This is a genomic window from Campylobacter majalis, from assembly GCF_905120465.1.
Lineage (GTDB): Bacteria > Campylobacterota > Campylobacteria > Campylobacterales > Campylobacteraceae > Campylobacter_A > Campylobacter_A majalis.
Map to the genome: position 1 here is coordinate 1 of NZ_CAJHOF010000010.1, position 57,671 is coordinate 57,671.

The 57,671-nt window shown below is 35.0% G+C and carries 49 protein-coding genes, 1 tRNA gene and 3 pseudogenes (1 of these 53 running past the window's edge); 28 read left to right on the forward strand and 25 right to left on the reverse strand.

The window, feature by feature from the left end:
- Window positions 1-68 precede the first annotated feature (68 nt).
- Window positions 69-1,466, forward strand: a complete 1,398-nt coding sequence (locus LQU93_RS06015; protein WP_229932983.1) for a carbon starvation CstA family protein — start codon at window positions 69-71, stop codon at window positions 1,464-1,466.
- A 23-nt stretch (window positions 1,467-1,489) separates the two neighbouring features.
- On the opposite strand, the gene upp is transcribed toward LQU93_RS06015, so the two are convergent.
- Together upp and gltX are read right to left on the reverse strand one after the other, a co-directional pair.
- Complete coding sequence (gene upp, locus LQU93_RS06020) at window positions 1,490-2,116, reverse strand: uracil phosphoribosyltransferase (protein WP_229932984.1); 627 nt, start codon at window positions 2,114-2,116, stop codon at window positions 1,490-1,492.
- Between the two features lie 16 nt (window positions 2,117-2,132).
- On the reverse strand, window positions 2,133-3,515 hold the full coding sequence (gltX, locus tag LQU93_RS06025; RefSeq protein ID WP_229933040.1) for a glutamate--tRNA ligase: 1,383 nt from the start codon (window positions 3,513-3,515) through the stop codon (window positions 2,133-2,135).
- Between the two features lie 71 nt (window positions 3,516-3,586).
- On the opposite strand from gltX, the gene LQU93_RS06030 reads away from it, so the two are divergent.
- Window positions 3,587-4,417: a peptidylprolyl isomerase gene (locus LQU93_RS06030; protein WP_229932985.1), complete on the forward strand. Its 831-nt coding sequence runs from the start codon at window positions 3,587-3,589 to the stop codon at window positions 4,415-4,417.
- 6 nt (window positions 4,418-4,423) lie between these two features.
- On the opposite strand, the gene LQU93_RS06035 is transcribed toward LQU93_RS06030, so the two are convergent.
- A complete protein-coding gene (locus LQU93_RS06035) occupies window positions 4,424-5,302 on the reverse strand; it encodes a cache domain-containing protein (RefSeq protein ID WP_229932986.1) in 879 nt (292 codons plus the stop codon).
- Entirely contained in the window at window positions 5,299-5,655 is a 357-nt protein-coding gene (locus LQU93_RS06040; protein ID WP_229932987.1) for an HIT family protein, read from the reverse strand. The genes LQU93_RS06035 and LQU93_RS06040 overlap by 4 nt, the downstream gene beginning before the upstream one ends.
- Before the next feature lie 190 nt (window positions 5,656-5,845).
- Between LQU93_RS06040 and LQU93_RS06045 the strand changes: the two genes are divergently transcribed.
- Window positions 5,846-6,490, forward strand: coding sequence for a helix-turn-helix transcriptional regulator (locus LQU93_RS06045; RefSeq protein WP_229932988.1), 645 nt, complete (start codon window positions 5,846-5,848; stop codon window positions 6,488-6,490).
- Window position 6,491: 1 nt separating this feature from the next.
- On the opposite strand, the gene LQU93_RS06050 is transcribed toward LQU93_RS06045, so the two are convergent.
- Window positions 6,492-7,361: a DMT family transporter gene (locus LQU93_RS06050; RefSeq protein ID WP_229932989.1), complete on the reverse strand. Its 870-nt coding sequence runs from the start codon at window positions 7,359-7,361 to the stop codon at window positions 6,492-6,494.
- A 71-nt stretch (window positions 7,362-7,432) separates the two neighbouring features.
- Complete coding sequence (locus LQU93_RS06055; RefSeq protein ID WP_418884068.1) at window positions 7,433-8,329, reverse strand: DMT family transporter; 897 nt, start codon at window positions 8,327-8,329, stop codon at window positions 7,433-7,435.
- A gap of 162 nt (window positions 8,330-8,491) precedes the next feature.
- Between LQU93_RS06055 and LQU93_RS10105 the strand changes: the two are divergent.
- The 12 genes and pseudogenes from LQU93_RS10105 to LQU93_RS06110 form a co-directional block, all read left to right on the forward strand.
- Window positions 8,492-8,746 (forward strand): annotated as a pseudogene (locus LQU93_RS10105) (sodium:proton antiporter); the annotation flags it as partial.
- 174 nt (window positions 8,747-8,920) lie between these two features.
- Window positions 8,921-9,784, forward strand: coding sequence for a Na+/H+ antiporter NhaC family protein (locus LQU93_RS06060; protein WP_418884069.1), 864 nt, complete (start codon window positions 8,921-8,923; stop codon window positions 9,782-9,784).
- 325 nt (window positions 9,785-10,109) lie between these two features.
- Window positions 10,110-12,113 carry a DUF1561 family protein gene (locus LQU93_RS06065; RefSeq protein ID WP_229932992.1) on the forward strand — a complete coding sequence of 668 codons (2,004 nt, stop codon included), beginning with the start codon at window positions 10,110-10,112 and terminating at the stop codon, window positions 12,111-12,113.
- A gap of 690 nt (window positions 12,114-12,803) precedes the next feature.
- Entirely contained in the window at window positions 12,804-15,581 is a 2,778-nt protein-coding gene (napA, locus tag LQU93_RS06070; RefSeq protein WP_229932993.1) for a nitrate reductase catalytic subunit NapA, read from the forward strand.
- 2 nt (window positions 15,582-15,583) lie between these two features.
- Window positions 15,584-16,333, forward strand: coding sequence for a ferredoxin-type protein NapG (gene napG / locus LQU93_RS06075; protein ID WP_229932994.1), 750 nt, complete (start codon window positions 15,584-15,586; stop codon window positions 16,331-16,333).
- A complete protein-coding gene (napH, locus tag LQU93_RS06080; protein WP_229933041.1) occupies window positions 16,333-17,121 on the forward strand; it encodes a quinol dehydrogenase ferredoxin subunit NapH in 789 nt (262 codons plus the stop codon). Before napG ends, napH begins: the two co-directional genes overlap by 1 nt.
- A gap of 2 nt (window positions 17,122-17,123) precedes the next feature.
- Window positions 17,124-17,645: a nitrate reductase cytochrome c-type subunit gene (locus LQU93_RS06085; protein ID WP_229932995.1), complete on the forward strand. Its 522-nt coding sequence runs from the start codon at window positions 17,124-17,126 to the stop codon at window positions 17,643-17,645.
- Complete coding sequence (locus tag LQU93_RS06090) at window positions 17,646-18,113, forward strand: 4Fe-4S binding protein (protein ID WP_229932996.1); 468 nt, start codon at window positions 17,646-17,648, stop codon at window positions 18,111-18,113. It begins immediately after the preceding gene.
- A complete protein-coding gene (locus LQU93_RS06095) occupies window positions 18,113-19,048 on the forward strand; it encodes a WD40 repeat domain-containing protein (RefSeq protein WP_229932997.1) in 936 nt (311 codons plus the stop codon). The genes LQU93_RS06090 and LQU93_RS06095 overlap by 1 nt, the downstream gene beginning before the upstream one ends.
- Window positions 19,045-19,392 carry a chaperone NapD gene (locus tag LQU93_RS06100; protein ID WP_229932998.1) on the forward strand — a complete coding sequence of 116 codons (348 nt, stop codon included), beginning with the start codon at window positions 19,045-19,047 and terminating at the stop codon, window positions 19,390-19,392. The genes LQU93_RS06095 and LQU93_RS06100 overlap by 4 nt, the downstream gene beginning before the upstream one ends.
- A 193-nt stretch (window positions 19,393-19,585) precedes the next feature.
- Entirely contained in the window at window positions 19,586-20,020 is a 435-nt protein-coding gene (locus tag LQU93_RS06105) for a Dps family protein (RefSeq protein WP_229932999.1), read from the forward strand.
- A gap of 54 nt (window positions 20,021-20,074) precedes the next feature.
- Complete coding sequence (locus LQU93_RS06110; RefSeq protein ID WP_229933000.1) at window positions 20,075-21,883, forward strand: menaquinone biosynthesis decarboxylase; 1,809 nt, start codon at window positions 20,075-20,077, stop codon at window positions 21,881-21,883.
- 892 nt (window positions 21,884-22,775) lie between these two features.
- Here LQU93_RS06110 and LQU93_RS06115 read toward each other — a convergent pair.
- From LQU93_RS06115 to galE, 17 genes and pseudogenes are all read right to left on the reverse strand, one after another.
- Window positions 22,776-23,015, reverse strand: coding sequence for a hypothetical protein (locus LQU93_RS06115; RefSeq protein WP_229933001.1), 240 nt, complete (start codon window positions 23,013-23,015; stop codon window positions 22,776-22,778).
- 482 nt (window positions 23,016-23,497) lie between these two features.
- The gene (locus LQU93_RS06120) at window positions 23,498-23,719 is read right to left on the reverse strand and encodes a hypothetical protein (RefSeq protein WP_229933002.1); all 222 of its coding nucleotides are present in this window, start codon (window positions 23,717-23,719) and stop codon (window positions 23,498-23,500) included.
- A gap of 647 nt (window positions 23,720-24,366) precedes the next feature.
- A tRNA-Ser gene (locus LQU93_RS06125) sits at window positions 24,367-24,454 on the reverse strand.
- A gap of 28 nt (window positions 24,455-24,482) precedes the next feature.
- Window positions 24,483-25,529 (reverse strand): PepSY-associated TM helix domain-containing protein, encoded by a 1,047-nt coding sequence (locus tag LQU93_RS06130; RefSeq protein ID WP_229933003.1) that lies wholly within the window; start codon window positions 25,527-25,529, stop codon window positions 24,483-24,485.
- Between the two features lie 99 nt (window positions 25,530-25,628).
- Window positions 25,629-28,076: a bifunctional diguanylate cyclase/phosphodiesterase gene (locus LQU93_RS06135; RefSeq protein WP_229933004.1), complete on the reverse strand. Its 2,448-nt coding sequence runs from the start codon at window positions 28,074-28,076 to the stop codon at window positions 25,629-25,631.
- Window positions 28,073-28,948 carry a cytochrome-c peroxidase gene (locus tag LQU93_RS06140; RefSeq protein ID WP_229933005.1) on the reverse strand — a complete coding sequence of 292 codons (876 nt, stop codon included), beginning with the start codon at window positions 28,946-28,948 and terminating at the stop codon, window positions 28,073-28,075. The genes LQU93_RS06135 and LQU93_RS06140 overlap by 4 nt, the downstream gene beginning before the upstream one ends.
- Window positions 28,949-28,978: 30 nt before the next feature.
- On the reverse strand, window positions 28,979-29,704 hold the full coding sequence (locus tag LQU93_RS06145; RefSeq protein WP_229933006.1) for a class I SAM-dependent methyltransferase: 726 nt from the start codon (window positions 29,702-29,704) through the stop codon (window positions 28,979-28,981).
- Window positions 29,701-30,054: a transcriptional repressor gene (locus LQU93_RS06150; RefSeq protein WP_229933007.1), complete on the reverse strand. Its 354-nt coding sequence runs from the start codon at window positions 30,052-30,054 to the stop codon at window positions 29,701-29,703. The genes LQU93_RS06145 and LQU93_RS06150 overlap by 4 nt, the downstream gene beginning before the upstream one ends.
- Window positions 30,044-31,020: pseudogene (locus LQU93_RS10035) on the reverse strand (DNA cytosine methyltransferase). The gene LQU93_RS06150 and the pseudogene LQU93_RS10035 overlap by 11 nt, the downstream one beginning before the upstream one ends.
- Window position 31,021: 1 nt before the next feature.
- Entirely contained in the window at window positions 31,022-31,867 is an 846-nt protein-coding gene (locus LQU93_RS06160; protein WP_229933008.1) for an NgoPII family restriction endonuclease, read from the reverse strand.
- 8 nt (window positions 31,868-31,875) lie between these two features.
- Window positions 31,876-33,423 (reverse strand): hypothetical protein, encoded by a 1,548-nt coding sequence (locus LQU93_RS06165; protein WP_229933009.1) that lies wholly within the window; start codon window positions 33,421-33,423, stop codon window positions 31,876-31,878.
- On the reverse strand, window positions 33,423-35,096 hold the full coding sequence (gene ilvD / locus LQU93_RS06170) for a dihydroxy-acid dehydratase (RefSeq protein WP_229933010.1): 1,674 nt from the start codon (window positions 35,094-35,096) through the stop codon (window positions 33,423-33,425). Before ilvD ends, LQU93_RS06165 begins: the two co-directional genes overlap by 1 nt.
- Window positions 35,097-35,520: 424 nt before the next feature.
- Entirely contained in the window at window positions 35,521-36,852 is a 1,332-nt protein-coding gene (locus tag LQU93_RS06175; RefSeq protein WP_229933011.1) for an acetyl-CoA carboxylase biotin carboxylase subunit, read from the reverse strand.
- Window positions 36,852-37,301, reverse strand: a complete 450-nt coding sequence (accB, locus tag LQU93_RS06180; protein ID WP_229933012.1) for an acetyl-CoA carboxylase biotin carboxyl carrier protein — start codon at window positions 37,299-37,301, stop codon at window positions 36,852-36,854. The genes LQU93_RS06175 and accB overlap by 1 nt, the downstream gene beginning before the upstream one ends.
- Window positions 37,302-37,370: 69 nt before the next feature.
- Complete coding sequence (locus LQU93_RS06185) at window positions 37,371-38,897, reverse strand: MATE family efflux transporter (RefSeq protein ID WP_229933013.1); 1,527 nt, start codon at window positions 38,895-38,897, stop codon at window positions 37,371-37,373.
- 9 nt (window positions 38,898-38,906) lie between these two features.
- Window positions 38,907-40,142, reverse strand: coding sequence for a Vi polysaccharide biosynthesis UDP-N-acetylglucosamine C-6 dehydrogenase TviB (gene tviB / locus LQU93_RS06190; protein WP_272695065.1), 1,236 nt, complete (start codon window positions 40,140-40,142; stop codon window positions 38,907-38,909).
- Window positions 40,143-40,178: 36 nt separating this feature from the next.
- On the reverse strand, window positions 40,179-41,162 hold the full coding sequence (gene galE / locus LQU93_RS06195) for a UDP-glucose 4-epimerase GalE (RefSeq protein WP_229933014.1): 984 nt from the start codon (window positions 41,160-41,162) through the stop codon (window positions 40,179-40,181).
- A 96-nt stretch (window positions 41,163-41,258) separates the two neighbouring features.
- On the opposite strand from galE, the gene LQU93_RS06200 reads away from it, so the two are divergent.
- Window positions 41,259-42,305 (forward strand): LLM class flavin-dependent oxidoreductase, encoded by a 1,047-nt coding sequence (locus LQU93_RS06200; RefSeq protein WP_229933015.1) that lies wholly within the window; start codon window positions 41,259-41,261, stop codon window positions 42,303-42,305.
- A gap of 256 nt (window positions 42,306-42,561) precedes the next feature.
- Here the strand turns inward: LQU93_RS06200 and LQU93_RS06205 are convergent, their stop codons facing one another.
- Window positions 42,562-42,813: a hypothetical protein gene (locus tag LQU93_RS06205; RefSeq protein ID WP_229933016.1), complete on the reverse strand. Its 252-nt coding sequence runs from the start codon at window positions 42,811-42,813 to the stop codon at window positions 42,562-42,564.
- Between the two features lie 305 nt (window positions 42,814-43,118).
- Between LQU93_RS06205 and LQU93_RS06210 the strand changes: the two genes are divergently transcribed.
- The 9 genes from LQU93_RS06210 to LQU93_RS09960 all read left to right on the forward strand — a co-directional run bounded on the left by LQU93_RS06210 (window position 43,119) and on the right by LQU93_RS09960 (window position 51,243).
- On the forward strand, window positions 43,119-43,928 hold the full coding sequence (locus LQU93_RS06210; RefSeq protein ID WP_229933017.1) for a ChaN family lipoprotein: 810 nt from the start codon (window positions 43,119-43,121) through the stop codon (window positions 43,926-43,928).
- 638 nt (window positions 43,929-44,566) lie between these two features.
- Window positions 44,567-44,761, forward strand: coding sequence for a hypothetical protein (locus LQU93_RS06215; protein WP_229933018.1), 195 nt, complete (start codon window positions 44,567-44,569; stop codon window positions 44,759-44,761).
- Window positions 44,758-46,260, forward strand: coding sequence for a TonB-dependent receptor domain-containing protein (locus LQU93_RS06220; protein ID WP_268250052.1), 1,503 nt, complete (start codon window positions 44,758-44,760; stop codon window positions 46,258-46,260). The genes LQU93_RS06215 and LQU93_RS06220 overlap by 4 nt, the downstream gene beginning before the upstream one ends.
- A gap of 8 nt (window positions 46,261-46,268) precedes the next feature.
- Window positions 46,269-46,829 (forward strand): porin family protein, encoded by a 561-nt coding sequence (locus tag LQU93_RS09955; RefSeq protein WP_268250049.1) that lies wholly within the window; start codon window positions 46,269-46,271, stop codon window positions 46,827-46,829.
- Between the two features lie 8 nt (window positions 46,830-46,837).
- Complete coding sequence (locus LQU93_RS06225) at window positions 46,838-47,773, forward strand: MotA/TolQ/ExbB proton channel family protein (protein ID WP_229933019.1); 936 nt, start codon at window positions 46,838-46,840, stop codon at window positions 47,771-47,773.
- The gene (locus tag LQU93_RS06230) at window positions 47,760-48,158 is read left to right on the forward strand and encodes a biopolymer transporter ExbD (RefSeq protein WP_229933020.1); all 399 of its coding nucleotides are present in this window, start codon (window positions 47,760-47,762) and stop codon (window positions 48,156-48,158) included. The genes LQU93_RS06225 and LQU93_RS06230 overlap by 14 nt, the downstream gene beginning before the upstream one ends.
- Complete coding sequence (locus LQU93_RS06235; RefSeq protein WP_229933021.1) at window positions 48,158-49,015, forward strand: energy transducer TonB; 858 nt, start codon at window positions 48,158-48,160, stop codon at window positions 49,013-49,015. Before LQU93_RS06230 ends, LQU93_RS06235 begins: the two co-directional genes overlap by 1 nt.
- An 8-nt stretch (window positions 49,016-49,023) precedes the next feature.
- Window positions 49,024-51,051, forward strand: coding sequence for a TonB-dependent receptor domain-containing protein (locus LQU93_RS06240; RefSeq protein ID WP_229933022.1), 2,028 nt, complete (start codon window positions 49,024-49,026; stop codon window positions 51,049-51,051).
- A 69-nt stretch (window positions 51,052-51,120) separates the two neighbouring features.
- Window positions 51,121-51,243 carry a hypothetical protein gene (locus tag LQU93_RS09960; protein ID WP_268250050.1) on the forward strand — a complete coding sequence of 41 codons (123 nt, stop codon included), beginning with the start codon at window positions 51,121-51,123 and terminating at the stop codon, window positions 51,241-51,243.
- Window positions 51,244-52,074: 831 nt separating this feature from the next.
- Here the strand turns inward: LQU93_RS09960 and flgE are convergent.
- Entirely contained in the window at window positions 52,075-54,618 is a 2,544-nt protein-coding gene (gene flgE / locus LQU93_RS06245) for a flagellar hook protein FlgE (protein ID WP_229933023.1), read from the reverse strand.
- A 161-nt stretch (window positions 54,619-54,779) separates the two neighbouring features.
- Here flgE and LQU93_RS06250 point away from each other — a divergent pair, with 161 nt between their 5' ends.
- From LQU93_RS06250 to LQU93_RS06260, 3 genes and pseudogenes are all read left to right on the forward strand, one after another.
- Entirely contained in the window at window positions 54,780-55,550 is a 771-nt protein-coding gene (locus LQU93_RS06250; protein ID WP_229933024.1) for a PDC sensor domain-containing protein, read from the forward strand.
- Between the two features lie 662 nt (window positions 55,551-56,212).
- Window positions 56,213-56,845 (forward strand): annotated as a pseudogene (locus LQU93_RS10110) (methyl-accepting chemotaxis protein); the annotation flags it as partial.
- Between the two features lie 390 nt (window positions 56,846-57,235).
- Window positions 57,236-57,671: the 5' portion of a ribonuclease HII gene (locus LQU93_RS06260; RefSeq protein ID WP_229933026.1), read on the forward strand. It continues 110 nt past the right edge of the window; 436 of the gene's 546 nt are visible here — the first part of the coding sequence; its start codon is at window positions 57,236-57,238; the stop codon falls past the right edge of the window.

A 57,671-nucleotide genomic window follows, 5' to 3' on the forward strand; every position in this document is an offset into this window, starting at 1 on the left:
AAATTTTATTTAATATTTATTAAATATATAGTAAAATAAAAATCAACTATAAACTTTTAGGAGGTAAAATGACTTGGTTTTTCTTTTGTGTTGGGTTGCTTATAGTAGCCTATTTCACATATGGAAAGATAGTTGAGAAAATTTTTGTCATAAATCCTGAGCGTAAAACTCCAGCACAAACGATGGCTGACGGAGTTGATTACGTTAAGATGTCAAATACAAAAGTTTTCTTAATACAACTTTTAAATATCGCTGGACTTGGTCCTATATTTGGTCCAATTTTAGGAGCGTTATATGGTCCAGTGGCTATGCTATGGATAGTTTTTGGGTGTATTTTTGCTGGTGCGGTGCATGATTATTTTTCAGGTATGCTTAGTGTGCGTTCAAATGGTGCTTCTGTGCCTACTGTTGTTGGCGATCATCTTGGTGTTTGGGCAAAGCAGTTTATGAATATTTTTGCTTTAGTTTTATTAGTGCTTGTTGGCGTTGTATTCGTGCTAGGTCCAGCAAAGCTACTTGCTGGGCTTACGTCAATGGATGTTGCGATTTGGGTTGGGATAATTTTTGCATACTACATAATTGCTACCTTGGTGTCTATTGATAAAATTATAGGCAGACTTTATCCATTTTTTGGTGCTTTGTTGCTATTTATGTCATTTGGACTTACTATAGGGCTTATGTTTAGCGATAGAGAATTTTACTCAGTTGGGCTTGATTTTTTTACAAACTACGATCCTAGTGGTTTGCCTATATGGCCTTTGCTTTTTGTTACTATATCGTGCGGTGCGATTTCTGGTTTTCACGCTACGCAATCGCCACTAATGGCTAGATGCATACAAGATGAAAAATCAGGCAGGATGATATTTTACGGAGCAATGATACTTGAGGGTATTATAGGGCTTATTTGGTGCACACTTGGGCTTAGTTTTTATGACTCGCCTGAGCTTTTTAAAGCAGCACTTGATGCTGGTTCGCCATCTGGAGTAGTGCATGAGATATCAATAGCACTTTTAGGCAGCGTTGGTGGCATCATAGCGATACTTGGCGTTGTTATCTTGCCTATTACATCAGGCGATACGGCGTTTCGTTCAGCACGTCTTATTATAGCTGATTTTTTCAAGCTTTCACAAAAAGAGATAATCAAGCGACTTTATATAGCTATTCCGCTGTTTGTGGTTGGTTTTATCATATCAAAAGTTGATTTTAACATCGTTTGGAGATATTTTGGCTGGGCAAATCAAACTACAGCAGCCATAATGCTATGGGCGGCATCGGCATATATGTATAAACGCGGTAAATTTCACTGGATTACAACTATTCCTGCGATATTTATGACGGCGGTTGTTATAGCTTATCTTGCAAATGCAAAAATAGGCTTTAATCTTGATATGAGTATCTCAACCATCATGGGTGTAGTTGGAGCGTTTGTATGTCTTGGTATGTTTTTTAGGATAAAAAAGGCATAGTTTTAGGGGGTAAGCCCCCTATTTTAATTAGTGTTAAATACTCTATCTCCAGCATCCCCTAATCCTGGAACAATATAGTTTTTATCATTTAAACACTCATCAATAGCAGCTGTATATACCGCTACATCCGGATAAACTTCACTAAATCTTTTTAAGCCTTCAGGTGCGGCAATTATTGATATAAATTTAATATCCCTAACGCCCTTGTCTTTTAAAAATTTTACAGCATCTATTGCAGTTCCACCAGTTGCAAACATAGGGTCTATGATAATTGCTGTGCGATTTGCATAATCACTAGGAAGCTTAGCGTAAAAAAATTCTGCTTTTGCAGTCTCTTCGTTGCGTTGAAATCCTAAAAACCCAACACTCGCATCAGGCATTAGCTTAAATACGCTATCAAGCATACCAAGTGCTGCACGCAAAATCGGACAAATCATAACCTTTGTAGCTAGTTTATGCCCTTTGGTTTTTGTTACAGGTGTAGTGATATCAACTTCACGCAATGCCAAATCACGAGTTGCTTCAAACATCATTAAGTAGCTAATCTCATCAATTAGCATTCTAAATTGAAATGGCTGAGTTTTGACATCTCTTAAAATAGTGAGTTTATGCTCGATTAGTGGGTGTTTTATAAGCTTTACATTATTCATTTTATTCCTTTTAAATTTATACTTTTAAGACATTTAAAGCGTTAGCAATTCTAGTTTTTATCTCATTGCTTCCAAGCACTTCAAGCACTTCAAATATCGAAGGCGACACGCTAGAACCAACTAAACTTATGCGAAGAGTTTGTGCTAAATCTTTAAGCTTTAGGTTGTTTTTGTTTAAAAACTCATTTGTTAGCACTTCATAAGCTTTTGCATCCAAATCCAAGGTCAAAATTTTGGCAAAATTTTCTAAAATATCTAATGAAGTAGGCGTGATAAATTTATCTACCGCTTTTTGTTCGTATTGTGTTGGGCGATTTAAAATAGCATTTGCACTATCTTTTAGTTCAACAAGAGTTTTTGAACGCTCTCTTAAGATATCAAGCAGTAATTCACCCTTTTTGTGAGCTTTAAAATCAACACCAAAATACAACATCTCTTTAGCCAACCGTTCAAAAGGCATCGTTTTGATATAGTGTGCGTTTAGCCACTCAAGTTTGCTTTTGTTATAAGTGCTTGCAGATTTGTTTATAGCGTATGGATCAAAGTATTTTAACATATCATCCATGCTAAAAATTTCATCATCTCCATGACTCCAGCCAAGGCGAATTAAAAAATTAAGCAAGGCTTCTGGCAAATACCCCATCTGCTTATACTCCATGACATCAGTCGCACCGTGTCGTTTGCTTAGCTTTGATCCATCTTCGCCGTTTATCATGGCTACGTGAAAAAACTCAGGCATTTTAAAGCCTAGTGCCTCGTATAGCACGATCTGCTTTGGCGTATTTGACAGGTGATCATCGCCTCTTATCACGTGTGTTACGCCCATTAATGCATCATCAATTACAACAACAAAGTTATAAGTCGGTGTGCCATCACTTCTAGCGATTATAAAATCATCAAGTATATCATTTACTTGAAATTTAACTTCGCCCTTTATTCCGTCATGTATTACTATCTCGCCACTCTCTGGTGCTTTGATACGTATAACAGGCTCAATACCACTTGGCGGTGTGCCTGTGAAGTTGCGATATCTGTTGTCATATTTTGGACGCTCTTTTCTTGCTTCTTGCTTGGCCCTTAACGCATCTAGTTCATCTTTGCTCATATAGCACTTATAAGCTTTGCCCTCATCAAGTAGCTTTTTTATGTATTGCTTGTAGATATCAAATCGCTCAGATTGATATGTTACTTCGCCATCATGCTCTAACCCACACCATTTAAATGCCTCTTTTATAGCGATGGTTGCCTCTTTTGAGTTTCGTTTTAAATCAGTATCTTCTATGCGAAGTAGAAATTTTCCTTTATTTTTTCTAGCGTACAAATAACTATACAATGCTGTTCTAAGCCCTCCAACATGTAAATACCCAGTCGGAGACGGAGCAAATCTAGTAACAATCATCATTTTTACCTTTGTTTTTATGTTATAATATCGCAAAATTATATTAAAAAATTCTTTAATAAAGGTTTTACATGGTTAAAAAACTATTTCTTGCTTCAATTATTGGCACATTTGCTTTATCATCAGAGCTTGTAAATGGCATAGCGGCGATTATAGAAAATGAAGCAATAACACTATATGAGATTGAACGTGTTAAAAAAGAGCTAAATGTAGATAAGCAAAGAGCATTAGACTTGCTTATTAGAGATAGGCTAGAGCAAGCTCAAATTAAAAATTTAGGCATAGTAGCCACACAGCTTGAAATCAATCAGCGCATAGATGCAATAGCTAGGCAAAATGGCATGAGTATGGCTCAGTTTAGAGATCATATAGAGTATAAGCAAGGCGTAAAATTTACAGATTTTAAAAACGATATACAAAAATCAATCCAACAAGAAAAACTATACAAAAATATACTAAGCGAGGCTGGTAAAAACATAGATGAAAACTCAGCCAGAAACTATTACGAGGCAAATATCAATCAATTTACGACATTTAGCACGGCTGAGGTTACACTTTATAGAGCCTTAGATGCTGATACACTCCAAAAACAAATCGCATCAGGCACTAAGCCGATAAATGGGGTTCAAACACAAAATATCACGCTTGATAGCCAAAACATACCACCGCAGTTAGTAGCTATCATATCAGCAACACAAGATGCAAGCTTTACTGGCATTTTAAAGGCTCAAAATGGCTTTGATGCATTTTACGTCAAAAAAAAGAGTGGGCTAAAAACAGCTAGTTTTCAGCAAGCTAAAAACCAAATCCTAAATCAGATGCACCAAGCCGAACAAGACCGAGCCGCACATGATTATTTTGAAAAACTAAAATCAAAATCTAAGCTTAATATACTACGATAACTTTTGCTAAAAGAGCGAGTTGAAAAAGAAATTTTCATTTAGCAAACTTTGCTCTTTTAAATCCTTGTTGATATGCAGCACATAATATCCAAGTCGGTTTAAACTCATATCAACAAGCGGCGTAACGGCAAAATAATGAGTGCGTGATTTGTAAAAATTTACATTTTCAAAATCTATCTCTTTTAAAATTTCAATCGCATTTAGATTTGTGCTTGTATAGTTTGACACATAATAATCATCTAAAAGATTATCAGCCTGTATGCTTCTTATTATCTTTGTTTTGTTTTTATCAATTAATACAAAAAGATCGATGCCTTGCTCTTTAAAAAATCCGCTTATATGGTCAAAATCAAGCATAACCTCTATCGTGCCAAGCTTCGTGCCTTGTTTTGTTACGTTTGATATAGCTCTTATAAATGTTCCAGCTATGCCATTTTCTATCCCTGCAACTGGTGCCTTTATGCGATCGGCTTCTTTTAGTAAAAATCTAAACGAAGCCAAATCATCTCCAAAACGCGTAAAATTCCAGCTTCTAAGATAGCTTTTAAAATCTCTAGTGTGTAGGTGAATTTTGATATTTTTATACATTGAGACAGAATTTAAACTAGAGACAATATTTGAAATTTTATCCATGCACTCTTGTCTATCATCTTTAATAAAGCAGTCTTGAACGCCGTCATTTTGCCCTATTAGTTTTGCTAATGCTAGTGATGATAGTTTTTGATCTTCGATGTTTTTATTTAGCTGTTTTACTTGATAATCCAAAAACATTCTAGCCGAGTTTAACTCTCTTTCATTGGAGTATTCTATATAAAAATAACTAAGCAATAACACTATAATGACAGCCAATACCCCAGCCGTAATCGCTACAGATTTACTTTTCATAATCTACTCACCAAAATTTTACTAAACTCGTCAAAATTTGGCAAATTTAGCTCACAATCCCTTATTTTTTCGCCCCACATTGAGTTTGGATAGTGTGTGTCGTTTTCAAATCTTGCTGTTACATGAATATGCACATGTGGCACGTAGTTGCCAAAACTTGCGATATTTATTTTGGTTGGATTATAAAACTCAAGCATCGTTTTTTCTACTATCAAAAGCACTTCAAATAGTCTATTTCTAGTATTACTATCACACTCACTTAACTCTTTATATGCGTGATTTGTAAAAATTTTAACCCATGGCAAATAGCTATCTTCACGCTGTATATTGATAAAATCATCTTTATATATCATCATCTCTCCTTGCTTAAAATTCTAGCCAAAAGTTATTAAAATTTCATTAGTTTAAATAACTTTTGTCCTAGAAAAACAAACTTAAAACCAAATAGTAACAAAAGCAGAACTAAAAATATATAAAAACTTAAATTTCTATAAAACAAAAGAAATTTTTTGCTAAAATATAGTGAAAATTTTGGGGGATCTTATGACACAAGCCATGAAAGAAAAATATGTAAAATTGGTTGAGTTTTTAGGCGATGTTTTGGGATACAATTATGAAATAGTCCTACACGATATAACTGATGATGGAGCAAGTATAGCAGCAATTGCTAATTCGCATATAAGCGGACGGACGGTAAATTCTCCAATGACAGGATTTGCACTTGAGATAATGCAAAGCAAAAAATACCTACAAACAGATTTTATAACAAATTATAAAGCTTCAACAAAACTTAAAAAAAAGCTAAATGGCTCAACGTTTTTCATAAAAGAAAATGGCAAACTCACTGGTATGCTTTGTATAAATTATGACAACTCAGAGTTTGAAAAAATCTCAAATGAAATTTTGCGTCTAGCAAATGTCTTGCCAAATGAGCCAAAGCTTCCAACAACAGAGGCCGTTGAGCAACTAAGCCAAGACATAGAAGAGATAATTGAAAGCGTGCTAAAAACGCATGATTTAGACATATCTGATTTAAAGCCCAAAAATAGAGCTGAGTGCATAGCAAAACTATATGAAAATGGGATATTTAACATAAAAGGTGCGATATCAAAAGTAGCAAAATATCTAAATTTATCAGAACCAAGCATCTATCGCCACTTACAAAAATTAAGTAGCGATAGTGTTTAAATCAGGCTTGTTTTGACTTTATGGTGCCTATTTCACTTATCAAGATTGCACTAATTATAATAACGGCTCCAATAATTTGCATCATGCCAAATGTCTCACCACCTATAAAATAGCCCAAAATTCCAGCCGAAACTGGCTCAAGAGTAAAAATCAAAGCCGCTTTTACAGGTGTTGTTAGTCTTAACATAGTTCCCATCATGATAAATCCAAAAATCGAAGCAAAAATAACGCTTATAACCATCGCTTTATAAAAGTTATAATCAAGCGTTGGATTTATGCCGCCATCAAACACATTTGCAAAAATTGCCGACAAAGCCACGATAACGATAAACTGCGTCGCTAAAAGCGTAAAAAGCTCACATTTTCTAGCAAAATGGCTAGTAAAAACGATGTGAAATGCCCATGCAAATGCACAAACTACGCTTAACGCCTCGCCCTTTGTAAAACCAGCACTAGGATCGCTTAAAAAATAAAGCCCAACACAGCCCAAAGCCACGCCGATATATGCGTAAATGCTTATCTTTTCTTTAAAAAACGCATAAACCACAAATGGCACGATGGCGACGTTTAGACCGCTTATAAATGCGACGTTTGCAGTTTGAGCAAATTTAAACGCAAAAGTTTGAGAACTAAAGCCTACAAATAAAAATATCCCTAAAATAAGACCGTATTTTATGGCTTTAAAATCTAGCTTTGACGAGAATTTATAAGCGATTAGCACCATGATAAAAAAGGTTATTAAAAATCGCCAAAATAGCAAAACAAACACGCCGTTAGTAACTGTTGCAGTTGCCATTGGCAAAAACGTAGCCCCCCAAATAATAGCCGTTAAAATTAATAAAATATCGGCCCTTAACTCTGTAATTTTCATTGTTCCCCCTTAAAAAAGGTGAGATTTTAACACAAAATATTAAATTCTCACAAAAATTTCACGGAGTAATTTTATCTTTTAAGGCGTTTTTTATTTACGATTGTTTCGAAAAAATACGAACCAATTTCACTAATTAATATGCCAACTAAAATAATAAATGCACCAAAAATTTGCCACGTTGATAAAATTTCAGCACCAAAATAGTATCCAATAAATCCAGCCGAAACTGGCTCCAGAGTAAGAATAAGAGCCGTTTTTACAGATGAAGTATAGCGTTGGGCTATGTTTTGGACAAAAAACGCAAACACGGTTGCAAATGTAGCAGTAATGCCAACCGCCCAAATAAACGCACTATCAAGCACTGGCAAATACGAGCCTTCAAAAATAATCGCACAAATAAAAGATAACACGGCTACAACGATAAATTCAGTAGTAACCATGATGAAAATTTCACACTTTTTTACATAATATCCAGCCAAAATAATCTCAAATGCATAGGCAAATGCACACACCAAACTAAGCAGCTCTCCAAGCCCAAAACCAAGATCTCCATCACAAAGTATATAAAGACCAACTGCGGCAAATATAGCACCTAAGTATGAGTGAAATTTTATATTTAATTTAAAAATTGCCCACATTAAAAATGGCACAAATACAACAACAAGCCCCGTAATAAACGCAACTGTTGAGCTTAGTGTGTATTTAAGAGCAAATGTTTGCAAGGCAAATCCAAAAAATAAAAATACACCAACTATTAAGCCGTATTTTATGCCTTTTATGTCTATTTTTTTAATAAATTTTAAGCTTATTAGCACCATCAGTATAGATGCAATTAAAAATCGCCAAAAAAGTAGCGTAAATACACCATTAGTTTGTAGAGCCTTAGCCATTGGCAAAAATGTAACTCCCCAAACTAACGCAACAATAACAAGGGCAAAATCAGCCGTGATTTCTTGCTTTTTACTAATCAAACTTTAAGCCTTTATAAAAGGTCTAAATTTACTATTTTTTTCTTATGTTAAATTGAATTTTAAATATTTAATTTAGCAACTTAAATATTTTTTTAAATTAGTTAAAATTTTAGTTAATTTTTAGTATTATTATACGAAATTTTAAACAAAGGCTTAAATATGCTAACCAATCCAGTGGTTTTAAGTATCGTATTGATGACGATTTTATGTTTGTTGCGCTTTAATATCTTGCTTTCTATTTTGATCTCAGCACTTTTTGCTGGATTGCTTAGCGGTCATGGACTAGTTGAAACAACTGGCATATTAGTAGCTGGAATGAAAGGAAATCTAGAAACAGCTTTAAGCTATATACTTTTGGGTGCTTTGGCTGTGGCGATATCTAGAACAAATTTAACAGCTATTTTAATAAATGCAATTAGTAAAATTCTCAGCAAAAAATCAACCTATTTGGTATTAGCAATCGCCGCTATAGCGTCACTTTCACAAAATTTAATTCCAGTTCATATTGCATTTATTCCTGTTCTCATACCGCCACTTTTGCCACTATTTAACAAAATTAAACTTGACAGACGTGCCGTAGCTTGTGCTTTGACATTTGGTTTAAAAGCACCTTATTTGTCCATGGGAGTTGGCTTTGGACTTTTGTTTTTTAATATTATAAAAGACCAAATGAAAAATAACGGACTAATCGTAAGCATAAGCGATATACAAAAAGTAATGTGGATAGGCGGTGTATCCATGCTTGTTGGTTTGATTTTAGCGATTTTGGCTTACAAAAAAGACAGGGTTTATAACACTCAAGAAGTCACTGTAGCCACAAATAATGAAAATTTGCACATGACACGCAAAGAGTGGGCGGTTTTAGCTGGTGCATTTATAGCGTTTGGAGTGCAAATTTATACCTCAAATATGCCACTTGGTGCCTTATCAGGACTAATTGCAATGATAGCGTTTAAGGGTATAGAATACAACAAAGTAAATGACGTTATGAGCGACGGACTAGCTATGATGGCGTTTATTGCTTTTATATTGCTAGTGGCCGCTGGTTTTGGTGCAGTATTACGCGAAAGTGGTGGCATAAGCGAACTTGTAAGCTTTGCTAGTTTGATATCAGGGAACAAACTAGGCGGAATACTCATCATGCTTATAGTAGGATTACTAATCACAATGGGCATTGGCTCTAGCTTTGGCACGATTCCGGTTATTGCGGCAATTTATGTGCCATTTTGTAGTTCATTAAACTTAAGTGTATCAGCCACTATATTATTAATAGGAGTTGCTGCTGCACTTGGCGATGCTGGTAGCCCAGCTAGTGATAGCACTTTAGCGCCAACGGCTGGATTAAATATGGATGGCGGACACAATCACATATACGATACTTGCGTTCCGACATTTTTATTTTTTAATATACCGCTAATAATCGGCGGCACAATAGGTGCGATGCTACTTTAAGTAGTTTTAGCTTTTAGCTTTTATGGCTAAAAGCTAAAAAATAGCGTATTTCTTGACTTTTCAAAAAACAATAATTAATAAAATAGCTTAAATTTAAAAATTAGTGAATATATTTTTATAACACTACTGCAAATATCATATATTTAAAAAATGTTATTGAAATTTTATTTGGATTATTTTTTTATATTAAATTAAAATAAAATTATATTTTTTTCTAGTTGCTAAAATTTATAATAAATTTTAAATTTTAATTATATAATTTCTAACAAATAATAAAATGTATTATCAATAATAAAATAAATTACTATTTTTTAAAGGATAACAAATGAAAAAAATTTATTTGTTGGCTCTGGCTATGTTTTTATTATTAGGTTGTAGCCCTAATCAAAACACAAATCCAAATCTCTTATCTTTATATTCCAAGCCTACGCCTTCTCAAGCTCTAGCTGATAAACCAAAAGATAAACAGATACAAGTTAGGGTTGCTGGAAATAAAAAACTCTGCTATGCTCCAAAATTTTCATCTAGTTTTGACAATGGCTCTTATTTGCAATTAGTTGATTGCTCATCAAAAGAAGCGATAGCAGCTAGATATGATGTATTTGGTAGGTTAGCTTTTAACATAAACGACACTTGGTTTTGCATTACTGCACCAGAAGAAGTAGCAAATGGAGCAATAGGGCAAGACTATGCCTATTTAAGCCCTTGTGCTATAAATTTAAGCACACAAAGATATAAAGTAATGAGCGATTCTTTTTATAGTAACGATAGCTTTTATAGTCTAAAAGATGATGGAAAATACGTGTATGCCGCAAGATTTTTAGATAGAAAACTAGACGCACACATAATCGATAATGAGATGAAAGAGTGGCTTAATACAAACGCCACACCTGCTGGACTAAATCTAGCTATGTATCTACAGTGGAATGCTGACGGAGTGAAATATTACATTCACAATGGGTTTTCATCTACTGATTTTGGTGTGCTTTATTATAATCTACAAAATGGTTATATTGCATCTTATGATAAATTTTCGCCAACTATTTCATGCCTAAACTCAAATGTTGGCACTAAGGACTGGGCATGGGCTTGGTGGGATAAATGTAGTGACGCAAAGGCACCAAGTATAAGCAAAAATTTAGCATATTTTAGACCAGTTTTAATCGGTAACGGCAAAGTAGCCATGCGTGATAGAGCTGGAAACTATCTAAGACTCACGCGATACGGAATACACTGGGGGCAACCATATACTGCAAGACTTGAGTTTTTAAACAAAGACACACAAAACTCGCCAACATCAGAGTTTTTTGTGCATCTTAGTATGCAAGACTGGATGAGATTCATAGGTGGCAACGAAGGCGATAATCTGCCATTTTGCCCAGCACCTGGATTTACTATAAAGTCAAACATAGGGTTGGGACAAAACGTAAATTTTGATAGTAATTTTTCACAAAAACCAAAAGTAAGTTTAATGAAAAATAAATCATTAAATCCAAATTTAACACAAAATCAAGATCGCATTGATATTGAAGTATGGGAACCAAGACTTTTATCTATCGTGCGTAGCACCACACCAGAAAGTCCAGTGGTAGGCATTTGTGGTACTTGTTTGCTTCATGCTTATCAGATTATTGCTGAGATTTTAGAAGATCCTTTTCATCCAAGAGCAAACGGCGGTTACTTTTTTAATACCGAAGCAAACGTTGATCCATTTATAAGTTTTCGTGCTAGAAATTCACTACTTTTTGGAACGCTTGCTGATATTGCACAATATTATAGTTTGCCAGTTAGAGTAGAGGCAGATATATTTACAAACTCTGTAAATTTAGCATTTGCAAGCTCTATTCAAATGCTACCACAATATGACTGGGCTATGGTAGGTCAAAGCCAGACAAGTGGCGGAATAGATGAGATTTTAGCTAGGATTTTTCAAGAACCGGTTGGAAGCATCTACCTAGCGATGCTCTCTCGCACAGCACCAGGCGATACGCAACCAAGTGGTCATGCAAGCGTTATGCTTCGCACAAGCACAGGCGTTAGGGTGATACCAACAAACGCACCAAATATAGACCTACGAGATTTAAGAATTTACATGCAAAATACAACTAATGTGGCACATCTACGCCATATGCTAGGAGATATGGGAAGCACGGTAGCAAACGTTAATGCATTGGCTGTTTTAAGAGTGGGAGAGGTGTATCAAAATACCTTTAATTATGTTATTTCGTTTGATAATTGTACTGGTTTTGGAGACCATAGACGTGGCAATGCAAGACTACCAAGTGCTGACGCCGTAAATCAGTGTGCTAGCGGACGTTGCATGTGGTAAAACATGAAAGAGAGATTTCTCTCTTTCACGCCAAATACTAATTTGCATTAATTATTTGTTAGTGCACCTTGTCAAATAAATTTTAGTCTTGATTTGACTTAATAAGATATAGCTATAACTTTATTTTTACTTGCAAAAATGTCTAAATCTAGAAATACAAAGCTACAAACAGGCTACTTTATCTCTTAATATTAAACTCTACTTTACTGCTTTTATGCTCTTTTGGTGCTAAATTTAGCAAAATAATTTACGCAAAATTTTACAAATTTTAGTTTTTAATTAGTGCAAAACAAGCGAATCGTTTTCGCAAAGCAAAATGTTTCCTTAAAAAAAGCGAAGTGCTTACGAAGTAATGCTTGTTTTAAACAAATCTAGGTCTTATAATACAAGATTAAGGTAAGTTTTTAAGATAAATATAATATTAAATTCTATTTTAGCTTACTTTTAAATTTAAAAACAACAGATGTATCTGTTTGTCATTATAAGCATTTTGTTTTTTTGTTGCTTTGTAATAATATAGACAAAATAATAGCTTAAGGTCTTAAATAAGGGACTTTTATATTTTAGATATAGTGTAACACTTTTACGCATTGCAAGAATATGTATTATTTAAATTGATTTACATCAATAAAATATTAAAACTACTTGGGTATTATAAAAACCTTGAATTTAGTGCATAAAGGAGAAAATATGCAAAGACGAGATTTCATAAAACAAGCCGCAGCAGCCGCAGCATGTGCTAGTGCTGGTGTAGCACTTCCTAGCAATTTAAATGCAAACGAGGGAGAAAAAGGCTGGAGATGGGATAAATCAGCCTGTAGATTTTGCGGTACGGGATGCGGTATCATGGTCGCTACAAAAGATGGCAAAATTGTAGCAGTTAAAGGTGATCCAGAAGCACCGGTAAATAGGGGTTTAAACTGTATTAAAGGTTATTTTACGGCTAAAATTATGTATGGCGAAGATCGTCTTACAAGTCCGCTTTTAAGAGTAAATGAAAAAGGTGAGTTTGATAAAAAGGGCAAATTTAAACGTGTAAGCTGGAAACAAGCTTTTGACGTGATGGAGGCTCAATTTAGAAAAGCATATAACGAGCTTGGGCCACATGGTGTTGGTATTTTAGGCTCAGGACAATACACAATTCAAGAGGGCTATGTTGCTTCAAAAATGATGAAAGCCGGATTTAGAAGCAACAATATCGATCCAAATGCACGACACTGTATGGCTTCGGCAGTTGTAGCATTTATGCAAGTTTTTGGCATAGATGAACCAGCAGGATGCTATGATGATATTGAGCTTACAGATACTATTGTAACATGGGGTGCAAACATGGCTGAGATGCATCCGATTTTATGGGCTAGAGTTAGTGATAGAAAATTAAGCGATCCGCAAAAAGTTAAGGTTATAAACTTAAGCACCTACTCAACTCGCACATCAAATTTAGCCGATACTGAGATAATCTTTGCTCCAAGCTCTGATGTTGCGATATTAAACTATATAGCACGTGAAATAGTTTATAATAATCCTAAGGCAATTGATTGGGATTTTGTAAATAAACACTGTGTATTTACTACAGGTCCAGCTGATATAGGCTACGGATTGCGTCCAGATATCAAACATGCAAAATATAATAGTAGTGAACTAGATACCGCTGCCACGGAAAAATCAAAAATTTTAAGCGAGGCCGAGGGCGTTAGCTTGGCATATTTAGGTTACAAGGCTGGTGATACTCTAGAAAACAAAAACACAAATACCGCTGCAAACCACTGGCATATAAGCTTTGAAGAGTATAAAAAAGCTCTTGCACCATACACGCTTGATTATGTCGCAAAGATAGCCAAGGGCGATGCGAATGAAGATATTGAGACATTTAAGGCAAAATTAAAGGAACTAGCAAATTTATACATAGAGAAAAATAGGCGTGTTGTAAGCTTTTGGACGATGGGTTTTAACCAGCATCAACGTGGCACATGGGTAAATGAGCTAATGTATGCGGTGCATTTCTTGCTTGGTAAGCAGTCACTTCCTGGATGTGGGGCGTTTTCTCTTACAGGGCAACCAAGTGCATGCGGAACAGCTAGAGAAGTTGGAACGTTCGTGCATAGGTTGCCTGCTGATATGGTTGTAAATAATGCAAAACACAGAGAGATAACGGAAAAAATTTGGAAACTTCCAAAAGACACACTAAGTGGCACACCAGGATCGCACTATATGAAAATGCTACGCGATTTAGAAGATGGCAAGAATAAATTTATATGGGTTCAAGTAAATAATCCATGGCAAAACTCAGCAAACGCAAATCACTGGATCAAAGCCGCTCGTGAAATGGATAATTTTATAGTCGTTTCAGACGCATATCCTGGAATTTCAGCCAAAGTTGCAGATTTGATTTTGCCAACTGCTATGATATACGAAAAATGGGGTGCATATGGCAATGCTGAGCGTCGAACACAGCAGTGGAGACAGCAAGTGCTTCCAGTTGGCGAGGCCATGAGTGATGTCTGGCAAATGCTTGAGTTTTCAAAACGCTTTAAAATTTCAGAGTTCTGGAAAGAAACCAAACTAAATGACAAAGTTACGTTGCCAGATGTAATGAGCGAAGCAAAAGCAATGGGATATGATGAAAATGCAACATTGTTTGATGTGTTGTTTGCAAACGAAGAAGCAAAGAGCTATCCTGCAAAAGACGAGATAATGCAAGATTTTGATAATTCAGAAGTATTTGGCGATAAAAGAAATGTTATCGGTAGCGATGGCAAAGTATTTAAAGGATATGGATTTTTCGTGCATAAATACCTATGGGAAGAGTATAGAAAATTTGGCGTAGGTCATGGGCATGATTTGGCTGATTTTGATACCTATCATAAAGTAAGGGGTCTTAGATGGCCGGTTGTTGATGGCAAAGAGACTCAATGGAGATTTAATACAAGCTTTGATCCATATGCTAAAAAGGCAAACCCAAATGAGAAATTTGCATTTTATGGCAACAAAAATGCAAGTTTGCCAAGTGGAGATTTGACACAAGTAACAGACAAAGAGAAAAAATCTCTATCAAATAAGGCTAAAATTTTCTTCCGCCCATATATGGATCCATGCGAAATGCCAAGCAGTGATTATCCATTTTGGCTATGCACTGGACGTGTGTTAGAGCATTGGCATACAGGCACGATGACTATGCGTGTGCCTGAGCTATATCGTGCGGTGCCTGAGGCATTATGCTACATGCATGAAGACGATGCAACAAAACTAGGTGTTAGCAAAAATGAGATAGTTTGGGTAGAAAGCAGACGTGGCAAAGTAAAAGCTAGAGTAGAGACAAACGGTCGCAACAAGCCACCTGTTGGACTAGTATATGTGCCGTTTTTTGACGAAAATGTATATATAAATAAAGTATGCTTGGATGCGACTTGTCCTATATCTAAAGAGACCGATTTTAAAAAGTGTGCGGTTAAAATTTACAAGGCATAATCATGCAAAGACGCGACGCGTTAAAATTTGGTGTTAAAGCTACAGCTTTAGCACTAGCTAGTGGATATGCATGGAGCGTGGCAGCAAACGCTAGTACTACTACTTTGCTACGTCCACCAGCAGCAAAAAATGAAAAAGACTTTTTGGCTGCCTGTATTAGGTGTGGCTTATGCGTAAATGCCTGTCCGTTTGACACGCTTAAACTTGCTGAGTTTGGCGATGGTGTAGCAATTGGGACGCCTTATTTTACGCCACGAAAAATTCCGTGCTACATGTGTGGTGCCGTTCCTTGTGTACCAGCCTGTCCAACAAATGCACTTGATGCTAGTTTAATAAATACAGACAATAAACTAGATATTACAAAGGCAAGGATGGGCGTTGCAGTTGTTGATACTGCAAATTGTATAGCCTACTGGGGTCTTAGATGCGATGCTTGTTATCGTGCCTGTCCAATGATAGACAAGGCGTTAAAAATAGAACTAAAACGCAATGAACGCACACAAAAACACGCATTTATGTTGCCTATTGTAGACAACAATGTTTGCACTGGATGCGGAGTGTGTGAGCATGCTTGTGTTACAGACAAACCAGCAATTACTATAATTGAGCGTGATAGGGTGCTAGGTATGGCTGGAGATAACTACGTGCAAGGATGGGTTGAGGGTGCCGATGTAAAAAATGACGGCATAAATAAAGACCTAAAATTTGATAGCAAAAAGATTACAAATTATCTAAACGATGGAGAGTTATGATGAAAATTTTACTTTTTAGACGTTTGGTTCAGTTTGGAATTTTAGCATTATTTGTGGCTGGAAATTTTTATGGCATTAAAATTTTAAGCGGGGATTTTGGTTCATCTTTGCTATTTGACAAAATTGCATTAGCCGATCCGTTTGCTGTTGTGCAGCTTCTTTTGGCCGGTATGGGATTTAGTACTAGCGTGATTATAGGAGCTATTTTGGTGCTAATTTTTTATGCCATAATCGCCCCTCGTGCATTTTGTGGCTGGGTTTGCCCTGTAAATATCATAAGTGATTTAGCGTTTAATCTAAGACTTAAACTAGGTTTTGAAAATGATAAATCCACCATAAATATAAGTAGAAATTTCCGCTATATTTTACTAGTGCTTACGCTTTTGTTATCACTAGTTTTAGGTGTAGCAGCATTTGAAATGGTTAGCTTTGTTGGACTTGTTTCTCGCGGAATCGTGTTTTTGCAAGGCTCAGTGGTAGCGGTTATTGGCTGCATTTTGGCGTTTGATATGTTTATATTAAAGCGTGGAGTGTGCAATTATATTTGCCCACTTGGTGCATTTTATGCTGTGGTGTCAAAATTTTCACTACTTCGCATTAAACACGATGTTAGCAAATGCACAAATTGTGCAAAGTGTTTAAAAATTTGCCCAGAAAATCACGTTTTAGACATGATAGCAAAACGAAGCGATATAGTAAAAAACAGCGAATGTATAAGTTGCGGACGATGTATAGATGTGTGCGAAGACGACGCACTTGGATTTAGTATTAGAAATTTAAGGAGTTAAAAATGAGATTAAAATATATTTTACCTATGGTTTTGGCTGCATTTTTAGTTAGCTGTGCCATGAGCCAAAAAGAGTTAAGCGATACTGAGATAGGCTATAGAAACGTTGATTTATTGGATGAAAATAGCGTAGTTGCAAAGGATATCACATGGAGTAATGAACCAGCTGGTATGTCAAAAAAGATAGAGCGTTCGTTTGAAAACGCACCGCCGTTTATTCCGCATGATATCGAAGGTCTAGTGCCAATTACAAAAGATATGAATATGTGTGTGACTTGTCACATGCCTGAGTTTGCCGCAGATAGTGGCGCTACGGCAATTCCAGCATCGCATCTATATGACATAAGAAACAAAAAAGATAAAGGCGGAGTGCTTCATGATGAGAGATTTAACTGTGATACTTGCCATGTGCCACTATCAAATGCGAAAGCACCAATAAACAATAATTTTAAAGCTGATTTTAGACAAGACAATGGAAGCGAGAAATCAAATCTGCTTGATGTTTTAAATGATGGTATAAAGTAAGTGCAAAAAAGGGAGTTTTTTGATAGGTTTAGACCAAGCAAAAAGCATGAGCTTAAACCTATCGCTCCGCCATATTTTGGCGGAGAATTTAACTGTGCTAAATGTAATGGATTTTGTGTAAGTTCGTGCAAACGTAATGTGATTGTTTTTAGTGAGAACAAAGTTAGTTTAAATTTCAAAAAAAATGGATGTAACTTTTGTCAAGATTGTGCAAAGGCTTGTGAGAGCCTGGGCAATGGTGTGCTTAGCTTGAAATTTGATGAAAAAATCACAGCAAAAACTAGCATAGATGTAAGCACATGCTTGGCATGGAATGATGTTATTTGTTGCAATTGTCAAGACGTTTGCAAATATAAAGCGATTGAGTTTTTGGGCGTATTTCGTCCTGTTATCAATGAAAAATGCGTAAATTGTGGTGAGTGCATTAGTGCGTGTTTTAAACAAAGTATAGATATAAAGGCAGTGTAATGAGAGTAGTGTTTGCTATAATTTTGTTTGTAAATTTATTGTTTTGCTTTACAATAGACAGACCATACAAAAGTATAAAAGTCGACAATAAGGTTCTTAAAATTTTCGTTATAGATGACAAAATTTACATTAGCACCATTGATGGCGTAATAGATATTTACGATATTAAAAAAGATAAATTTATTGACAAAATTAAATTAAAACGTATTAAAAATTTTTTCGAAGACGATACTCATGCAAATGTGCTTAGCCTAGATGTGTTAAATCAAAAGATTATTATATTAGCTGATGATGATTATGGCAAAAAAATTCTTTATAGCTATAGTAACGGCGAATTAAAAAGCATTAAGGTTAAAAACGAGGCCATAAAATCTGCATTGTTTTTAGATAGTTCAACACTGATACTATCATCTATTAGCAATGAGATCTACTTTTACAGTATAAAGCTTGATGAAATTTTTAAAAGTTTTAAAATATCTACCGCAATGCTTTCTGCTATACATATGACCGACGATAAAAATCAAATTTTGCTAGCACCAGAAAGCGGCAAAGTCTATTTTTATGATTTTAAAAAGGACGATTTTACAAGCATTATAGATATACATACAGATAACATATACTCTATAGCATATAAAAACAACGTATTAATTACCGGCGGTGCTGATAGTGTGCTTGGCATTTATCGTGATAATACTTTATTAAAAAAGCGCCCAGGATCGCTTATTTATGCTGTAGCATTAAACACAAAAGCAGATATTGGTGCATATGTGAGCGAAAAATTAACCGATATATATCTGATAGATACAAAAAATGGTGATAAAATAGGAGAGATTAAAACCGGACAAAGAGCCATAAATAGCATAGCTTTTATTAATAGCAATGAGATGGTAAGTGCATCTTTTGATAATGAAATTTTGTTTTGGAGAATTAAGTGAATATATCAAGTGTGATAATAAATTTAAAAAATGAGAGTTTTTTGGGTGATGTTTTAGCAAGACTAAAAGGTGTGAGTGAATGCGAGGTCGTAACAAGTCAAAATACAAAAATTATAGCAGTTATAACTGCAGATGATGTAAATGCCGAGGTTGCAAAATTTCGTGAGATAGAAGCGATAGATGGAGTTGGTTCTGTCGCTATGGTATATGCATATCAAGAAGATATAGAGTTTGATAAAGACAAGCTTGATATTGGGCAAGATGTGGCTGAAATTTTACAAAATGAAACAATAAGAGCTGAAGATATAGTTTATAATGGTCATGTTGGAGCAAAAGTAAAGTAAATTTTAATACAAATAAAAATATAAACTAAAATTTTTTATATATTTTGATATTAAGTTATAAATTTTAAGTATAATAATGACAATGAATGGTGCAGGTGAATAAAATTTCTAAATAATAAAATTTATTGTTTAATTAATTTTATTTTAAGTGAGGTGGTGATATAATTCACTCAATAAAAATAAAGGAGACAAAATGTCAAAAGTAATTTCACAGTTAAATCAAATTCAGGCCGATGTTCATGGACTATACATCAAACTACACGATCTTCATTGGAATGTAAAAGGCATACAATTTCATTCAGTGCATGAATTTACAGAAAAAGCATATGATGATATGCACGAAATTTTCGATGCAGTCGCTGAAAGAGCAATTATGCTAGGCGGTAAAGCCATTATTAAAATCGAAGATTTAGTAAAAACAAGTCATATTAAACACAACACAAAAGATAGCTATACTCCAACTGAAGTTCTTGAAGAAGTATTGGCTGAGTATAAGCATCTATTGGCTGAGTTTAAAAAGCTAGATGAACTAGCAGAAGGCGACACGACAACTCAGGCCTATGCTCAAGAGCAAATTGCAAAGTATGAAAAAGAAATTTGGATGCTTAACGCAACACTAGGCAAATAAGCCAAAATTTAAACTAACTTTTAATATAATGCCCTAAAACTTAAAGGACATTATATGAACTACATTGAAATTTTACGCAAAAATGGGCTTTTAAGAGAGATTAATGAGCCGATTGATATTGATTTACAAATAGCTCACGCAGCCTACATAGAGGTAAAAAAAGAAGACAGCAAAGCACTTTTATTTACAAATGTTACGGATAAAAATGGCAAAAAGTATCCACCGGTTTTGGCTAATATTTTTGGTTCAAAAAGAGCGGTTGAGCTACTTTTTGGAGTAAGTCCGCAAAACGTAGCAGACGAAATTTCAAGTCTTTTAAAGCCCAAAAAACCTAAAAATTTATCTGAGAAATTCGACTTTTTATCCTATCTTTTTAAAATGCGAAAAATTTTTACAAAAAAGCTTAAAAATCGTGGCGAGTGTCAAGAAATAGCCTATTTTGATAATGCTGTAAATTTAAACGATCTACCAGTTCTTAAAACATGGGAGCGTGATGGTGGAGCATTTGTGACGATGGGACATGTCTATACGCAAAGCCTTGATGGTGAGTTAGTAAACGTCGGCATGTATAGGCTTCAAGTGTATGGAAAAAACCGCCTTGGTATGCATTGGCAAATCCACAAAGACGGTGCGAATTTCTTTAACGAGTATAAAAAAGCTGGGCGTAAAATGCCTGTGGCTGTAGGCATAGGTGGCGATCCGCTTTATATCTGGTGCGGACAAGCACCGCTGCCAAAAGGCGTGTTTGAGTTATTGCTTTATGGCTTTATACGTAAAAGTCCAGCCAAACTTGTAAAATGCCTTACAAATGACATCTGGGTGCCACATGATTGCGACTATGTGATAGAGGGCTTTGTCGATACTGCAAAATTTGAGCTTGAAGGACCATTTGGCGATCACACTGGTTTTTACACTCCGATAGAGCCGTTTCCTGTGATGGATGTGAGTGCCATAACTTGTAAAAAAGAGCCGATTTTTCACGCTACAGTGGTAGGCAAACCACCACTTGAAGATAAATATTTTGGCTGGGCGACTGAGAGAATTTTCTTGCCACTTTTACAAACCACTGTGCCTGAGCTGATTGATTACAATATGCCTGAAAATGGGGTCTTTCATAACCTTATCCTAGCCAAAATCAAAGCCCTTTATCCAGCACACGCCAAACAAGCCATGCACGCATTTTGGGGCGTGGGACAGATGAGCTTTGTAAAACATGCTATTTTTGTAGATGAAAATGCACCTGAGCTTGAAAATTTTGACGAGTTTTCATCGCTTGTGCTAAACCGCTTTGGTGAGCGTTCGCTGCTTATAAGCGAGGGTGTTTGCGATCAACTAGATCATGCCTCGCCAAACTCGTGCTACGGCGGAAAACTAGGCATTGACGCGACGGCTGATTACTCGCAAGATGAAGCGATACTAAAGCTTAGCGATGATGAGTTACTTAAGAAATTTAAAGGCGTAGCGAGTGAAATTTATGAGCTAAAGCAGTATAAATTAGACACTAAAAGCCCAATTTGCGTGGTGAAATTTAACAAAAACCGCTTAGTTGGCGAGATATTTAAAGACTTGCTTGCTTTAAAAGAACATTTTAAAATTCTCATCTTTGTTGATAGCACAGCACGGTTAAATAATGCTTATATGCTTATTTGGCGTGTGACAAATAATATCGATGCTTTGCGTGATGTGTATATTAAAAGCGAGAGATTTTGCGTGGATGCAAGCATAAAAGACGAGCGTGACGGATACACAAGAGAGTGGCCAATGGCAACTGACTGCACTCGCGAGGTTGTAGATGAGCTTATCAAAAAAGGCATAGTAAAGGACGATCCTGAGCTATTTGAGAGATATGAGATTTTTGGCTAGATGGCAAAATAAAATTATTTTATTATGAAATTAATCCAAATGCAAATATTGCTTTTATTAGTTATTTGCTACGTAAAATAATAAATTTATACAACAAAAATGTCACGCAATATGCCTTAAATTTTGTCACATTAAAGCCAATATCAAATGATATAAACAAGCATATTATTTTTTAAAATTTAAATAATGATTTTTCCATCTTGCTTTAAAACTAGCATAGACCAGCAAAGAAATGCTAGGTCTTGCTTGTATTTTGGTGATTATTTTATCTGCTAAATAAGGAGTAAATTTTAAAATATTTTTTAAAATTTTGCCAATCCTTAGTCCTAATACGTATAAAATAGAGTTAAATGCTAAAATAACATCAAAGTAGCCTCTAAGCACGAAGCTATACAAACTTGATAGGATGAAGCAAAATTTAGAATATTGCTATTAAATTAATGATAATTTAAACAAGAAAAACTCATCTCTTTAAGTTTCGTAAAACCTACAAGCAGCGATAATTGCAAGATGTAATATTTAAGCCATTTGCTATAAAGCGTTATATATTTATAATAATGACAAATAGGTCTAAATTTAGATATCTGCTAAAACATTGTGTCTAAATAAAGTTTGCCAATAATTTATTGCAAACATCAACATAATCAAATTTAAGTTATCCAAGTATTAATAAGCAAACTCAAAATAAACCCAAAGACTAATCACACAAACAAATATTTTATTTACTTAAACCAATAAAGCCAAATAGCTATCAAGTTTTACCAAAAGACGTCTAAACATATCAGCCCTAGAAGCGATAGTTTTAGTCATGATTTGCATATTTTATAGTTTGCTAGATATCACTTTTGCCCCTGCTAAATTTGATTTGGCTTAATTAAGTTTTCGTTAGCTTTTAATCAGAAACAATGCCAATAGTAAGCGGTGCTGCTACAAGTGCTTCAATCATCACTATAACACCAGCCACATCACCGCCACTAACGCCTTGTATAAGCAAACTAGCCAGGATAGAAATTTCTTTAATCTCTTTAAAATTTTGCCTGTCGTTGATAAAATTATTTAACTCATTAAGCCCAGTAAAGTCTTTAAAATTTACGTTTTTTAATTTTTCAAACTCAGACATAAAATCAGTCAAGCTGTATCTAAAACATAAGCTTTTTCCAAGAAACTCAAGTGCATTTAAACACTCTTTTTGCTGTCTTAAGCTCTTTTGTCTGATTTTTGAGTGCTTTGCTTTCTTTATTTAATAGCTTAGCAACATCATCGCAGCAACCTTGAAATTTTTACTTCTATATTTTTTATGGTATTTACTAAATTTTTAGAAAATTTGTCTAAACATTTAACTAATACTCGTGTTTATTTGTTTTAACTATATTAATGTAGCTATATGCACTGTGGTGTCGACACGGACTTTGCTTTTGTTTATGGTATTGATGTTTGCCACTTCTTTTGCTTGAGCCACAAATCCTGCTTGTTGCTTTAAATTTGCATATTCATGTTGCGGATTTGTTTTATACTTAGATACATTTTAAGGCTTCGTTTTAAATTTTACCAGTGGCATTATCTACGTTGTAATTTACTTTTATCTAATTTAAATTTATACTACTTATATCTTTTTTATCTCCTTAATGAAATAAAATGCTTGTATGCTAGATACGGCAAAAGTATGGCTAGTTTTTTGAATTTTAAACTAAGTGTTGCCATTATAATTATCACAATAATTCTAAGGCGAACTATTGGGTGCTGTGAGTAAAAGAACAAAGCACTTACACCAGTCCCAGCTAAAACCATTTTATCAACGAAGCTTAATCTCTTTTTTTGTTTATTTTTGATAAACATTTTTACTCCCTTACATAATGTGTTTGTGTAATTATAAAATTTATATGCGACAGGTTGCGTCAAGATTTAATCTTTCATATATGTTTTTAGTACATCAAATAATTTATTTTTTAAGATTTAGGGCTTATGTTTTCAATTTTAGGCAAAAGCAAGGTTTTAAATGCCTATTTATACAAAATAGCTGTTTAGAGCTTATCTTACTTTTGTTTTTATCCATTTTTTAAACACCGCTTTATCTCCACCTTGCCAAGTGTTAAGCGTTTGCGTTTATTATCATTAGGGTTTTAAACTCGTATATGAAAATTTTGTTCCATTAGGCATTATTTTTACAAGCAAATTATCACCATTACTTATAAAATACACCTTATCTTTTGGCTTTAAATTTTTAAGCTGCGTGGTTGTTAGTTGTTTTGAGAGTTTTGGTATCTTAACCCTTTTTGGTTTTAGTTTTTGCTGACTATTTTTTTGTTTTTTTGCTATTTTTATGAGTTAGTCAGCTAAATGCTTAGCATAAACTTCTTTGCTAGACCTTTCTTTAACTTTCTTTTTGTTGCTGTAACTTTATCTGAAAATGTTTTAAAATATCGTTAAAATCGTAGTTTTGTTGCTGTAACTTGCGATTAATTTCTTTGTTTTTCTTGAAGCAATGGCGGATAGAGAGAGATTCGAACTCTCGGTGAGTTGCCCCACACACGCGTTCCAGGCGTGCTCCTTAAACCACTCGGACATCTACCCAAAGAGTGCGATTATATCTAAGTGTGGCTTATTTTTTATTTATACGCTTATATGCCATCAAAAAGCCAGTTACAATAAACAAACTAAGCCCAAAACACGCAATGGCAAAAACCGCCTTGCCTATCTCGCCAAAAATCGTGCCTTTATGAATATCTAGCATCACGCTTTTTAGCCAAGCAGCACTATTTTTATTTACAGTTGTTTTGATTTCGCTAACAATTAGATTGTTGTTTTGTATGTGTATGGCATGACGAGTTTTGTTTAAATCATAAGATACTATATAGTGTTGTGCGGATGCAAATATCGTAGCATTTTTAATATCTAGGTTTTTTACTATCATATCAATGTGAGTAGCGTTTATATCGGATCTTGAGTGTTTTTTGTGCGAAGTAGTCTGTATATTAAACATATCAAGCATTGTATTTCTTACAAAATCATAACTCCAAAAAAGTCCGCTAAGCCCCATAATAAGCAAAAACAACGCACACCAAAGCCCAAAAGCACTATGTAGCTGATATAAAAATCCATACCCTTTACGCTTAAAATCAACCTTAAGCGATTTGATAAAATTTCGCTTTATAAGTGGAAAATAAAGCCAAATACCAGTAATGATAATGATTGCCAAAAAAATACTAGCAAGAGCAATAATGTGCTTACCAGTAGCTCTTGCTACATCATTTGCACTAAAAGATAGTCCTAAATTTCGATGAAGCATAAGCATAGAGTGGGCAAAAACACTATAAAAATCCCTAGACACATTAGCATCATATATATCGACGTTGTAGGCTTTTCTAAATGGCTGAGAAACGCCCAAAATATAGTGCTTGTGTCTGTCTTGTATCTTTATACTCATTGGTCTAAACTGTTCGTCTATGTTTTTAATATTTGCTAAAATTTCACTAAAACTAGCTTTTGGCTTGACTTGCGGCGTTTGTTTTACGCTTAAAATTTGCTTTATTTCGTTTTCGTATTGTATAAAAACACCAGTTATACTAAGCACAAATAATGGCACACAAAACACAAACGATAAAATAAGGTGAATATTAAATAAAATTTTATTTCGTTTTAATAGCATAATAATCCTCGTGTGAGTATATTAGCAAAAAATAAATGAATCAAAAATGAATATTAATATAAAATATAATTTTCACTACCTTTGGCTATATTAAATTGCCTACAATAAATCAACTGATTTTGGCTTACCTAGCAAAAATCCTTGTGCGTATGGGACATTAAATTTCTTTAACTCTTCTAAAATTTCAGGTGAGCTAACAAACTCAGCTATTACAGTATAACCCTGTTTTGAAGCAAAATTTATAATGGTTTCAAGCAAGTAGCGTGAGTTTTGATCAAAAGGAAGTTTTTTAATGATTGAGCCATCTATTTTAATGTTGTCTATATCAAGCTCAAGTATGCGGTAATAGTTTGAATAGCCTGAGCCAAAATCATCAATAGAAATTGACGAGCCGTAGCTTTTAATATGCTTAATAAATGAATTTACTATCGAGTAATCAGACACCTCTTCGCTCTCTAAAAGCTCGAAGCAAACATGCTCTGGGCGAGTACATTTTGTTAATTTTTCTTCCAAAAACTCACGCACAGAACTATCTATTATGTCTATACCAGATAAATTTATAGAAAAAGTGTAATCAGGATAGCGTTCAACTAAAGCAAATGCATGTTCTATGACTTTTTTAGTTATTTGCGTATATAGCTGTGCTTGCATGGCTACTTCTAAGAATTCTCCAGGATAGCGGATTTTACCAGACTGATCTATTAAGCGAACCAGAACTTCGTAGTATGTAGCTTGTTTGTCTGGATTTTTTACATCATATATGCCTTGGCATTCTACTATTACGGTGTCATTTTCCAATGCATATTCTATAAGTTGTGTTGTTATTTGGTTTTTATAATATCTAAGCTCAATCGCATCGTTTTCGCGGTAAAAATAGATATCGTTGCCTAATTTTTTAGCTTGTTGGTTAGCCAAAATGGCTTGCATTAATCTATTTGTCTGCGTAGTGTCCATGCTTAGACTTACGCCAATTATCGCTTTTAATCCAGGAAGCCTTTCTATTTTGTTTTCAATTGTGATATCAAGGTTACTAAAGCTAAAATAACTTTGTAATAAAGCTACATCTGCATTTAAGTCATCACCCTTATACCATATATAAAACTCATCATCTTGAAAGCGAAATAGTTCGGCTTTTATATCAGATGTTTCTACGCATAATTTTAAAGTGTTAGCAAACGCAACAAGCATAGCTTCTACAGTTTTTGTCTGATAAAAGAAACGCAAATTATCAAAATTTTTAATAGTAATGTTTATGATGATACCATCACGTCCTTCATCCAGCCGCTCAGTAATAGCAAAATAGTTGCCAAAGCCAGTCATTTTGTCTATGATTGATTGTGCTTGAGCTTGTTTTGTTTTTTGCTCCAGCTCTTTTATTATTTTTGTTTCGTATGTTTTATCTTGTTTAAGTCCAATAAATCCAGCCAACTTGCCACTATACTCAAATGGTATAAATTGCACTTTCTCATATATATATTCATCATCTTTTGTTTTGCTTATTAGCTCTTCATTGCTCCATACATTATTATTATATATTGCGTCTTTTAATTTGTCGTAAAATTCTTCACTATGATAAAATGATTTTAATATATTTGGGCTTTTGCCCTTGATCTCTTCAAGAGTGTATTTATTTGTTAGCTCAAATGCCTTATTTACATATGTTATTTTGTTTTGTGTATCAGTAAATATAATAGAACCAAAACTATTTGATATAGCTGCTTTTAGCATAGCCATCTCTTTTTGGTCTTTGTATATGCCTATGCCTTGTAGTATCAATACAACAATCAATACATAAAACATCAAAAATGCAATAAACATAAAAACCTGCAACAAATCACTAATGCGACTATGCTGATGATCATAGGCTATTAAGATATTATCAAGATAGTTTGAGAGATTTAAAACCTCGTTATCTGAATGCATTTCATGCATTGCCATCAAAGATGATAATGCAAAATTTGCTTTTTGCAGTGTGAGCAATTGAGATTTGTTGCTTGTATTTTCAAAATCTTTTATAATATTTACAGATAAAAACTCTATCTCGGCTTCTAATTGATTTAAAAGCTCTTTTTTAGTGTAGTCTATATTTTTTAATTTAACCAATAATGCCTCAATAAGACTCATTTTACTTCGTTGTTGCGACAAAGCATAATCACTATCTATCAAAAATGCTACTGCACCAGCAGCTACATAATTAAATCTATCGAGCAAATTACGCTTTTTTTCGTATATTGTTTGTATTATGTTTAAATCATTTTCATTGCCATAAATTTCAGACAATACGCTAAAGCTATCTAAACTACTTAAGATTTGTAAATTTTCATAAAATTCGCTAAATATAGCGTTAATGTCGTCGTATTTTATATTTGATAAATTTGTTTTAAAATATGCATCAATCTGTTTATTTAAAATTCTTAAATTCATTATCGAATTACGCCATTGGATATTGTCTTTAACCGTATCATTTAGTTTATATACAAAAAGCACACAAGCCGTAAATATCACCACAAATACTAGAATAATTAAGCCAAGTCGTTGCGATTTCATTTAAGTATCCTAGGATATTCGCCGTTTAATGTGAGTAAAAATTTATATATCAATTCAATCTCATCATCGCTTAATTTATGCATGAGTTGCGTATCAGCGACATGCTTGATTGCATCTTTTAGTTGGGTAATTGAGCCGTCTAGCATATACGGTGCTGTCCTGGAGATGTTTCTTAGTGTTGGCACTCTATATACCTCAAACATATTGTCATTTAAGTCTTCACCATTAAACACACGCTGATAAAATGATAGTTGTTGCATTAAGTTTGTGCCTAAATTTATACCATTATGACATGCCACACAACCTATATCTTTAAATAAATTTAGCCCTTTTTTTTCTTCGTTTGTCATTGCATTTTCATCACCCATTAAATATTTATCAAATCGTGAAGAAGTGGTTGTAAGAGCCTTTTCAAACTCTACTATACTATCTACGATATTATCAAATGTTATTCCATTTTGATAAATTTTGCTAAATAAATTTTTATATTCACTTATACTTGCTACTCTTGATGTCATTGTCTTTTCGTCTATGCCAAGTTGCATATTAGACGTTATAGACTGAGTGACTTGATGGTGCAAATTTTTAGCTGAACCATTTTTAAAATAGATGTGATTTAAAGCAACGCTTAAAATAGTTGGTGGATTTATAGTGTCATTGTATAAGCTTGAACGTATCGTGCCACTGAAATCCCAGTATAGATTGTGACAAGTCTCACATGATTTGTCTTGATTGTCGCTTAAGCGTCTATCAAAAAAGATTTTTTTGCCAAGTTCAGCCTTTTTTTCATCATAAAGCACTCCAAGCGAAGGTGTGAAATCGTTGGCAATAGCATACAAAAATGCAAATAAAAGCAATAAAACTTTTTTCATAAACACTCCGAAATTTTAATAATTATACCTTTAAAATACAAAAAGAGTTATTAAACTATCAATTTTTTCTTCGATAACGTCATTTTTGTATAAGCTATTAAAGACTTGCTCTACTTCTTTTTTGCTATATTTAGTGCCACAAATTTCAAGATGCCAAAAGATATTTTGTAGTGCTTCATTTTTGCTACGTTTTGTCATCCTACTCTCTCCAAAAAACAATTGATTGTAGGATATATTATTGCTTTGTAGCCATGATTTTAGCTCAGACACAGAGCCCCCGTCTCTATTATTTATACCATAGTGCTTAAAAAATACTTCAAGCAAATCAGAGTGCCTTGGCCTATTAAAATTTATAAAAATTTTAACCTTTGCACACTTGTTAAATTTCTCAAAATGTTTAGTTGTTTTTATAGCTGGTGACATAGAGCAAAGAGCGATATCGTAGTGTTTATCATCATTGTATTCATCCCACGTTAGACATTTGCTAAATATATTTTTCACGCCAAATTTTGTTGCATCTTTGGTTAAAATCTCAAGCATCTTTTCTGAGCTATCAATGCCTAAAATTTCGCTACATTTATCTGAAAAAAATAGCGACCATATGCCAGTTCCACATCCGATATCTATCAAACTCTTATTTTTAAACTCTATCCCCATTTCAATTAAATTTAAATACAAGCCTTCATGAAATATGCCTAAATTTCCGCTATACCTTTGGTATTTGCTTGATTTTTCATCCCATAAACTTTTTTTCATTCACACTCCTTACATATTCCTTTTATCACTGCCGATTTTATGCTTTTTGCAATATTTGGCAAGGGCAAATCAATATTTATCATGGCATGACACACGTCACATACAAAATAGGCTTTTGCGGCACTACCAAGCTCATAAAAGGCTTTTCTGCCAACTTCATTTTTTATAATAATATTGTTTTTTTCAAAAATTTCAAATGCCCGGTAAATGCTTGTCTTATTTGCTCTAACTTGCTCTAAAATCTCATCATAACTAAGCGGTTTATCACTTTGGCTTAAAATTTTAAGCAGCTCTAAACGAAGCAAAGTAACTTTGATATTATGCCTAGCTAAAATTTCATCAAATTGCATCTCTTATCTCTTTTGCTATAATAAAAGCCAAATTTATCGGTACTGCATTGCCTATCATCTTATATCCATCATTTACATTTTCATAGATAAATTCAAACTCATCACTAAAACCCTGCACTCTAGCACACTCTCTAACGCTAAGTCTTCTGTAAAGATGTTCGCTGCCTTTTACAAACTCTCGCTTGTTTTTCTCCACAAACTCCATTTTTGGGGCTTGTGGATGAAGCTGACACTGTCTGCCACTAGCTTGAACGGTAAAAGCCGGCTCGCTCCAGTCTCTAACACGATTTCTACTCATAAAAATAGTAGAAAATGACCCAGTAAAATACTCGTGATTTGCGACTTTTAAATTTTTATTTACCCTGTTTTTATCAAGTGCAGGTATTGCACTATCTTTTAAGTCCCAAATAACATCTTTTAAGGTAAGTTTGGCACCACCTATTGGCTTTGGAAAGCTAAAATTTATCTTTAATCCTTTCTAAAACCTATATAAAACACCCTTTTTCTATCTTGTGCCACGCCATAATCGCTCGCATTTACTAAATTTACACTTACATTATACCCTGCACTATCAAATAAGCTAAGTATGTTTTTTACAGCGTTAGAATGCCTACTAAATAGCATTCCAGCCACATTTTCAGCTAGGAAAAATTTAGGCTGTTTATCTTTTAAAATTCTAATATACTCAAAAAATAGCCTACCTCTGTCATCATCTATACCCTTTAAAGCCCCGGCCTCACTCTAGCTCTGACAAGGCGGTCCGCCGATAATGCCTACAAAATCTCCTTTAAATTCATCCAAAGCAACCTTTTTTATATCCTTTTTTATTAAAATCGCTTTATGATTTTTCTCATATGTCGCCCAAATGCTCTTATCAAATTTATTTGCATAAGCCACATTAAATCCGACTTTTTCAAATCCCAAATCAAGCCCACCTGCACCGCTAAAAAGACTGATTAGTCTCATCTTAAAACTCGTATGTAATTAATTTTGCCGGTTTGAGTATGGCGGGATTGTTTGGATTTTTGATTAAAACATCTGAAATTTTAGCCCCATGCATTTGATTAATCAAATTCAAAAGCTTATCACAATTTGTAAATGAGTGAAATTTCTCATCATTTATAATACACATAAAAGAAAATTCCTTGCTCTCATCTCTTTTATAGATATATTCAAAGGTTTTTAATGGATTTTGCATATGCCACATTTGGCAAATTCTAAGATATGTGATACCTAACGGATCTACTTTATTAACTCTGCCAAGCTCGTTTGTAGCGGCAAATTCCACTCCGCCAATACTCTCTACGCCGCTTTTTATCGTGCTTTTAATATGCTCATAAATTTCACTACTAGCCGCATAATCTTCGCCGTAAACAAAAACTAGAGATTTTATATGATTTTTACTTGTTACGCCGACTGCGTAAATCATATCTTTTTGCTCCCACTCTTCACACTCTTTGCAAAATGACGTTATCATAGGGCTATTTGCATATAGTTTTGCCTTTGGATAGCTTGAGTTTAAAGCGAGTGCGGAGTTAAAATTTTCTATCTTTTTTACTTCTATCGCATCGCCGTTTTTTAGCATAAAATCAGGCGGATTGCTATTGTTTCCAAGATAAGAAAAAACTTCGCTTTTACGTTTTAACCTTACTTGTTCATCTACTTCTTTCAAAGTATCACAAAACAAATCAGCAATAAAATTTTCCAAGCTATCGCCGACACTATTTATGCGATTATGAGTATTTTGATACTCTTTTATTTGTGTCTGTTTGTTAGTTAAAAGAGTGCAAATTGCGTCTATTATATTTGGCATTTTACTCCTTAATTTACTATATTTTTTTGATTTATCTCAAATATAGGGTAAGAGTATTCGCATTCTAGCCCGTTTTCTTTGATGTTTTTGCATTTTAAATCATGTGCGTTAAAAATATCATCATTGCATTTGATTTTGTCGTTAAATTTCTCGCACTCAAAAGGCTGTTTATTTAACTTTAAAAAATATTTTTCATCTGATTTAACAACCACTTTTACATTTTTTAGCATGGTTAAGTTCTCATCAAATTTTATAATGCAAGTCTCATTGTCTTTATCGCATTTGCTTAAATTGCTGTCTAATATGTGCTTTGGTATAAATTTAGTAGGCACAATATAGTTAGCATCGTAATTTGCTATACCAGCAAGCCTAACAAAGTCTTTATGCAAAAACAGCAATATGACAAATAGAATAAGAATAGCAAAAAATCCTTGAAGCGAGTATTCAAATATTTTTAGCATTGAAAGCAACCTAGCAAAAAACCATATAATAACAAACATTATCAAAGCAAGAACATCAATCTCATCACTTCTAAATTTTACAATTGCAAAAAATAAAAAATCACTTATAAAAATGAGAAGTAAAAAGAGTATTGTATTTGATATAGTTTTGCTTTTAAATGAAGAATATATCGCAAAAAATAAAGATAATACCGCCATTAAAGAAAATAATAAAATAAGCAAATTATCTTTTAATGAATTACAAACAATAAGTAATAAACTCGTTAGAAAAAGTAAATGATAGATATAGATATAGGCGTGATTAATAGCGGTTTTATTATATTTTGAAATATCAAATAATAAATAATTTTGATACAAAAAAATGACTCCTATATAAAATAACGTCAAAAAACCAAATGCAAAAACCACAATCAAGGCAAAATATAGCTCGTCAAATGAAATCGATGGGACTTTATTTTCTATAATAAAATAAGGGACGCACAATATTGAGCCTAAAAACAATATGGACGAGATGGATAATAGTTTCTTATTGCATATGAAATGCCACATTTTTATTGCGTCATATTTTATTGAGTTAAAAAAATGTTTCAAATCGTAATTTAATAGATCAAATTTACTATTGTTTTTATAAATTTCAAAAATTTGCTTCTCTTTTTCTAAAAATTCTTTTTTTAAGATATCTTTTTCCTTTAAATTTGTAGAAGAGTTTTGTTTTTTTAAAATATCTTTTTCCTCATTTAGTAAAATAATCGCCTTTTGTATAGATTCTTTAAAATATTTTGAGTATAAATTTAAACTATCAATATAGCCAGAAAATTTACATGCAAAGCTGAGTAGGTTATCTAAATTTCTCTTGGCTTTATAGGTGGTTTTGTAAAAACTTTCTACCGAGCTTAAGGCTGGATTAAACCTGCCATTAAGCCTTTCTATATCATCACAATGTTTTAAAAATTTTGTCGTTTTTCCTTCCTTACAATCATCTATAATAAGTTCTGCTTTAATAAGAAATTCTTTTTGTAAATTCTCAAAAGTATCTAGGCAATGTTTTAGATATTTAATCTCTTCATCTATATTTTTTAGTTCTTTTTCACTCATCAAGCTTCCAATATCGCTCCATTACTTGCGTTAGTTACTAGCTTTTGATACTGTCTTAACCATCGTGAGTTTAGTGGCTTTTCAATCGGCTTAAACTCGGATTTGCGACGTGAAATTTCAGCTTCGTCTAATCTAACATTTATAGCGTATGTATCAACATCTATATCTATGATATCGCCATCTTTAAGCAATCCTATCATACCACCCTCAGCTGCTTCTGGGCTTACGTGTCCGATACTAAGCCCTCGCGTCGCACCGCTAAAACGTCCATCAGTAATAAGTGCCACACTTGCACCAAGTCCTCGACCCATTATCAGGCTTGTAGGACTTAGCATCTCTTGCATACCAGGACCTCCCTTTGGACCCTCGTAGCGTATTACGACTACATCGCCGTGCGTGACCTTACCTGCCGTTATGCCTTTTATTGCTTCGTCTTGAGAGTTAAAACACACCGCTTTACCTGTGAATTTTCTCTCGCCAACTATACCAGCCGTCTTTATAACACAACCTTGCTCGGCTAAATTTCCAAACAGTATTGCAAGTCCGCCAACTTGAGAATAGGCATTTTCTACTTTTCTTATCACATTTTCATCATTTATCACACTAGCCCCCACGCGTTCTCCCAAACTTTCGCCAGATACAGTTAGATTATCTAGCTTTAGCATACCATTGTCACGACGTGAAATTTCGTTTATGACAGCATTCATGCCACCAGCTTTAGCGATATCTTGCATATGCACAGACGGCAAAGATGGGCTGATTTTGGCAATGTGCGCTATGTTTTTGCTTATCTGATTTAAGTCGCCAACATCAAGCTTCACTCCAGCCTCTCTTGCGATAGCTAGCATATGAAGCACGGTATTTGAGCTACCACCCATTGCCATATCAACAACAAGTGCATTGCGGACGGCTTTTTCGTTTAAAATATTGCGTATTTTATAGCGCTCATCAAGTGCTATCTCACATATCCTACGACCAGCTTGTCTAACTAGCTCCTCTCTTTCAGGCGTTAGTGCTAGTATCGTGCCGTTGCCACTTAGTGCTATACCCATGGCTTCACATAGTGTATTCATCGAGTTTGCTGTAAACATGCCAGAGCAAGAGCCACCACTTGGACAGGCGTTACACTCTATATCTTTTAGCTCGGCTTCAGTTATCTCATTTGTTTCAAACTTACCAACCGCTTCAAATGCAGTAGCCAGATCTATAGGTCGCCCATCTTTTGTGTAGCCCTTTTTCATCGGTCCGCCACTTACAAATATTGTCGGCACATTTACCCTAAGTGCTCCCATTACCATGCCTGGCACGATTTTATCGCAGTTCGGCATACACACAAGTGCATCAAGTGCGTGTGCGTTCATCACGGTTTCAACAGAGTTTGCTATGATCTCGCGACTTGGCAAACTATAAAGCATACCGCCATGCCCCATAGCAATGCCATCATCGACCCCTATACAATTAAACTCAAACGGCACACAGCCATTTTTGCGAATTTCATCTTTTAAAATTTCAGTATATTTATTTAAGAAAAAATGTCCTGGAATAATCTCAATAAAACTATTTGCTATGCCAATAAATGGCTTATTAAAATCATCATCTTTTAAACCAGTCGCACGCAATAGTGAGCGGTGTGGTGCCCTTGTGTAGCCTTGCTTGATTATGTCGCTTTTCATATTTGCATCCTTTTGAATTTAGTGTGATATTTTATCCTAGTTTAGATTAAAATTTAATCTAAATAAAGCCATACTCTGCTTTTTGATAGTCTTAAATAAACTATTTTGATTGTGTAAAACACAATGATATCAGCTGTATTTTTAAGTAGGATTTGACTGCGACCATAATTAACCAGTGTAATTTTAAGCATTCTACGCTTACAATAATAAATTTTAATTTATTTTATGTGATTTTATCTTTGTTTGCTATGCAAGGGGCTTGGCGGATGCTTGTGTTGCTTTGTTTATTTTATAAATATTACTCAATATTGCCATCTTTAGATCAATACAAAATTTTAAAATTTCGTAAAAATTATTTTGAAATTTAAATATCGCAAATACTGTCTAATCAATACTAATTTCAAGGGCTAATACCCCCTTGAAATTAGTGTTTTGATAGATAATTAGTGTCGTAGTTGTTTGATATGAAGTCTTTGTTTTTCATCATTTGTATGTGAAAATCGCGTGTGGTTTTGATGCCACCGATGATTAGTTGCTCTAGAGTAACGCGCATTTTATGTATGGCTTTTTCGCGAGTTTCGTCCCATACGATTAATTTTCCTATCATGCTATCGTAAAACGGTGGCACAGTATAGCCTTGATAGACATGAGAGTCCATGCGAACATTTCTGCCACTTGGTGCAACGTATTTTGTAATCTCACCTGGATTTGGTGTAAAGCTGTTTGGATCCTCTGCTGTTATCCTGCACTCTATGGCGTGACCGTGTAGTTTTATACTATCTTGTGATGGTAGTTTCTCGCCCTGTGCTACGCGAATCATCCACTCAATTATATCAATTCCACTTACCATTTCACTCACACAATGCTCTACTTGAAGCCTTGTATTCATCTCAATAAAGTAAAAATTTAAATGCTTATCTACTAAAAACTCAAATGTTCCAGCACCCTCATAACCTATGGCCTTTGCTGCGGTTACGGCTGTTTCGTGTAAGCGTTTTCTTGTGTTTTCATCAAGCAAAATTGCTGGACTTTCTTCGATTAGTTTTTGATGGCGTCTTTGCATTGAGCAATCTCTTTCGCCTACGTGAATGACGTTTCCATGGCTATCACCAATGATTTGCACCTCGATATGGCGTGGATTTAAGATATATTTTTCCATATACATTGTGCCATCGCCAAATGCCGTTACCGCTTCACTCTCGGCCGACCAAAATGCTTTTTCTAAATCTTCTGGTCTTTCAACAACTCTCATGCCACGTCCGCCACCACCAGCTGCGGCTTTAATGATAACTGGATAGCCGATTTTATTGGCTAACTCAGCTGCCGCTTTGACATCTTTTATAGCTCCATCTGAGCCTGGTATAACTGGCACTCCAGCCCTTTGCATGACTTGCTTAGCCTTGCTTTTATCGCTCATTACTTGCATTGCTGCTACGCTTGGACCTATAAATTTTAACTTATGGTGAGAGCAAATTTCTACAAAATTTTGATTTTCACTTAAAAAACCATATCCAGGAAATATCGCATCAGCCTCGCTTATTTCAGCAGCTGAGATGATAGCTGGTATATTTAGATAGCTATCGCTTGAGCGAGGATTTCCTATGCAAATAGCAGCATCGGCGTATTTTACATATAGTGCATCTCTATCGGCTGTAGAATACACCACAATGGCTTCTTTGCCCATCTCTTTTATCGTGCGTAATGCTCTAAGTGCTATCTCACCGCGGTTTGCGATTAGAATTTTTTTGATTTCCATTAGATTTTCTCCACAGCAAACAGTGCCATGCCAAACTCAACTGGTTGCCCATCGGCTACTAAAATTTCGCTTATTTGACAATCGTATTCTGCTTCAATGTCGTTCATGATTTTCATAGCTTCTATTATGCCTATTACTTCGCCTTTTCTCACTTTTTGTCCAACTTTTACAAATGGTGCAGAGCCTGGCGATGCTGATGTATAAAATGTCCCAACCATTGGTGAATTAAGCGTATTTTTTGGTGCTGGTGCTTGCTTTTCGCTTACTACTTGCACATTTATTGGTTGTGGTGCTGGTGCTTGTATTGGTGCTGGTGCAACGGCTGGTGATTCTAGTGTGTCATTAAATTTTTCTAGTTCTAGTTCAAACTCGCCTTCTTTGATGCGAATTTTATTTATATCCTTTTTTTCAAATAGCTCGATTAAATGCTCGATGTCTTCTTTTTTCATATTTTCTCCTGATTTAGATAAAAATGCCTGATTATATCCAAAATTTATTAAAGTATGGCTGTTTTGGTTTTATTTATTTTGTCTTAGTTTGGATTTTATTAAGCCCATAATGCTTTGCCTTTCTTTTTGATTAAACAACAAAAAAAGACAAAAAACATATCCAAAAATCGCAAAAAGTATCGAATGCAAAACAAAATCTACCCATGAAATTATTTGTATATTTATATAAAATTTTAACCCAAAAACCATTAGTAATATAGTCATAAAAACACAAACTAAACGAAGAAATGTTGGATAAAATGTGCTTATTGATTGATTTAAATTTAAACTAGCATTAATTAAATCAAAAAAACAAATACGAAGAGAGTAAAAAATAGCAGCAGTGACAACAATGCCATAAATGCCGTAGTTTGTAAATTTTAAAATAGCAATTTGAGCAAGTATGGTGCCAAATCCAAGTATGGTATTTGCGATGGCTGGGCGACGAAGTTGGTTTGTTGCACTATCAAGGTTAAAAAGCGAAAACACAAAACTAATAAGCAGTATTGGCAACAAAACTATAAGCGATAGCTCATAAATAAGTAAGATTTCACTTTTATTTTTAAACGGCAACCAAAGCGTGTAAAATTCTTGCCCAAATACTACAAAAACTGCAACTGGAGCGATTAATATAAAGGCTGTAATTCTCATAGATAGTTTAGACTGCATGATTAGGTTTGCTATTTCGTTTTTTGAATAAAGCTCAACAAATTTTGGTGAAAATATAAAACTTATTTGAGCCACAAAGCTTTCTAAAATAATTGGTGCTGCCTTGCTAACAGCCAAAATTCCAGTCATGTTTGCGTTTAAGAAAATATTGCATATAAATAGATCCATGCCGGTTATCAGAATGCGATTTAGGGCATTAAAACTATTATAAATGCCTGAACTAAAAAGCTCTTTTATGCTTTTAAAATCAAATGCAAAAAGGCTAAATTTAAGCTCTGGCGTAATGCGTGATGAGATAAAAATCGTGCTAAAAAATACAAAGAGCGAGGCAATAAGTGCGGATATGGCGATGTAAAATATCATCGGTTTAAAAAAATAAAAAAGCAAGACAATGCAAATTGCCAAAATTGCACTTGAGATAGCATTGCGAATGCTAATTAAATAAAGTTTATTTTTAACAAATGCACAAACAGTGATAACACCATTAAAAAGCCCAACACAAAAGTTGATAAAATAAAATACAAATGTCAAAAAAACATCATTTTCAAGATGTGGCGGAACGTCTAAAATTTTATTTATATTTAGCAAAAACAGCCCAGAACATACCACCACAACAATGCAAAAAAAGACATTTACAACCAAGACTGATGAATAGTATATATTTGATTTTGGTATATTGTTTTTATGCCATTCATAAGCCACGAATCGCCCACTAACCGAGTTTATCGCCACAGTAATTATAGATGCATAGCTTACTATTGCATTACTAAGCCCCACAAAGCCATATGCCTCGTTGCCAAGCGATTTTAAGATAAATGGCGTTAAGAGAAAATTTATCCCCATTGACACGATAAAAACGATGATAGAGCTTATTAAATTTATCGCCATTTTTAGTTTTTACAGCCTTGCATTTGCATTTTTATAGATATTTTTTATATCATAAACAAGCTTATCGCCAAAGCTTAATTCCTTAAACTCATCGTGAGCTACAGCGATGACGACGCAGTCATACTGGCTTATATCATACTCATTATGCAGAGTAAATCCATACTCGTGCTTTACTTCTTCGCTGTTTGCCCACGGATCACTCACATCGACCTTGCAACCAAAATCCTTAAGCTCATCTATCACGTCTATAACGCGTGAGTTGCGAATATCTGGGCAGTTTTCCTTAAACGTCATACCAAGGACTAAAACCTTTGAGTTGTTTATCAAAACGCCGTTTTTTATCATTAGTTTTATGATTTGATTGGCTACGTATTTGCCCATATTGTCGTTTATGCGACGACCTGCAAGGATCATTTCAGGATGGTATCCTAGCTCTTGTGCTTTGTGCGTTAGATAGTAAGGATCCACACCTATACAATGCCCTCCAACTAATCCTGGCTTGAAATTTAAAAAATTCCACTTCGTTGCTGCAGCTGCTAAAACCTCGTGCGTGTCGATGTTTAGGCGTTCAAATATCATCGCAAGTTCGTTGATAAAGGCTATATTTATGTCACGCTGTGTGTTTTCGATGACCTTAGCGGCTTCTGCGACCTTGATAGAGCTTGCTTTGTAAGTTCCAGCGGTGATGATGGAGGCGTAAATTTCATCTACTTTATCGGCGATGGCTGGAGTTGAGCCGCTTGTGATTTTTTTGATTTTGGTTACGGTATGCTCTTTATCGCCTGGATTTATACGCTCTGGCGAGTATCCGCAAAAAAACTCATCGTTAAACTTAAGCCCACTGATACGCTCTAAAATCGGCACACAAACCTCATCCGTAACACCCGGATAAACCGTGCTTTCATACACTACTATATCGCCTTTTTTAAGCACTTTTGCCACGCTCTCACTCGCCTTTATGACAGGGGTTAGATCTGGGCGGTTGTTTTTATCTATAGGTGTTGGTACAGTGACTATGAAAAAATTGCACTGCCTTAAATCCTCTAAATTTAGGCTAAATTTTATGCCATTTTCAAGGGCTTTTTGCATTTGTGATTTATCAAGCTCAAGCGTTCTATCAAAGCCATTTTTAAGCTCATCAATGCGTGAGCTATTTATGTCAAAGCCTACAACTTCATACCTTTGACTAAACGCAGCCGCCAGTGGCAGTCCCACGTATCCAAGTCCAATGATCGCTATTTTCATCTCTTTCCTTTTGTAAATTTAAAGCTTTTTAGCTGGTTATAATCTTTTTTCCCACTCAAGTGCAGTTTTTATAATGAGTTTTAAATCATCAAATTTTGGCGTCCAATCAGTGAGTGTTTTTATCTTACTCGCATTTGAGATAAGCACGGATGGATCGCCATCGCGTCTATTTGCGATATCTACCTTAAAATCAACTCCGCTTACTTCTTTTGCCATTTTTACCACCTCTTTGACACTAAATCCACGCCCATATCCGACGTTAAAAATTTCGCTTTGGTTTTCGTTTATGTGATTAAGTGCTGAAACGTGAGCTGTCGCAAGGTCGCTTACGTGGATGTAATCACGCACACAAGTGCCATCATCTGTAGCGTAATCATCGCCATAAATCGCCATTTTTTCACGTTTGCCTAGTATCGTTTGCACCGCTACTTTAATAAGGTGTGTGGCGTTTGGATAGTTTTGTCCGATTAGTCCATCAGGATCGGCACCTGCGACGTTAAAATAACGCAGTATGGCGTATCTAAACTCTTTGTTTGAAGTGGCGTAGTCTTTGATGACTTGCTCACTCATTAGCTTTGAGTATCCATATGGATTTATCGGTATTGTCTGGCTTTCTTCACTTACTTCTGGCGTATCTGGCTCACCATAAACCGCAGCGGTTGAGCTAAAAATGAAGCGATTTACGCCGTAAATTTTGCAATATGTTAAAATTTTTGCTACGTTTGCTGTGTTGTTTAGGTAGTATTTTAGTGGATCTTGTGTGCTTTCAAAGACTTCGATAAATGCGGCAAAATGAATTATTGCATCAAATTTATGTTTTGCAAAAATTTCATTTAGATCATCTTCTAAACTAACGTTAAAAAACTCAAAATTTCTTATCTTTTTTAGCTCATTTATGGCATTTATGTTGCCTTTGCTTAGATTATCAATTACGCAAATTTCATGAGAACTTTGTTCTAAAAGCACCTTTAAAACGTGTGAGCCGATGTATCCAGCTGCACCTGTGATTAATATATTCATGTTAGTCCTTTTTAAAATCTGTATTTTATCAAAAATAGTCTTTGTTTTGCATTTATTAAAAATACAGTCGTAAAATATAGCAAAAAGGATTTTATGGTGAAAATTTCAGTTTTAAATCTAGCTCCGCTTAGACAAAACGATAGCGCAAAAGATGCCATAGACGCGATGGTTAGACTAGCAAAATATGCTGAGAGCATTGGCATACAAAGATACTGGATAGCAGAACATCACAACATGAAAAACCTAGCTAGTTCAGCCACATCGCTACTTATACAGCATGTTTTATCGCAAACAACCAAACTGCATGTAGGCTCTGGTGGTGTAATGCTACCAAATCACGCCCCATACGTTGTAGCTGAGCAATACGGAACTCTAGCTACGATATATCCAAATCGCGTTGAGCTCGGCATAGGAAGAGCACCTGGCACTGACATGCAAACGGCACGTGCCTTAAGGCGAACAACTGGTGCAAATGCAAATTTCAAAGCTGAGCTTGATGAGCTTAGAAGCTATTTTGACGGCACAAACGAAATAAATGCATATCCAGCCAAAGGCATTGATGTGCCGTTTTACATACTTGGCTCTAGCACGGATAGTGCGTATTTAGCAGCAGAACTTGGCTTGGCGTATGCGTTTGCGTCGCATTTTGCACCGCGTTTGCTTGAGATGGCAGTTGCAATCTATAGACAAAATTTTAAACCTTCAAAATATCTTAAAAAGCCATATGTGATAGTTGGTGCAAATGTCGTTGTTGCCGATACCAACGAAGAAGCTGTGAGCTTAGCAACAACCCAAACTCAGTTTTTCTTAAATGTCGTGACAAACACACAGCAAAATTTGCAGCCGCCACTTAAAGACAATAATGAAGTTTTTGATACTTACTTATATAAAGCGACAAAAGCTCCGCATTTTGGACCTGTAAATTTTGCAGATACAGCTTTAATGGATCAGGAAAAAATGGCAGTTATGAGCATGATGGCATGTAGTTTTATAGGTTCTAAACAGGATGTGCAAGAGCAATTGCAAGAGTTTAGATCAAAGATTGAGTTTGATGAGTTGATGGTGCAAAGCTTTATTTATGATGAACAAAAGCAACTAAAATCATACAAATACATCAAACAAATAGTTGATGAGATGAAATAACGATGTTGGTTTAAGCCCAAATCTTGCACTGTGATTTTGTCTTGCTACAATGCAAGACCTCTCATTGATTTTGGTAAATTTATGCTTGTTGTGACTTTTAACCACTTTGATATGCTCGTAGCTTTGCGATAAATACTAGTAATAAGCTCTTTTATAGTTATGCGATGATATAAATTTTATTTTATACAATATCTAAATTTACGCTCTTTCGGATGCAAAGCATTTTTTAGTGCTTCTGAATTTTGTTATTTTATCTTTATGCTAAACAGCTACCAGCGAAGAGAAGTTTTTCATAGGGATAGCGATTTAAGCTATCATCTTGTAACGAGCGAAGCGAAGTTAAAAACCAAACTATCAAAAACACACCCATCATGTTAAATTTCAAAAAATTTTCATGAAATTTTGCTTTTACCAAAATATAGTAAAGGTAGTCAAACTTTACACTAATCCCAGCAAAACAAATTCGCATTAGACGCAGATTAGTTAATTTAAAAGATGAAAAATACATAAATACACTTTTAATTATAAAATATTTTACTATGATAAGAAATTTTAAACACTTTAAAAGATGAAAATTTAACGCATACATATGTCTTTAAGACTGGTTAATAAGGTGAGTATTTTCTTAATCTCTTTTTATAATGATTTTTGCTTATGGATTTAGCGTTAGCAGGTGATTTTGTAAATATAATTTCATTTGTCTTGTGTTAATTTGAGCATATTTTTATAATATTTATTTAAATATTAATTAATATTATTTTAATAATAAATTTCATATCATTACGCTTTATTTTTGTAATTGGAACTATATTAATGAATCAGATTAAAGCTTGTTTGGCGCTGTGTATTTTGTTGTTTATTGCCGGTTGCAGTCACGATGTTGCGATACAAAATTTATCAAAAGTGCAACTTTACAGCAATATTGTGCGTCTTGATACGAATAAATCCCTTAGTTTTACTGAATTGTTAAATGAGCTAGATAGTGTCGATGTGTTGTTGGTTGGGGAACTACATTATGATAAAAATCATCGATTAGCTCAAATCTCGTTAATTAATGAGTTGTCAAAAAGAAAAAAACTTGATGTTGCAATGGAGATGATAAGTAGTGAAAAACAAAATTTAATCGATAAAGCATATCAGGATAATGTTCATATTAATGAAATTTTAGGTGCTATAAATTGGGATAAAAACTGGAGAATTTCACACTATGGCGAGATAGTAAAAACAGCTTATGAAAAAGCAAATTTAAGCAAGAGCGAGATAGACACTATTTTTAGTGGTGCAGAGCCGATTAAAGGCGTAGTTTCAACAACACAATCTGTAAAAGAAATGATCGCAACTGCTATTGGCTTAGCACATGTTGCAGATGAAAAAATGCACAATAAGCTAGTTCAAGCACAACTTTACAAAGATCGCAGAATGGCTGATGTGTTAAATAAAACGCAAAATTTTAGCCTATTAATAGCCGGTGTTTTTCACACACATAAGGATGTTGGGGTGCCACTTCATTTGATTGATTTTAACACTCAAAAGAGAGTAAAAGTGCTGATTTTAGGCAGTAGTGATTATCAGCTTGACGATGTTAATATCTATAAGGCTGATTATTTTTGGCAGTTTAGGTAGGCATGAAAATTATATATTTTAACGCATTTAGTAGTAATTTGAAAAATGCCAAAAGATAAAGAATGTAAAACATTTTTAAGCATGAATGTTTAAATTTTGCACGTTAGATGCATTAATTTGTTGATGCTAGTAGAATGAGAGTAATTTAAGATGATTGATATATTATGTTTTGCACGGCTAGCAATAAAATGCTTAGAATTGCACTGTGGTGCTAAAGTGAAAATTTAATCGTGTAGTATCTAAAGAAGTACTTTTTTAATTAATTTATTTTAAGGGCTTAGACATTAAATAAACTATATAAAAATGATATTAATTTGCAAAAATAAGCTGAAATTTTAAAAGTTTCAAGAACTCTTAAAATTTGAGTTTAAAATATAAATAGTCATTAAAATATTTTTAACGAAATTTAATTGTGGATTTTGTTAAAACTATATTTATGATAATTTTATACGCAAAACAAATAAAGGCTTAAGCGTTATTTATAATAAATCTTAACGTCTAAGCAAAGGGTGTAAATTTAAGTATTTATTTACAGCAATGGCTTAATTAAATATAAAATTTTAAGCCTAAACTAGAGTGTAGTTTTAAATATTTACTGATAATGAAACTTAAAAGTATAATTATTAAAAAGGAGTAAAATGCATAAAACCGTCAAATACGCAGGTATAGCACTAGCTGTGGCAACAGCTATCATTAACGCAAATGAGCTTGATTTTGATAAAGTTGAAGTAAGTGCGAATGAAATTTCAAACACGCAAAAACCATTTGCTCTACAGGAGCGGTATCACACCGTGAAATTTCAAGTTCTGACACACAAAGTATCGATAGTATAGTGCGTGGAGTGCCAGGAGCATACACACAAATAGATCAAAGTCAAGGCACAGTAAGTGTTAATATCCGTGGCATGAGCGGACTTGGACGAGTAAATACGATGATAGATGGCGTTACACAGACGTTTTTTGGCACCTCAGCAGACCACGGCGGATATCATCAAGGTGGCACAACAAATGCGTTTGGTGCAATGATAGATCAAAATTTTTTAGTGGGCGTAGATATTAATAGGGGTATAGCTGATGCAAATGCTTTGATGGGAAGTGCAAATTTTCGCACTATCGGCGTTGATGATGTGATACGCGAAGGCAATATTTTTGGCTTTTTAGGCAAATACAGCTACGGCACAAACGGCATCGGACCAAACTACATGGCAACAATCGGTGCAAAAACCAAAATCAATAACGACGAAGGCAGTATAGGGGCAATATTTGGATACAGCGGCAAGAAAACGACGCAAGATTACAAAAGTGGCGATGGCTCAAAAACAACCGACACACGCATATCAGAGTATGATTCAGACGAGACTATTGCTCCAGCATATGGTGATATATCTAGGTTAAAGCAAAAACCGCATTCGATTTTGTTTAAAATTCAAGCCAATCCAAATGAATATCATGCCTTGGATCTACAATATCGCAAATACTCAAACTATCTTGCCGGTCGCGATATGGACAATCAAACGTATCAAGTAGATTATAAATTTAACCCACATGAGCTATTAAATCTAAAATTTCTAGCCGCACATACACTCTCTCGTCAGACCTACGATAGTTCAAAAAGTGTAAGCGTTCAAAACATATCAGATATGACAGGCGGAGTAAATCTAAATCAGAAAAATACCTACGATACAATCAGCCTAGAAAATGCCTTTAACTATGACATCACGCAAAATTTAAAAATCAAACAAACTATTGGTGCAAGTTATGGACTAAACAAATACACTAGCAACGTAAGCCGTCAATCACTATCTCAAAAAGGCATGGGAAGCACTGTATTTTCACCATCTGGAAAGCAGATTTTAACAAATTTATTCTTCAATAATGTCATAAATGCATACGAACTAGTAAAACTAGAAGCAAATCTAAACAAAACATACTACACCATCAAAGGGCATAAGCCAGAATGTGGCGATAGCAATCCAAGCTGTATTCCAAAACAAGCCATGGACATCAGCAAAAATGGCAACTTTTACAACGGCAAGGCTGTGTTTAGTCTGCTTTTGCACGACCTTTTTACGCCTTATATCAGCTACGCCGTCACGCACCGTGCACCAAACGTTCAAGAGGTGTTTTTTGGCTCTGATGCAGGAGATAGCGTAAATCCTTACTTGCGTCCTGAAAAAGCAACGACAAAAGAGATAGGCTTTAACTCAATGTCACAAAATTTATTTACCGATAATGACTTTTTTGGTTTTAAATTTAACTATTATAAAACTCGCTTTAAAGACTTTATTTATGATAGGCGGTTTGATCTAGGAAGCACCTATTTTTATACGTAAATCATGATGTGCCAATAAATTTTAGAGGCTATGAAATCGAGCTAAATTACGATATGGGCATATTTTACACCAAAATAAGCTACACAAGGCAAAAAACGGATCAAATCCAAAGCGAAACATCAAGCTCATATTATGGCAACTTTAACTACACTCAGGTGCAAGACTTGCCAAAATACTACGGTCAAGCCGAAGTTGGAGCTAGATTTTTTGATGAGAAATTACAGCTTGGTGTGATAGCAAAATATACAGGAAAAGCCAAACGTGCCTATCCAAGTGATGGTAGCGAAAATCGCGATGGCGATAATGATGACATAAACTCACCTATAATTTTGCAAGATTTGCCAAAAATCCCAACTATTTATGATTTAAATTTAGTCTATAAACTTAGCAAAAATTTTACCATAAAAGGCGAAGTGCAAAATCTATTTAACAAAAATTACATCGATGCTTTAAATGCAAACAACTCAACAAATCAGCTTGATTATAACTCTAATGGTGATAACATCTATCTATTTAGCAACTCCGCACGTGGCAGGACGTATTATGTCAATTTTGAATACAGATATTAAGGATTAAGATGAAAAAATTTCTAGCGATTATTTTATTTTTTACGTTTTGTTTTGCAGATAGCAATTTGACGCAAAATTTAGATGTTAGTATAAATTTAAAAAGCGATGCATTGTTAAAATCTTTGCCAAATAATGCAAACAAAGAGCAAAATACAATAAATAACGATAGTATTTCTAAGACCCTAAACACATCTAAAACACTAGAGCAAAACACAACCAAACCACTGCAAAATCTAAATCTATCCGAGCAAAACACAACGCAAAATTTAGCCACAACCGCTAAAGACGAAAAGTCACACATCGATATGAGCTTTGGCTCACTTTTTGATAATGCTCACATTGTAGTTAAGGCGGTTATTGGGATTTTGATACTGTTTTCAGTCATCACTTGGACGGTATTTTTAGCTAAATTTACTCAATTTGCTCTTGCGTTTTCAAGATTAAAAAAAGATGAAAATACCATAAAAAATGGCGATTTGTCAGCACTTAAAAATAGCCAAAAAAGCTTTGGCAAAATTTTATTCATCCAAATAAACGATGAAATTTCAAAAACTGCTATAAAAAACGAAGCTTTTAAGCTACGTGTAAAAGAGCGTCTTGCTCTAAAATGTAGCGAGTTTGTCCATCAATCTAAAAGCTACACTGGCATACTAGCAAGCATTGGCTCATCTGCACCATTTATTGGACTTTTTGGCACAGTTTGGGGGATAATGAGTAGCTTTATTGGCATCGCAAACGAGGGTAATGCAAGTCTAAGTGTAGTAGCACCCGGCATCGCAGAGGCACTATTTGCGACGGCTTTGGGCTTAGTGGCTGCTATACCAGCGGTTTTGATGTATAACTGCCTTATAAAAACTGGACTAAATTTCAACGCTAGGCTAAATTTACTAGCTTCGCAGATTTATCTTTGCTTTGATAGGGAGTGTGAAAATGATACTAAATGATGGCGAAAACGAACTTAGTGAGATAAATGTAACGCCATTTATCGACGTTATGCTGGTGCTTTTAATCATATTTATGGTGGTTACTCCAATTGTTACAAGCTCCGTAAAGGTCGAGCTTCCAAAAGCAGTAAGTGAGCAAAAAGCCGATGTAAATAAGCCGCTTATCATAAGCATAAATGAAAAAAATGAAATTTATTTTGGCACTGAGCTTGTAAATGCCGATAACATCGGTGCCGCAATGCAAGAAAAAACAGGCGACAATAAAGATAACGTAGTGTTTTTTCACGTTGATAAGGTGGTGCCGTATGAGATTTTAATCGCCACTGTCGAGCATGTAAAAAAGGCAGGATACTCTAAAATCGCCTTTTCAAGCAAGGCAAATTAATGCATATGCCAAAATCTATCTGGTTTGTTTCATTTAGTTTTGTTTTAATGCTTCATATTGTGGCGTTTGAATTACTTTTAGCAAGTAAAAAAAGTGTGAGCTTAGAGCAAAATTTTGGCGGTTTTGACTATCCGATTAAAGATGATGTTTTTGAAAGCGTGATGATAGTCTCAGATTTGCCAATTGGCGAATTTAAACAAGTAGCGATAAATTTGACTAAATCCGCCCAGCCACAGCCAAATTTGCAGTCACAAGATGAGCCTGAAATTTCGCCAGTTAAGGATATAAAATCAGATATTAGTGCAGTGCAAAAGCCAAAACAAAAAAAACAAAAGCCAAAAGAAAAGCTCAAAAAAGAACCACCAAAACAAGAGATTAAGCCAGATACAAAACCAACCAAAGAGATTGAAAATGTCGAAAAATCAGAGCCAACACAAAGTGTCTCATCTATAAATTCCAGTGCAAAAGACAGCTTTGCTTCCGCTCCAATAAGTGGCACCAGCACCAAAATCGCCACAAACACAACAGGCGTAAGCCGCACAAACAAGCAAAGCTGGAAAGGGCTAGTCGTCTCGCATCTAAACAAGCACAAAAGATATCCAAGTAGTGCTCTTTCAAACAGCGAAGAGGGCATAGTAAGCGTAAGGGTAGTGGTTGCAAAAGATGGGGAAATTTTGCATGCAGAGATTAAAAAACCAACAAAATTTCAAAGCCTAAATGCCGAAGCGGTTGAAATTTTTCACCGAGCATCGCCACTACCAACGCCACCAAGTGAGTATTTTAAGGATAAAAACGAGCTAGTAATAAATTTTCCAATCGAGTTTAATATCAAAAAATACAAACAAAGCCTAAGGTAGGAGAAAAAATGTCTAGAATTTTACTACTTAGTCTAATTGCAACAAGTGCGATTTTGGCTGAGATGGATTTTGATAGCATTGAAGTTTTTGCAAATGAGCTAAAAAATGGCGAAAAAAGCTTTTTAAAACCTGGTGCCATAACCTCAAAAAGTGAGCTAAACTCACAAAATCAAAGCATAGATAGCATCGTGCGCTCACTTGCTGGTAGCTACACACAAATAGATCAAGCACAAGGCAGTGTATCTGTAAATATCCGCGGTTTAACGGGACTTGGACGAGTAAATACGATGATAGATGGTGTCACACAGACATATTACGGCACTAGTTCAGATTCTAAAGGTTTTCATGATTTTACTGGTAATCTTGGCACTTCGGCTTTTGGAGCGATTTTAGATCAAAATTTTCTAGCTAGTGTTGATATAGAGCGTGGCTCATTTAGTGGTGCAAATAACGCTATAATGGGAAGCGCAAATTTTCGCACAATCGGAGTAGATGACGTAATAAGAAATGGCGATAACCTTGGCTTTTTAGGGCGGTATTCGTATGGCACAAATGGCATAGGCCCTAGCTACATGGGAGCGATTGCCACCAAAATAAAGCTTGAAAATGGCTCAAATATAGGCGTTTTATACGGATATAGCGGCAAGAAAATCACTCAAGATTACAAAGACGGAAGTGGTAAAAGAGCAAAAGATGCGACATTTGACATCAACGGCGATGGGCAAGGAGATCTTGGTAGGGCGATTGATGTTGAAAATCTGACCCAAAAACCAAAAAATCATCTACTAAAATTTGAATACTCAAATGAAGACCATGCTGCTATTTTGTCATATAAAAACCACTCAAACTATCTAGCAAAACGCAAAATTGACAGCAACAGCTATCAGCTTGATTATCATTTTGACCCTGATAGTGATTTTTTAAATTTGGCACTTTTAGCCTCGCATACAAACACTAAGCAAAAATACGACAAAATCGCCACACTTAGTTGGGTTAGTCTAAAACAAGGTATGCAATTTCAAAACAAAGCAACAAATTTTGATTTAAGCAATACTTTTAAATTTAACTTAGACAACGCAAAAATTTCATCAAAATTTGGTTTAAATTTACTAAACAACGATTACATCCGCAAAACTAGTGATAAAGATTTTGCCACACTAACAACAAACTATGCAGTCCCGCAAGGCAAACAAAAAATAAGAACAATATATCTTGATAATAGCCTTGAATACAGCATTTTAAAGCTTGATGCAAATGTAAATTTTATGCACTGGCAAATTAGTGGCACAAAGGGCAAATGCGAGATGGCAAATACGCTTTGTGAGCCAAAAGAGCCTGGTAAGATAAAGAAAAATAGCGATGCAATAAACTACTCGCTTATGCTTGGTGTAAATTTGCATGAGTATTTTTCGCCGTTTGTTAGCTACGCTAAAAGCACAAGGGCTTTAAATGTGCAGGAATTTTTCCACTCTGGCACGGTTTATGAAGACATCAATACTTTTTTAAAACCAGAAACTGCCAAAACTGCACAAATCGGCTTTAACTTACATAAAAATGGCATTTTTGCAAACAGCGATGTAATTGGCTTTAAAGCGACTTACTATCACACAAAAATTAAAAATTTTATCTACGATAGACTTATAACAAAAGAAGCTTTATTTCTATCTAGATTAAACGGTAATGCGAAATTTAGGGGTCTTGAGATAGAGTTGATGTATGATGCTGACTATTTTTATACTAGTGCTAACTATGCCCGTCAAAAGGCTAACTACCCGCTATCTGATAGCATGGCACTTGATTGGACAAATGGTCCAAGTAGTGGTGTATCTCAGTTTAGCCAACTACCAAAATACTACGCCACAATCGATACTGGCGTAAGATTGTTTGGCAACAAACTTACATTTGGTAGCATTACAAAGATTACTGGCAAGGCGAAGCGATTTAATCCATTGTTTGAATATGCTAGCAATGAAACGGAGTTTAAGCGTGTAAAAACACAAGATTTGCCTAAAATCCCTACCGTTTTTGATTTTTAGGTCACCTACACACCGACTAAACAGCTTACTTTTAAACTCGAAGTACAAAATGCCTTTAACAAAAACTACATGGATGCACTTTACACCTACAACTCATCTTACTCAAATCAAGTATTTAACGATACTTTGACAGTGTTTAACAACTCAACAAGAGGTCGTACGGCTTTGTTTAGTGCTGAGTATAGATACTAAAATTTGCAATTTTACATCGATACTGCCATTAGTATATCTTGGACATGAAAGTATGTTATGATAAATTACAATAAAAATAAATTTATATTTACAAATAAAGGATTTTTGCAAACATAAACTCCATATTAAAGCATCAATAAAATTTAAGTTTCATTTTTCTTGATGAAGTGATGGGCGAAACTATTTATAAAAATAATGTTAAGTTATTACCTTGCAACAAGCAAATAAACTGAGTTAAATTAAGCTTAAATTCTCTATTTTATTTACTTACTGCTTTTTAAAACATCACAAAATAACAGCTTCTCGTGACTAAGAGCCGTGCAAAACAATGATAAATTCTCTTAATTTAGTATTAGCCACAAAAGCACTAAAAAGTCAAAACTAATCATCGTATCTTTTTTCATGACCAGATTTAGACTAGATTTAGCTTAATTTGGTTTTTGGCTTGGCTAATTTAGCTAAACACTTTTGCAAAACAAAAGGCTTCTTAAGAAATTCTTTAAATTTGTTTTGAGAATTCTTAAATGATGGATGTGTTTTGGGGAGGTTGGTTTTTAACTTCGCTTTGCTCGTTACAAGATGATAACTCAAAACGTTATCCCTATGAAGAACTTCGCTTCGCAACAATATCGATACGATCTAGCTTCGCACTCTATTTAAAAACCTTATTTTATTTTCTTATATTAACTCTAGCTTAATCACAATCTCATTGCAAACAACACATTAAAAGCCACTAGTATTGGCAACCTCATCAAATCAAAAAACAAGTAAAATCATGAAACATTAAATCAAAAAGCCTAATAAACACTCTAGGCTCAAAAGAGCCTAGAATTAATTTTTAAGCTGAAGTAGTGTATTTAGCATTTCATCACTTGTTGTGATGGCTTTGGAGTTTGCCTGAAAGCCTCTTTGCACGACGATTAACTGCGTTAGTGAACGGCTTAGATCGACGTTGCTTTGCTCTAGTTTTGCCGCTGCGATTGTGCCTTTGTTGCCACTTCCGGCAGTGCCAACCACCGGATCGCCTGAGTTTGCAGTGCGCGAAAAGATATTGCCACCCTCAGCATGCAAGCCCTCGTTATTTGTAAAAGTTGCCACAGCGATTTGAGCCAAACCAAAGCTTTGTCCGTTTGTAAATGCCCCTATTATTGTGCCTGTTTCATCTATCCTTAGATCTTTTAGCGAACCGCCCTCGTATCCGTCTTGGCGTATATAATCCGTACTTGAGTCTCTATCAAAGCTAGTTAGTCCGTTAAAGTCCGTATTTAGTCCGAAATTTAACTGCACACTTTGCCCTGCTTGTGAGCCGTTATTTGCTGTGAAAGTAAATGAAGCAGGGTTAAACGACGACAAAGCCCCATCTGGACCAAACCTAAGCATACCTGTTATGACATTGGCTGGGCCGTTGCCTGAGAAATTTATCTCAGCTGGTTCTGGCACTTGGATTACCATATTCCACTCTGTTCCGCCGTCATTTGTAGTGCCTGTTTTTGCCCAGCGGATATTTACAGTGTGCTTTGAGCCAAGCGAGTCGTAAATTTCAGTTGTTGAACCATGGCTAGACATCATAAACGCCGAGCTTGTTCGCACGGCTTGTCCTGGGGTTAGTGAGCCTTCAAGTGATTTCATCATGGTTGTTAGACGCACGTTTTCGTTTATGGCTGGAGTGTTTGGCGACGCTGGTGTAGTTCGCCCTGTCACGCTTAGATATATCGCCCTATCCATAAGGCTATTGGCTGGGTTTTTTAGCTCAAACTGCCCCTTTGTATTTACACTAAATGTCACGCCGTCGTTGTAATCATCAAAAGCAAATAAATTTGCCACGTAATCCTTAGCGGTGTTAAGTGCAGTCGCGTGATCTTCACCTGAGTTTGTCGCTCTATAATACGCCGCTAAAAACTCATTACCAAGTGGTTTTAGCTCAGGTATCTCAGCCGCCTTTGCTACAGCCGCTGCGTCTGTGCCACCGTTTATAGCGGTATCTATTTTTGTTTTTATATTAGTCATAACAGTTTGTGCGTCTTTTTTGATGTTTGATCCGCTTCCGTCATAATCAACATACTTTCTAGCGTCTTCTTGCATAGCACGGCGAAGGTCTTCTGTGGTATTTACCTGTCTTGAGTTGGTGTTGTATCCATGCACGGCTGTTGTAGATGTAGTGGTGTATTCATACTGGTGAGCCGTGATGATGTCTATGCGGTTTTTAGTCGGATCGTTTGCATCATAGTCTGGTATAAGATTTTTAATATCCGTTCCATCACCAGCATTTACAACTAGATGTATATTTTTACTCTGATCAGTTGTGCCTGAGTTGTTGCGGTTTATAAGCGTTAGCTTGTTGCCTTCTGAGATTTCAGCTCTAACGCCTGTGATATTATACTGAGCGTTGATTAGTGCGGCTACATCGCTAATGCTAGCAACCGCATTTGTGCTTTGTATAGATACGCCGTTTATTACGATATCTAAAGTTTTAGCTTGCGGTGTAAAAACGCCTGTTACAGGATCTATAGTGCCAAATTTACCTATAAATGCAGGATTATCCTGTCCGATTTTTACCTTTTTAGACTCGGCATTTGCATAGCTTATCCATAGTCCTTGACCCCTGCGAAGTGCTACGCCATCGCCTACTTCGTTAAATAGCACTCCTAGATCCACGCCACGCTCAGTTAAAATCTGCTCGTTTCTAGAGTTAGTGTAAAACTCATCACTATTTACGTCGTTTTCTGCGTGGATTTCGTTTGGGAAAAGCACTCCGTCATTATCAAAATCACGTCCATTTGCCACTGAATCAAGTGCATAAATAGGCGTTGATCTAGTGCCGATTGAGTTGCCTGAGTCTAAATTTGCTTTTACGCTTACGACGGTGGTAGCACGTGCTGGAGTCGTCAAACCCTCTGGGATTACGATATTTTTAACTGGTCCAGTTGAGTCTATCGTAGCCGTCTCATCATCTCTTAGCCAACCTTGTGCGACATAACCTGCATTATTTACGAAATTTCCAGCCCTATCGCGGACGAAATCGCCATTTCTAGTATAGTAGTGAGTGCTTCCGCCATCATTTGACACTATGAAAAACCCATCGCCTTGAAGTGCTAAGTCTGTGTTTTTATCTGTGGTTTGAAGTGTGCCTTGAGAGAAAATTCTAGTAGTTGATTGAGCCGTCACACCTAAGCCTATTTGCATGGCATTTTGACCGCCAAGATTGCCTGTAGGGGCTGTGGCTACGCGGTTTGTTTGACTAAGCATATCGGCAAAATTTGCACGTGAGTATTTAAATCCGACCGTATTTACGTTTGCGATGTTGTTACTTTCGACATCCATTGCTATTTGATGAGCTTGAAGTCCTGTTACGCCTGACCAAAGTGATCTTAACATCTTTTTATCCTTTTAAAATTTATCTTTTGCAAAACACAAGCAAAATGTGTTCCATATTTGTCAATTTTTACCCTAAGAAAAATAATTAAATTTTAAGTTTTGTTTAAAATACTTTATTCTACAATCAGCAAAATCAAAATTTTAACCATAAGGAAAACAGGATGTTTAAGAACCTTAAATTATCGACCAAACTAACGCTTGTTAGTTGTAGCATAGCTACATTAGCACTCATCATAGTTGTGAGTATGGTTGCGTTTAAAACGCTTAAAATTACTAGCGAGGATACTAGCCGATATATACGAAGCGAAGTGCAAAAGAATGCAAACGAAGTTTCGATATTTTTACTAAATGCATTTCAGAGTGCTAGAATGCTTGGAGAGAGTATTCAAGGAGCATTAGAAGCTGGGAATAAAATAGCCCCTGATAATCTTGGTGCGATTTTTATGCAGGTGCAAAAGGAAAATCCAGACTTTATGAGTATATGGTTTATGAGTGAAAGCGATGAGTTTTACAACCGCTATACAGACGGCGGCGCGGATGAGCTATACGCATCAAACGGCTTGTTTGCACCATGGAGTGTAAATTCTAGCGGAAGCCCAAAACTAACAAAACGAACGAACGAATACAAAAATGGTGAATACTACACCACATCAAAAAATAGCGGACTACCTACGATACTTGATCCATATTTTTATAATTTTAACGGACAAAATATACTAGTTACGTCATTTACTATGCCAGTTTATGCAAAGGGTAAATTTGTAGGAACAATGGGAATAGCAATGAAAGTAGAAAGAATACAAGAGCTAATTAGATCAATCAGGCTATATGAAACAGATAGCAGTCTGCTACTATCTCATACTGGCAAGATCATAGCACATACAAATTCTGATTTAATCGGCAAGAGTATCGTTGAGGCAAATCAAGACTAAGACCGCTATTAACAGCACTACAAAGCAAAGATCCATTTGAGATGCGAGCGATTTCAGCTGTAAGCAAAAATCCATCGCAGATTGTGTATTCTGGTGTGAGTGTGCCAAATTTTGATAAAATTTGGGGCGTGGTGCTAGTTGTGGATATCGAAGAGACGATGAAAGAGACAAATGAGCTTAGAAATTTTATGATAAGCATGGCTTTTGTGTCTATCTTGGTCTTAATGCTAGTGATGTGGCTATACTCTAGGACATTTTCAAAACGCATAGGCAACATGAAAGCGGCACTTGAAAGCTTCTTTGACTTTTTAAATTTCAAAACAGACAAAGCAGATGTGCTTGTAGTAAAAGCAAATGATGAACTAGGACAAGTTGGCAGACTAATCAACGAAAACATTAAAAATGTAGAGCAAAATTTAGCCGAACAAAACAACTTCATAGCACAAGCAAACAATCTAGTAAGCAATATTAAAGACGGCAACTTCACAGCTACACTTGATGCAAATACTCAAAATCCAGCCCTAACTAAACTAAAAGCTGCGTTTGTTGAGCTACAAATCGCACTAAAAGACGCTATCGCAGCAGATGGCAAAGACGTATTAAAGCTACTTGATACATACAAAAAGCAAGACTTCTCGGCTAGACTTAACGATAGCGGAAAAATGGCAAGTGGCATAAATGGACTTGGCGAAGAGATCTCAAACATGCTTCGCACAAACCTAAACCAAGCTGAAGTCCTTCAGCAAAAGGCTGAAATTTTAGCAAACTCAATGAGAGAGCTAACAGATGGAGCAAATTCTCAAGCAAATAGCTTGCAAGAAAGTGCAGCTGCAGTTGAAGAGATGTCAAGCTCAATGAGTGCTATTAATCAAAAAACACAAGATGTCATAAGACAGTCTGAAGAGATTAAAAACATCATTGTTATTATTAGAGATATAGCAGATCAAACAAACCTACTAGCACTAAATGCTGCTATTGAAGCGGCACGTGCTGGAGAGCATGGTAGAGGATTTGCTGTTGTTGCTGATGAGGTTAGAAAACTAGCTGAAAGAACTCAAAAATCTCTAGGTGAGATAGAAGCAAATACTAATGTTTTAGCTCAGTCAATCAATGAGATGAGTGAGAGCATAAGAGAGCAAAGTGAAGCGATTAATATGATAAATCAAGGTGTATCTCAAATAGATAGCCTAACAAGGGCAAATGTCGAAGTCGCCAATAAAACTAATCAAGTAACATCTGAAGTAGATAGCATGGCTAAAGAGATAGTTGCAGAAGTTAGAACTAAACGCTTTTAATCTTGCTGGTATCTAAGCCCTAAAAATGGGGCTTAGATTTATTTTATCTGATTACACTACAATATAGCTTTTATAATTTAAGCATAAATTTGCAAGTCTTAATCTAATATCAAATTTCGTAAGATTTATAAATAAAACTTATCTATAAATTTTTAAAGAAGTAAAATTAAAATTCTATTTTTCTTAAATAAACTTTGAAATTAAGGCAAGAGCAGTTTCATTTAATCTACTTAGTTTGTATTGCAAATATGTTTTAGCTACTTTGATTTTATGGATATTTTACATTGTTTGCGTTTGTTTTAAAATTTCAATTCTACATTTTTGTATTATTTAAATAAAGTTTTAATCAAATTTTAATTATAATATAGACTTTAAATTTAAAAGGCTATTATGATTTGTGGTATAGACGAAGCTGGACGTGGGGCTTTGGCTGGTCCTATGGTTGTGGCAGGATGTGTTTTGTTTGACAAAATAGATGGACTGATGGACTCAAAAAAATTAAGCGAGAAAAAACGTGAGATTTTATACTCCAAAATCACACAAAACTCAAGATATCTAATAACATATTTTTCAAACAAAGAGATTGACACGATGGGGCTTAGTGCGTGTTTGCGTCTAGCACTTTTATGCTTTAAGAGATATTTTAACGATTGTGAGATAATATTTGACGGAAACACAGATTATCAAACAAAAATCAAAACATTAATAAAAGCAGACAGCAAGATAGATGAAGTAAGTGCAGCTAGCATATTAGCAAAAGTAAGCCGAGATAGGTTAATGAATGCATACGATACAATCTATCCAAAATACGGCTACAAAACCCATA

What these genes read in the sequence shown, in the direction of transcription:
- LQU93_RS06175 (WP_229933011.1), bottom strand. Translation starts at nt 36,852, where the DNA reads ATGGAAATCAAAAAAATTCTAATCGCAAACCGCGGTGAGATAGCACTT.
- napH (WP_229933041.1), top strand. Translation starts at nt 16,333, where the DNA reads ATGAAAATTTTACTTTTTAGACGTTTGGTTCAGTTTGGAATTTTAGCA.
- LQU93_RS06130 (WP_229933003.1), bottom strand. Translation starts at nt 25,529, where the DNA reads ATGCTATTAAAACGAAATAAAATTTTATTTAATATTCACCTTATTTTA.
- LQU93_RS06105 (WP_229932999.1), top strand. Translation starts at nt 19,586, where the DNA reads ATGTCAAAAGTAATTTCACAGTTAAATCAAATTCAGGCCGATGTTCAT.
- napG (WP_229932994.1), top strand. Translation starts at nt 15,584, where the DNA reads ATGCAAAGACGCGACGCGTTAAAATTTGGTGTTAAAGCTACAGCTTTA.
- LQU93_RS06050 (WP_229932989.1), bottom strand. Translation starts at nt 7,361, where the DNA reads ATGAAAATTACAGAGTTAAGGGCCGATATTTTATTAATTTTAACGGCT.
- ilvD (WP_229933010.1), bottom strand. Translation starts at nt 35,096, where the DNA reads ATGAAAAGCGACATAATCAAGCAAGGCTACACAAGGGCACCACACCGC.
- accB (WP_229933012.1), bottom strand. Translation starts at nt 37,301, where the DNA reads ATGAAAAAAGAAGACATCGAGCATTTAATCGAGCTATTTGAAAAAAAG.
- LQU93_RS06160 (WP_229933008.1), bottom strand. Translation starts at nt 31,867, where the DNA reads ATGCCAAATATAATAGACGCAATTTGCACTCTTTTAACTAACAAACAG.
- tviB (WP_272695065.1), bottom strand. Translation starts at nt 40,142, where the DNA reads ATGAAAATAGCGATCATTGGACTTGGATACGTGGGACTGCCACTGGCG.
- LQU93_RS06210 (WP_229933017.1), top strand. Translation starts at nt 43,119, where the DNA reads ATGAATCAGATTAAAGCTTGTTTGGCGCTGTGTATTTTGTTGTTTATT.
- LQU93_RS06240 (WP_229933022.1), top strand. Translation starts at nt 49,024, where the DNA reads ATGTCTAGAATTTTACTACTTAGTCTAATTGCAACAAGTGCGATTTTG.
- LQU93_RS06035 (WP_229932986.1), bottom strand. Translation starts at nt 5,302, where the DNA reads ATGAAAAGTAAATCTGTAGCGATTACGGCTGGGGTATTGGCTGTCATT.
- LQU93_RS06095 (WP_229932997.1), top strand. Translation starts at nt 18,113, where the DNA reads ATGAGAGTAGTGTTTGCTATAATTTTGTTTGTAAATTTATTGTTTTGC.
- LQU93_RS06140 (WP_229933005.1), bottom strand. Translation starts at nt 28,948, where the DNA reads ATGAAAAAAGTTTTATTGCTTTTATTTGCATTTTTGTATGCTATTGCC.
- LQU93_RS06250 (WP_229933024.1), top strand. Translation starts at nt 54,780, where the DNA reads ATGTTTAAGAACCTTAAATTATCGACCAAACTAACGCTTGTTAGTTGT.
- LQU93_RS06015 (WP_229932983.1), top strand. Translation starts at nt 69, where the DNA reads ATGACTTGGTTTTTCTTTTGTGTTGGGTTGCTTATAGTAGCCTATTTC.
- napA (WP_229932993.1), top strand. Translation starts at nt 12,804, where the DNA reads ATGCAAAGACGAGATTTCATAAAACAAGCCGCAGCAGCCGCAGCATGT.
- LQU93_RS06230 (WP_229933020.1), top strand. Translation starts at nt 47,760, where the DNA reads ATGATACTAAATGATGGCGAAAACGAACTTAGTGAGATAAATGTAACG.
- flgE (WP_229933023.1), bottom strand. Translation starts at nt 54,618, where the DNA reads ATGTTAAGATCACTTTGGTCAGGCGTAACAGGACTTCAAGCTCATCAA.
- upp (WP_229932984.1), bottom strand. Translation starts at nt 2,116, where the DNA reads ATGAATAATGTAAAGCTTATAAAACACCCACTAATCGAGCATAAACTC.
- LQU93_RS06045 (WP_229932988.1), top strand. Translation starts at nt 5,846, where the DNA reads ATGACACAAGCCATGAAAGAAAAATATGTAAAATTGGTTGAGTTTTTA.
- LQU93_RS06040 (WP_229932987.1), bottom strand. Translation starts at nt 5,655, where the DNA reads ATGATATATAAAGATGATTTTATCAATATACAGCGTGAAGATAGCTAT.
- LQU93_RS06235 (WP_229933021.1), top strand. Translation starts at nt 48,158, where the DNA reads ATGCATATGCCAAAATCTATCTGGTTTGTTTCATTTAGTTTTGTTTTA.
- LQU93_RS06165 (WP_229933009.1), bottom strand. Translation starts at nt 33,423, where the DNA reads ATGAGTGAAAAAGAACTAAAAAATATAGATGAAGAGATTAAATATCTA.
- LQU93_RS09960 (WP_268250050.1), top strand. Translation starts at nt 51,121, where the DNA reads ATGGATGCACTTTACACCTACAACTCATCTTACTCAAATCAAGTATTT.
- LQU93_RS06215 (WP_229933018.1), top strand. Translation starts at nt 44,567, where the DNA reads ATGCATAAAACCGTCAAATACGCAGGTATAGCACTAGCTGTGGCAACA.
- galE (WP_229933014.1), bottom strand. Translation starts at nt 41,162, where the DNA reads ATGAATATATTAATCACAGGTGCAGCTGGATACATCGGCTCACACGTT.
- LQU93_RS06185 (WP_229933013.1), bottom strand. Translation starts at nt 38,897, where the DNA reads ATGGCGATAAATTTAATAAGCTCTATCATCGTTTTTATCGTGTCAATG.
- LQU93_RS06150 (WP_229933007.1), bottom strand. Translation starts at nt 30,054, where the DNA reads ATGCAATTTGATGAAATTTTAGCTAGGCATAATATCAAAGTTACTTTG.
- gltX (WP_229933040.1), bottom strand. Translation starts at nt 3,515, where the DNA reads ATGATTGTTACTAGATTTGCTCCGTCTCCGACTGGGTATTTACATGTT.
- LQU93_RS06110 (WP_229933000.1), top strand. Translation starts at nt 20,075, where the DNA reads ATGAACTACATTGAAATTTTACGCAAAAATGGGCTTTTAAGAGAGATT.
- LQU93_RS06135 (WP_229933004.1), bottom strand. Translation starts at nt 28,076, where the DNA reads ATGAAATCGCAACGACTTGGCTTAATTATTCTAGTATTTGTGGTGATA.
- LQU93_RS06225 (WP_229933019.1), top strand. Translation starts at nt 46,838, where the DNA reads ATGAAAAAATTTCTAGCGATTATTTTATTTTTTACGTTTTGTTTTGCA.
- LQU93_RS06145 (WP_229933006.1), bottom strand. Translation starts at nt 29,704, where the DNA reads ATGAAAAAAAGTTTATGGGATGAAAAATCAAGCAAATACCAAAGGTAT.
- LQU93_RS06205 (WP_229933016.1), bottom strand. Translation starts at nt 42,813, where the DNA reads ATGTATTTTTCATCTTTTAAATTAACTAATCTGCGTCTAATGCGAATT.
- LQU93_RS06085 (WP_229932995.1), top strand. Translation starts at nt 17,124, where the DNA reads ATGAGATTAAAATATATTTTACCTATGGTTTTGGCTGCATTTTTAGTT.
- LQU93_RS06065 (WP_229932992.1), top strand. Translation starts at nt 10,110, where the DNA reads ATGAAAAAAATTTATTTGTTGGCTCTGGCTATGTTTTTATTATTAGGT.
- LQU93_RS06120 (WP_229933002.1), bottom strand. Translation starts at nt 23,719, where the DNA reads ATGTTTATCAAAAATAAACAAAAAAAGAGATTAAGCTTCGTTGATAAA.
- LQU93_RS06030 (WP_229932985.1), top strand. Translation starts at nt 3,587, where the DNA reads ATGGTTAAAAAACTATTTCTTGCTTCAATTATTGGCACATTTGCTTTA.